Below are 57,076 nucleotides of genomic sequence, written 5' to 3'. Positions count from 1 at the left end.
TGGGCGTGCTGGGCATCACCTTCAAGGAGAACTGCCCGGACATCCGCAACAGCAAGGTCGTCGATCTCGTGCGCGAGCTGCAGGACCACGGCACGACGGTGGTGGTGGTGGACCCGCACGCGGACGCGGCCGAGGTGCACCATGAATGCGGCATCACGCTGGGCTCGCTGGACGACGCGCCCTTCGACGCCCTGGTGGTGGCCGTGGCCCACCGGGAGTACCGGGCCCTGCAGCCGGCCGGGCTGCGGGCGCTGCTGCGCGGCGAACGGCCGGTGCTGGCGGACGTGAAGGCGCTGTACGACCGCGACGTGCTCGCGGGATGGGGCTGCACCGTGTTCCGCCTGTAGCATGCGCCCGCCGCCCGGGTGCCGGGCGGGTTCAGGGAGTCGACATGCATGCAATGAACCTGCGCGACGGGCGGGTCGCGCTGGCGTGGGCGCTGGCCGCCGGACTGGCCGCCTGTGGAGGGTCCGGCTCGGGCGACGGGCAGGGGCTGTCGGTGACGCTGATGGCCGACAGTGCGTCCACGCCCTGGCGGACCGGCGCGATCGCCTTCCAGCTCACGCCGCCCATGGGGCCGGGCGACCAGATGCGCTGTCGCGTCGACCAGCTGCCCGAGGCCAACTGCGCCACCGGCCCGGGCGGCGGACTCGCGCCCTACCAGGACCTGGCGCCCGGCGCCCACACGCTGCAGGTCAGCGTCGGCCCGCCGGGCGCCATGACGAGCCGGTCGGTCACCTGGCAGCTCATCACGCCCGATGTCGTGGTCTATGGCGCCACGCCGGCGGGCATCACGGCGGCCCTCGCGGCCGCCAGGGCGGGGAGGGCGGTGGTGCTGGCCGAGCCCACCGCGCGCATCGGCGGCATGATGACCGGCGGCCTGGCCAACACGGACGTCGGTGACGCCCCCGTCAAGCCCATCGGCGGCATCGTCGCCGAGTTCTTCGACCGGGCGCGACAACGGGAGCGGCAGAACGGGGCCTGCCCCACCGACGCGGCCTGCCCGGACGCGTACGACTTCGAGCCGCACGTGGCCGGCGAGGTGTTCACCGCGCTGCTGCGCGAGCAACCCCGCATCTCGGTGCAGCGCCAGCTGCCCTTCCTGGCCGTCATGAAGGACGGCACCCGCGTCACCGGCCTGGGCACCGCTCGCGGGGAGCTCACCGCACGCGTCTTCGTCGACGCGAGCTACGAGGGTGACCTCATGGCGGCGGCCGGGGTGACCTTCACCCTGGCCCGCGAACCGCGGCTCGCCGGCGACGGCGTGCCACCCGGCGACATCGAGGACAACGCGGGCTTCGGCCAGCTGGCGCGTCCCTATGGGCTGAACGTGGACCCCTACCTCGTGCCCGGTCAGCCCGCCAGCGGCCTGATTCCGTTCGTCGAGCCCGCGCCGCCGTCCTGGCCGCCGCCGGGCGCCGCGGATGACCGGCTCATGGCCTACAACTACCGGCTGTGCGTCACGGACGACCCGGGCAACCGCATCCCCTTCGACCGCCCGGCGGACTTCGACCCGGCGCGCTACGAGGGCTCCGCCCGGGTGGCGGTGGCGATGGCCGCGGCGGGGACCAAGCCGCTCGACGAGCTGTACTTCAACCCCTACCGGACGGTCGGCTCGCGGACGACCGGCTATTACAAGTACGACCTCAACGGCGGCTCGGTGTTCTCCACCGACATGTCGGCACCGGGCTGGAACCAGGCCTATCCGCTGGCGGATGCCGCCGGCCGCCGGGCCATCGAGGCGGCCTACCGGCGCTACATCGAGGGCCTGTTGCACTTCTGGCGCACCGACCCGCGTTTCGGGGCGCTCAACGCCAAGGTCGCCCGGTTCGGCCGCTGTGCCGACGAGTTCGTGGACAACGGCCACTGGCCCACGCAGCTGTACGTGCGCGAAGCGCGCCGCATGGTGGGCGAGTACGTCACGAACGAGAACGACGTGCTCGTCAACGGCCGCCGGCCGCTGCCCGAGGACAGCATCGCGATGGGCGGCTACGACCTCGACTCGCACCTGCGCCGGATCACCGTGGCCCGCATCAACGGTGCCGACCGCGTGGTCAGCGAGGGCTTCCGCATCGTGCGCCACGCGGGCGACCCGCGCTACCGCATCGCCTACCGCAGCCTGCTGCCGCGGCGTGGGCAGGCGGACAACCTGCTCAACCCGGTCACGCTGTCGGCCACCTCGATGGCCTATTCGTCGATCCGCATGGAGCCCACCTTCATGGCGCTGGGCCAGGCGGCCGGCACGGCGGCGGCCATGACCGTGGAGCAGTCCGTGGCGCTGCACGACCTGGACGTGCCGGCGCTGCAGCGGCGCCTGGAGGCCGCCGGGCAGGTACTGCGCTGAGGCCCGGGCGTCGCTGGGGGACAATCGGCGCGCCCCCAGTGACCGCCCTCCGATGAAGAATCCCGCCCTGAACTTCGCGCTGGTGGGCGCGGCCGGCTACATCGCCCCGCGCCACATGCGTGCCATCACCGACACCGGCCACCGGCTGGTCGTGGCCTACGACCGCAACGATTCGGTCGGCATCATCGACAGCCACGCGCCGCAGGCCGAGTTCTTCACCGACTTCGAGCGGTTCCTCGCCCATGCCCACCGCCTCAGGCGCCAGCCCGGCCAGGCGCTGGACCTGGTGTCGGTGTGCAGCCCCAACCACCTGCACCACGCCCACATCGACGCCGGCCTGCGCCTGGGCGCCGACGTCATCTGCGAGAAGCCGCTGGTGCCCACCGCCGCGCTGGTGGACGACCTGCAGCAGGTGGAACAGGAGACGGGGCGCCGGGTGTGGAACATCCTGCAGCTGCGCCACCACGAGGCCATCCTGCGCCTGCGCGAGAAGGTGGCGGCGGCACCCGCCGACACGCGCTTCGAGGTCGAGCTCACCTACATCACCTCGCGCGGCAAGTGGTATGCGCAGAGCTGGAAGGGCGACCCGCGCCAGTCCTTCGGCGTGGCCACCAACATCGGCGTGCACTTCTTCGACATGCTGCACTTCGTCTTCGGCCGGCAGCTGGACAGCCGGGTGCACCTGTCGCTCGAGGACAAGGCGGCCGGCTTCCTCGAATACGAGCGCGCCCGGGTGCGCTGGTTCCTGTCCATCGATGCTGGGGACCTGCCCGACGAGGTGCGGGGCCGCAAGACCACCTTCCGCAGCATCGACATCTCGGGCGAGCAGCTGGAGTTCTCCGAGGGCTTCACCGACCTGCACACCGTGAGCTACCGCGAGATCCTTGCCGGGCGGGGCTACGGCCTGGCCGATGCGCGGCCCTGCGTGGCCACGGTCGAGGCCATCCGCCGGGCGCCGGTGGTGCCGGCCGGCGTCGATGCCCATCCCTTCGTCGCGCGCGCGCTGCGCGCGCGCGCATGACGGGCCCGGCCATGGCGACCGGCACCGACGCGCCGCTCATCCACCCCAGCGCCATCGTGGACGAGGGCGCCCAACTCGGCGCCGGCACGCGGGTGTGGCACTTCAGCCATGTGTGCGCCGGTGCGCGCATCGGCGCGGGCTGCTCGCTGGGCCAGAACGTGTTCGTGGCCAACGACGTGCAGATCGGCGCGGGCGTGAAGATCCAGAACAACGTCTCCGTGTACGACGCAGTGACGCTGGACGACGAGGTGTTCGTCGGCCCCAGCGTGGTGTTCACCAACGTGCTCAACCCGCGCGCTGCGGTGCCGCGCAAGGCCGAGTACCGGCGCACGCGCGTGCGGCGCGGCGCCTCGCTGGGTGCCAACTGCACGCTCGTGTGCGGTGTGACGGTGGGTGAATACGCGTTCGTCGCCGCCGGGGCGGTGGTCACGCGCGACGTGCCGGCCTTCGCGCTGGTGGCGGGCGTCCCCGCGCGCCACATGGGCTGGGTGAGCCGCCATGGCGAGCGCCTCGCCTTCGACGCCCAGGGCCAGGCCCGCTGCCCGGCCACTGGCGAAGCCTATCGCCTGGACAGCGACGGAGCCGTGCAGCCATGCAGTTCATCGACCTGAAGACCCCGTACGCGGCGCTCAAGCCGCAGATCGACGCCGCCATCCAGCGCGTGCTCGACCACGGCCAGTACATCCTGGGGCCCGAGGTGGCCGAGCTGGAGGCGGCCCTCGCCCAGCGCGCCGGCGTGCCCCACTGCATCACCGTGGCCAGCGGCACCGAGGCCCTGCTCATCGCCCTGATGGCGCTGGGCATCGGCCCGGGCGACGAGGTGATCACCACACCCTTCAGCTTCGCCGCCACCGCCGAGGTGGTGGTGCTGGCCGGCGCCACGCCGGTGTTCGTGGACGTGGAGCCCGACACCGGTCTCATCGACGTGGCGCAGGTCGAGGCGGCGGTCACACCGCGCACGCGGGCCATCATGCCGGTGAGCCTGTACGGCCAGGTGGCCGACATGGACGCGCTGCAGGCCGTCGCCGACCGCCACGGGCTGGCGGTGGTGGAGGACGCCGCGCAGAGCTTCGGCGCGCGCTACCGCGGCCGGCCGAGCACGGGGCTGTCCACCTTCGGCGCCACCAGCTTCTTCCCCAGCAAGCCGCTGGGCTGTTATGGCGACGGCGGCGCGCTGTTCACCGCCGATGCCGCCCTGGCGCAGGCGGCGCGCGAGATCCGCGTGCACGGGCAGAGCGCGCGCTACCACCACACGCGGGTGGGGGTGGGCGGTCGCATGGACACCCTGCAGTGCGCGATCGTGCTGGCCAAGCTGGCGCGCTTCGACTGGGAGCGGGAGCGCCGCGCGGAGCGCGCCGCCCGCTACGACGCGCTGCTGGCCGGCTCGGCGGCCCGGCCGATGGCCGTGCGCGGTGGCCGCGACAGCGCCTGGGCGCAGTACACCGTGCGGGTGGCCGACCGCCCCGCCGTGCAGGCGGCGCTGCAGGCCGAGGGCATTCCCACGGCCGTGCACTACCCGCGCGCCCTGCACCAGCAGCCCGCCTACGAGCGCTTCGCCCCGGCGCGCGGCTGCCCCGTGGCGGAGCGGCTGGCCGGCGAGGTGCTGTGCCTGCCCTTCAGCGCCGACCTCACCGAGACCGACCAGGACCGCGTGGCCGCCGCGCTGCGTGCGCTGCCCGGTGCCTGAGACACCCCCCGGCGCGCCACGCCCGGACCCGGCGCCCGCCGGCACCGCGGCCGGCCTGTGGCGTGCCAGCCTGGTGCTGCTGGCCGGCGGCACCCTGGCCCAGCTGCTCCCGCTGCTGCTGGGGCCGTGGCTGACGCGCCTGTACACGCCGCAGGAGTTCGGCCACTACCACCTCTTCGCTGCCGTCGCGGCCACGCTCGCGGTCGCCGCCTGCGGCCGCTACGAGTTTGCGCTGCCGATGGCCGCCGACGAGGGGCAGGCGCATGCGCTGCGCCGCCTGTGCCTGCGCCTGCTGGCGGCGGCCACGCTGCTGTCGGCCCTGGGCGGCCTGGGCTGGATGGCGGCAGGCGGCCCGCCCTGGGCGGCGGCCCTGCCGGTGGCGGTGGCGGCGCTGGGCACCGTGTCGCTCGCCACGCTCTGGGCCAACCGGGCACAGCGCTTCCGGGCCCTGGCCGGCGCGCGCGTGCTGCAGCATGGCGGCGGCGCGCTGGCGCAGGCGGCGGCCGGCTGGGCCGGCGCCGGCGTGGGTGGCCTGGTGGCGGGCCCGCTGGTGGCCGCGGCGGCCACGGTGGCCGCGCTGCGGCTGCCGTGGGGCCAGGGGCCGGCGGGGCAACCCGGGCTGCGCGACGTGGCGCGGCGCCACCGGGACTTCCCGCTGTGGAACACGCCCCATGCCTTCGCCGGCGCCCTGCAGGATGCCGTGGCGGTGGCCCTCGTGGCGGCCTGGGCCGGCCCCGCGGCGGCGGGGTTCTGGGGCCTGGCCCTGCGCTACCTGAAGGCGCCGGCCACGCTGGTGGGCAGTGCCGTGTCGCAGGCGCTGTACCCCCGGCTGGGCGGCGCGGGGCCCACCGTGGCCTCGCGCCAGGCCGTGCGGCGGGTCATGGGGCTGCTGGCGCTGCTGGCGCTGCCGCTGGTGGCGCTGCTGTGGGTGGCCGCCCCCTGGGCATTTGCGGTGGCCTTCGGCGAGGACTGGCGCGGCGCCGGCGAGCTGGCCCGGGCGCTGGCGCTCTACATCGGGCTGCACTTCGTGGCCAGCCCGCTGGGCGTGGTGACCATGGCCTGGCAGGCGCAGCGCTGGGCGCTGTCCGTGGCGCTGGTGGGGCAGGCCGTGTTCGTGGCGGCGCTGGCCGGCGGCCTGTGGGCCGGCGGGCTGGCCGGTGCCGGCTGGGCGGTGTCCGTCGCCATGGCGGCGTATTTCGGCGCGTACTTCTGGCGCCTGGCCACCTGGCCCGTGCCCGCACCCGGTGCGGTGGAACAATCGCGACCGTGACCTGCTCCTTCCTGCGCCGACGCGCGCGCCTGCCCTGATGCGTGCCACCCTGAACCGCTGGCGGCGGCGCCTGGCGCGCGCGCTGCTGTACCGCATGGTGTTCGGCGAGCGCTCGGCCGGCCGGTCGTTGCCGCACACCCGCATCTCGCCGGCCGCCTGCCTGGAGCACGAGGACCGCCTCGTGCTGGGCGACCATGTCTACATCGGGCCGTTCAACTTCATCGAGGCCAGCGGCGGCATCACGCTCGGCGACGGCGTGCAGGTCACCAGCCACTGCAGCCTGGTCACGCATGCGTCGCACCGTGCGCAGCGCCTGCTCGGCGAGGGCTACGTGAACTGGCCGGCGCATGTCGAGCGGCCGGGTTGGATCGCCGGGCCCATTGCCATCGGGGCCTACAGCTTCATCGGCCCGCACAGCCTGATCGAGGCCAACACCCGGCTGGGTCGCGGCACCCTGGTGTGCGCAGGCAGCTTCGTGCGCGGCGAGTACCCCGATTTCGCCATCCTCGAGGGCCGTCCCGCCCGCATCGTGGGGGACACGCGGCGCGCCGACGCGCGCCTGCTGGAGCGCTATCCGGCCGTGCAGCCGCTCTACCAGGCCTGGGCCGCGCAGGACGGGCCGGGCGGGCAGGGCGACGGGGGGCCAGGCCGCGCATGATCCGACTGGTGCTGATCGGCGACGGCGAGAGCCCGCACCTGCTGAAGTGGGCGCGCGCGCTCGCCGCTCCGGCGCTGGCCGGCCGGGTGGCGCTGTGGGTGGTCTCCTCGCGCGGCTTCCTGCCAGGCTTCGACGCCGTGCTGCCGGCCGATCGTCGCCTGGCGCTGCACACCCGCCCCCGCTTCGCCGGCGGCAACGTGGCGCTGCTGCGCACGCTGCCCCGCGTGGTGGGCTGGCTGCGCGCGGTGCGCCCCGACTGGCTGGCGCCGCACTACCTCAGCTCGCACGGCACGCTGGCCTGGGCCGCCGTGCGCCTGGGTGGCGTGCGCGCCCGCATCGCCGGCTCGGCCTGGGGCTCGGACATCCTCGTCGCGCCCGAGCGCAGCCGCGTGATGCGCTGGCTGACCCAGCGCGTGCTGCGTGCCTGCGCCGTGACGACGAGCGACTCGCGGCACATGGCCGACCGCATGCGCGCGCTCGGTGCGGCCGAGGTGATGGTGTTCCCCTTCGGGCTGGAGGCGCTGCCGCCCGAGCCGGTGGACAAGGACGAGGCGCTGTGCTTCGCCAACCGCGGGCTGGAGCCCATCTACCGCCCCGAGCGGGTGCTGGAGGTCTTCGCGGCGCTGGCCGCCGGCTGGCCCGAGGCACGGCTGGTGGTCGCCAACGATGGCTCGCTGCGGCCGGCACTGGAGGCGCGCGCCGCGCAGCCCGACCTCGCCGGTCGCGTGCAGTTCGTCGGCCGGCTGGACGCGGTGACGCAGGCCGGCTGGTACGCCCGCGCCCGCTGGTACCTCAGCCTGCCAGCGAGCGATTCGGTCTCGGTTTCGGTGCTGGAGGCCATGGCCCACGGCGCCATCCCGCTGCTGTCGGACCTGCCGGCCAACCGCGAGCTGGTGCGCGACGGCGACAACGGCCTCATCCTGGCCGAGGGCGAGCGGCCCGGCCGGGCGCGCCTGGCCCCGCTGGCCGCGCGGGCCGGGCAGATCGGCCGCGCGCAGCGCGAGTGGGTGGCTGCGCTCGCCTTGTTCCCGGCGGCGGTGGACAGCTACGTGGCGCGGCTGGAGGCGGGGCGGTGAACATCCTCTACCTGAACCACTACGCCGGCACGCCCGCGCTGGGCATGGAGTACCGGCCGTACTACCTGGCGCGCGAATGGGTGCGCGCCGGCCACCGGGTGCAGATGGTCGCGGCCAGCTTCTCGCATGTGCGCGCGCGCCAGCCGGCCCCTGGGCGCGAGGTGGTCGACGGCATCACCTACGACTGGCTGGCCACGCCGGCCTACCGCGGCAACGGCCTGGGCCGCGTGCGCAACATCGCCGTGTTCCTCGCCCGCGTGATGGCCCGGGCACGGGGCTGGGTGCGCGCCCAGCGGCCGGACGTGGTGATCGCCTCCAGCACCTACCCCATGGACATCTGGGTGGCACGCCACCTGGCCCGCCGGGCCGGCGCGCGGCTGGTGTTCGAGGTGCACGACCTGTGGCCGCTGTCGCCCATCGAGCTGTCCGGCATGTCGCCACGCCACCCGTTCGCCCTGCTGTGTGGCTGGGCCGAGAAGACGGCGTACCGCGAGGCGGACGTGGTGGTGTCCATGCTGCCCAAGGTGCACGCCCACATGGCCGGCCGCGGGCTGGACCTGCGCAAGCTGGTGATCGTGCCCAACGGCATCTCGCCCGACGACTGGGCCGCCGACCCGCCCGCCTTGCGGCCGGACGTGGCCGCCGCGCTGGCCACCGCCCGCGCCGCGGGCCATGCGGTGGTGGGCCATGCCGGCTCCATGGGCCTGCCCAATGCGCTGGACACGCTGCTGGACGCGGCCGGGCGCCTGCGCCAGGAGCCGGTGACGCTGCTGCTGGTGGGCGACGGCCATGAGCGCGAGCGCCTGGTGCAGCGCATCGCACGTGAGCAGCTGGCCCATGTGCACTGGCTGCCGCCCATCCCGAAGGCCCAGGTGCCGGCCTTCCTGCGCGCGCTGGACGTGGCCTACATCGGCTGGCAGCGTGTGCCCATCTACCGCTTCGGCATCGCGCCCAACAAGCTGATGGACTACATGATGGCCGGCTGCCCGGTGCTGCATTCCGTGGAGGCCGGCAACGACCCGGTGGCGGAGGCTGGCGCCGGCCTCACCGTGCCGCCCGAGGACGCCGCCGCGGTGGCCGACGGCCTGCGCCGGCTGCTCGCCCTGCCGGCCGGGCAGCGCCGCGCCATGGGCGAGCGCGGCCGCGCCTTCGTGCAGGCCGAGCACACCTACCCCGTGCTGGCCGAGCGCTTCGTCGCCGCCTGCCGCGGCGCCCGCCCGGGAGCCCTGGCATGAGCCGCCGCTGGCCCGCCGACCGCTACAGCCTGCTGCGTCCGGACGTGTGGCAGCTGGTGCAGGAGCGCCAGCGCGCCATCTACCAGGGCCTGCTCGCCCGCGGCTGGCACGAGCCGACGGCGCTGCACCTCACCGAAGTGGGCTGCGGCGCCGGCGGCAACCTGCTGGAGTTCCTGCGCCTGGGCTGCACCCCCGCCCACCTCACCGGCTGCGAGTTGCTGCCCGAGCGGCTGCAGATGGCGCGCGAGCGCCTGCCCGCCGCGGTGACGCTGCATGGCGGGGACGCGGCCGAGGCGCCCATCGCCCCGGCCAGCCAGGACATCGTGGCCCAGGTCACCGTGTTCTCGTCCGTCCTGGACACGGCGGTGCAGCAGCGCCTGGCCCAGGCGATGTGGCGCTGGGTGAAGCCGGGCGGCGCCGTGCTCTGGTACGACTTCACCGTGGACAATCCGCACAACGCGCAGGTGCGGGGCATGCCGCGCCACCGCCTGGCCGAGCTCTTTCCTGCCGGTCGGGTGCAGGCGCGGCGGCTGACGCTGGCGCCGCCCATCGCCCGCCGGGCGGCCGCCGTCCACCCGTCGCTGTACACCGTGTTCAACGCCGTGCCTGCGCTGCGCACGCACCTGCTGGCCTGGATCGACAAGCCGCTATGACCTCTCCGCCGCCCGTTCCCCCGTCCGCCGAGCCGCCCTTCCTGCCCTTTGCCCTGCCCGAGATCGGCGAGGCCGAGATCGCCGAGGTGGTGGACACCCTGCGCTCCGGCTGGGTGACCACCGGCCCGAAGGCGCGCCGTTTCGAGGCGGCGTTCACCGACTACCTGGGTGACGCGTCGCTGCAGTCCATTGCCGTGAACTCCGCCACCGCGGGCCTGCACCTCGCCCTCGAGGCCGTGGGCGTGGGCCCCGGTGACGAGGTGATCACCACCACGCACACCTTCACCGCCACGGCCGAGGTGGCCCGCTACCTGGGGGCGGACGTGAAGCTGGTGGACATCGACCCGGCCACGCTCAACCTCGACCCGGCCGCCGTGGAAGCGGCCATCACGCCGCGCACCAAGTGCCTCATCCCCGTGCACTACGCCGGCCTGGCCGCCGACATGACGGCGATCCTGGCCCTGGCGCGGCGCCATGGCCTGAAGGTGGTGGAGGACGCCGCCCACGCGCTGCCCACCACCCACCGCGGCGCGCGCATCGGCACGCTGGCCAGCGACGCCACGGTGTTCAGCTTCTACGCCAACAAGACCATCACCACCGGCGAGGGCGGCATGCTGGTCACGCGCGACGCCGCGCTGGCCGACCGGGCGCGGGTGATGCGCCTGCACGGCATGAGCCGCGACGCCTTCGACCGCTTCACCGCCAAGGTGCCCAGCTGGTACTACGAGATCGTGGCGCCGGGCTTCAAGTACAACCTCACCGACATCGCCGCCGCGCTGGGCCTGCACCAGCTGCAGCGCGCGGACGCCTTCCAGCGCCGGCGCGCCGAGCTGGCGGCCGCCTACGACGAGGCCCTGGCCGGCCTGCCGCTGGTGCGCCCGCCGCAGCCGCCGGCGGGCGACATGCACGCGTGGCACCTGTACGTGCTGCGCCTGGCCGATGGGGCGCCCCTCGGGCGGGACGCGCTGATCGAGCGGCTGTACGCCGACGGCATCGGCTGCAGCGTGCACTACATCCCGCTGCACCGCCACCCGTACTGGCGCGAGCGCTATGGCCTGCGCGACGAGGACTTCCCGCACAGCCAGCACGCCTACGAACGCACGCTCAGCCTGCCGCTGTACACCCGCATGACGGATGCCGACGTGCAGCGCGTGGCGGCCTCGCTGCGGCGCGCGCTGGCGGCATGACGTGCGGCAGGGCGTGGCCACGGTGGTGAGGCGGCCGGCACGGTGGGAATGACGCTGCACATGGCCAAGCGGCTGCTCGACATCCTGGGCTCGCTGGCGGGCCTGCTGCTGCTGGCGCTGCCCGGTGCGCTGGTGGCGCTGGCGATCCGCCTGGATTCGCCCGGCCCGGTGTTCTTCCGCCAGGAGCGCGTGGGCCGGCACGGCCGGCCGTTCCGCATCCACAAGTTCCGCACCATGCGGGTCGACGCCGAGCGGTCGGGCCAGCTCACCGTGGGCGAGGACCGGCGGGTGACGCGCGTCGGCCGTGTCCTGCGCGCCCACCGCCTGGACGAGCTGCCGCAGCTGATCGACGTGCTGCTCGGCGACATGAGCCTGGTGGGGCCGAGGCCCGAGGTGCCGCGCTACGTGGCCCTGTACCCGGCAGACCTGCGCCAGCGCGTGCTGGCCGTGCGCCCCGGCATCACCGACCCGGCGTCGCTGGCCTTCCGCGGCGAGGCCGAGCAGCTGGCCGCCGCGGCCGACCCCGAGCGCGAGTACGTGGAGGTGATCCTGCCGCGCAAGCTGGCCCTGGCCGCCGACTACGCCGACCGGGCCAGCCTGTGGACCGACCTCGCGCTCATCTGGCGCACCCTGGGGGTGCTGTGGACCCGCTGAGCCGCACGGCCGCCCCGGCCGCCGCCACGGCCTGGCACCGGCTCGACCGCGCGCTCGCCCGCCTGCGCCCGCACCGCGAGCCGCTGTCGCTGGCGGTGGACGCGGCCATGGTGGTGCTGGCCTGGAACGCCACCTACCTGTTCCGCCTGGGCTTCGAGCGCTGGTGGACGGCGCGCCCCGGCTACGACGGCTGGGTGCTGGCGGGGGTGGTGGCGGTGTACCTCGCGGCGTTCGCGCTGGCCAAGGTGCCGCAGAGCATGTGGCGCTTTTCCGGCTTCGGCGAGGTCAAGCGCCTCACCCTGGCCTGCCTGGCCGCCGGCACCGTGAGCGCAGTGGGCGTGCTGGGCCTGCAGCTGGTGCAGGTGCCGCGCGCGGTGCTGGCGCTGCACCCGCTGGTGGCGCTGATGGCGGTGTGCGGCGTGCGCGTTGGCTACCGCATGCTGTACGAGCATGCGCGTGCGCGCATCACCGGCAGCCAGGCCGAGGTGCGCCGGGCGCTGGTGCTGGGCGCCGGCGAGGCGGCGCGCCGCCTGCTGGCCGGCATCCACCAGCAGGGCTGGGTGGTGCTGGGCCTGCTCGACGACGACCCCGCCAAGCAGGGCGCACGCATCGCCGGCGTGCCGGTGCTGGGGCCGCTGGCCGACGTGCGCGACAAGGGCGTGCGCGGCGCGGCCACCCACCTCATCATCGCGCTGCCGGCGGCCAGCGCGGCGCAGCGCCGCCGGGCGGTGGAGCTCGCGGGCGCCAGCGGGCTGCCCGTGCTCACCGTGCCCTCGGCGGAAGAGCTGCGCCAGGGCAGCGGCGTGGAGCGCGTGCGTGACATCGAGCCCGAGGACCTGCTGGGGCGCGAGCCGGTGGTGCTGGACGAGGCGGGCATCGCCCAGTGCCTGGCGGGGCGCACGGTGCTTGTCACGGGCGCCGGCGGCAGCATCGGCAGCGAGCTGTGCCGGCAGGTGGCGCGCTTCGCACCAGCGCGGCTGGTGCTGTACGAGCTGTCGGAGTACGCGCTGTACAGCATCGAGCAGGACCTGCAGGGCGCCTTTCCGCACCTGGAGCTGGTGCGTGTGATCGGCGACGTGAAGGACCTGGCGCACCTGCGCGCCACGCTCGGCCACTGGCGGCCGCAGGTGGTGTTCCATGCCGCGGCCTTCAAGCACGTGCCGCTGATGGAAGAGGCGCACAACGCCGCCGCCGCGCTACGCAACAACACGCTGGGCACGTACCACGCCGCGCTCGCCGCCGCGGAGCACGGCGCCGAGCGCTTCGTGCTCATCAGCACCGACAAGGCGGTGAACCCCACCAACGTGATGGGCGCCACCAAGCGCGCGGCCGAGCTGGTGGTGTCGGCGCTGGCCGCCGAGCACCCGGCCACGCGCTTCATGGCCGTGCGCTTCGGCAACGTGCTGGGCTCCTCGGGCAGCGTGATCCCCAAGTTCAAGGCCCAGATCGCCGCTGGCGGGCCACTGACCGTCACCCACCCGGACATCATCCGCTACTTCATGACCATCCCCGAAGCCGCCCGTCTGGTGCTGCAGGCCGCCGCCATCGGCGAGACGGGCCAGGTGCTGGTGCTGGACATGGGCGAACCCGTGCGCATCGTGGACCTGGCCCGCACGATGATCCGCCTGGCCGGCCGCACGGAGCAGGACATCCCCATCGTCTTCACCGGCCTGCGGCCGGGGGAGAAGCTGTACGAGGAACTCCTGGCCGACGACGACGCCACGGTGCCCACGGCGGTGCCGCGGCTGCGGGTGGCGCGGCTGCGCGACGGCGTGCCCCTGGCCGGCCTGCGACAATCCCTGGTTGCGCTGCAGGCGGCCGACGGGCCGGCTCCGGCCGACGCGGTCCGCGCCTTCCTGGCGCACTGGGTGCCCGAGTACCGGCGCACCTGACGCGCCGGCCGCGCCCGCCTTCCGCCGCGCCGCCACCGCCGTCCGCCATGCAACCCATTCCCGTCCGCACCCCGTACCAGGTCCAAAAGGACGTCCTGTACGCCCTGCTGCTGCGCGAGTTCTCGGCGCGCTTCGGCCGCAGCCGGGTGGGCTTCTTCTGGGTGCTCATCGAGCCCATCGCCCACGTGGCGTTCCCGGTGCTGATGTTCGGGTTCATCCTGGACCGGCACGTCACCGGCTACGACTACCCCGTGTTCCTGCTGTACGGGCTGCTGCCGTACTTCCTCTTCCGCAGCATCTGCGTGCAGACCATGGAAGGGGTGAACACCAGCCGCGGCCTGCTGTCGTACCGGCCGGTGCACCTGATCGACGTCATCTTCACCAAGGCCATCTTCACCCTGTGCCTGGAGTCGATGCTGTTCCTCATCATCGGTGCCGGGCTGACCGTGTTCTTCGGCTACGCGCTGGTGCCGGTGCAGCCGGTCGAGTGGCTGCTGCTCATGCTGGGGCTGGTGGGCTTCGCCCTCGGACTGGGCATGATCTTCGCGGCGATGACCAGCTTCGCACCGGACGTGCGGGCAGTGATCCGGGTGTCCTTCCTGCCGCTGTACCTGGCCTCCGGCGTCATGCTGCCCGTGTCCCGCTTCCCGTCCGAATGGCTGGACGTGCTGGCCTGGAACCCGCTGCTGCACTGGGTGGAGGCCAGCCGGGCGCTGGGGTTGCCGCACTACCAGTCCATTGCGCAGCTGTCCTACCACGTGGTGTTCTTCAGCGCGGCCGTGACGCTGTTCTTCGGGCTGTCGCTGTACCGGCTGCGCCGGCTGAGCCGGGTGACGACATGATCCGCGTCGAACGCCTCACCAAAAGCTACCTCACCCTGCGCGGCCGCAAGACGGTCTTCCAGGACCTCAGCTTCGAGGTGCCGGGTGGGCGCAGCGTGGGCCTCATCGGCCGCAACGGCGCGGGCAAGTCCACCATGATGCGGCTGCTCGCCGGCGTGGACCTGCCCGACAAGGGGCGCATCATCACGCCCGAGCGGCTGTCCTGGCCGGTGGGCTTGTCGGGGGGCATGGTCACGTCGGCATCGGCGCGCGAGAACGTGCGTTTCGTCTGCCGCCTGTACGGCGTGCGGGGCGAGGCGATGAAGCGGGTCGAGGATTTCGTGGCCGACTTCGCCGAGATCGGCGAGTGGTTCGACCTGCCGGTGTCGGCATATTCCTCGGGCATGCGGGCCCGGGTCGCCTTCGGCACCAGCATGGCCTTCCAGTTCGACTACTACCTCATCGACGAGGTCATGGGCGTGGGCGACGCCCGCTTCAAGGCCAAGAGCCGTGCGCTGTTCGACGAGCGCATGAAGTCGTCCAAGCTCATCCTGGTGTCACACAGCATGAAACTCATCAAGTCCATGTGCGAGGTGGTGGTCCACCTCGACCGTGGCCGCGCCACCGTCTACGAGGACGTGGACGCCGGCATCGCCGCCTATGAGCGGCTGGGGGGAAAAGATTGAAGCGCCTGGTGAAGTTCCTGACGCGACGCAACCTGGCCTGGGGGCTCATCGCCCTGCCGGCCCTGTTAAGCGCGCTGTACCTGTACGTGCTCGCAGCCGACCGCTACGAGAGCGAGTCGGTCGTCACGGTCAAGCAGAGCGGCGACCAGCCCGTGGGCCTGGCGGGCCTGGCCTCCATCTTCCAGGTCAGCGGCGCCAGCGCCCATGCGGACCTGCTGCTGCTGCAGACGCACATCCAGTCGATGGACATGCTGCAGCATGTGGACAAGCAGGTGGGCCTGCGCCAGGCCTGGTCGGCCCCGCCGCGGGACTGGCTGCTGCGGCTGTCGGCCGACGCCAGCAACGACGACTTCCTCGCCTACTGGCGCCAGCGGGTGCAGCCCCGCTTCGACGACACCACCGGGCTGCTGACCGTGCGCACGCAGGGCTTCACCGCGGAGCAGGCCCAGCAGGTCAACCGCGCCGTCGTGCAGGCCAGCGAGGTCTTCATCAACCAGATCTCCCAGCGCCTGGCGCGCGAGCAGATGGGCTTTGCCGCCAAGGAGCTGGCGATGGCCTCGGAGAAGTTCCGCGACGCCAAGGCGAAGATGCTGGCGTTCCAGGAAAAGCACCGCATGCTCGACCCGGCCGCCCAGGCCCAGGCCACCACGGCGCTGACGCTGGAGCTGCAGAGCCGGCTGACCAAGCTGGAGGCCGACCTGCGGGCGGCGGAGTCCTACATGGACGCCAACTCGTTCCAGGTCCGGGCGATGCGGCAGCAGGCCGAGGCCCTGCGCCAGCAGATGGCCGCCGAGGCCGCCCGCGGCACCGCCGACACCAAGGCCGGCGCCCGGCTCAACACGCTCGCGGGGGACTTCCGGGAGCTGGAGTTCGAGGTCGGTTTCGCCGAGCAGGCCTACAAGTCGGCCACGCTGTCGATGGAAACCGCGCGCATGGAATCGATGCGCAAGATCAAGAGCCTGGTGCTGGTGGCCTCGCCGACGCTGCCCGAGGAAGCCGCCTACCCCAAACGGGGCTACGACCTGCTGGCCCTGGTGCTGGGCTTCGCGCTGGTGTTCGGCATCGTGCGCCTGCTGGTGGCCACGATCGAGGACCACCTCGACTGACCGGCGCCCACCACACGGAGAACGCAGGACGTGAACTGGCGCAAGGATCCATACTGGGCATCGGCCAGCCAGAAGGCCCTGGCGGCGGCGGAAGAGGCCGAGCTGGTGCTGGTGCCGTCGGAGTTTCTCGAACTCCACCCCCGCTTCGTGCCGCTGGAGTTCTCCTGGGGCATCGCCCACCAGGGCCGGCGCATCGCCTGGTGCTGCAGCAAGGACGACGCCCATCGGCTGGCGCCCTGGGTGCACGAGGACCACACCAACCGGCGCCGCTGCCGCTGGGCGAACGAGGTGTTCGTCCTGTGCGCGAACTTCGCCTGGACCGACAAGGCCAGCGGCGAGAGCGTGCGCCACTGGCAGGCCTGGCGCGAGCGCGTCGGCGGGCACCTCGGCGGTCACCTGGTGCCCGAGGGAAAGTTCCGCCCTGCGCCGGGCGCCAAGGCCGCGCAGGGGCCCCGCGTGCTCGTGGTGGGCGCCTCCGGCATGGGCAACGTGGGCGACGACCAGCTGTCGTTCGTGCTCGCCGAGATGCTGCGCCGCCGGGCCAAGGCCCGGGTGTGGTGGAGCCATTCCGACGTCGCGCCCGGCCACCTCAGCCGCTTCGATGCCGTGGTGGTGGGCGGTGGCGGGCTGGTCTATGCCAGCCGGGATGGCCGCAACGAGACGCAGAACCTGGCCAACTACCTGAAGTTCGGCCCCATGTGCGAGGCGGCCGGCCTGCCGGTGGCGCTGATCGGGGTGTCCGACCAGGACCACGCGGGCGGCATCTTCCGGGATGCCGTGACCGAGGAATTCGCCCGCACCTGCCTCGCCCGGTTCGGGCCGTCCACCACGCGTGACCCGGCCAGCGCCGAGCTGCTGCAGCGGCTCGGCCTGGCCCAGGTGTGGACCGGTCCCGACCTGCTGTTCGCCTGGGTGCAGCGGGCGCGCAAGGCGGTGCGGCCGACGCTGCCGCAGCCGGTGCGCGTGGCGCTGGCGGGCGAGCTGTTCGGCTCGCCGGCGCTGGCCGCCGCGCTCCAGGACCCCACCGGTCCGCTGGCCGCCGCGGTGGCCGGTCGCTCGGTGGACCTGCTGATGCTGTCCGACGACGACGTGGTGCACGCGCGGCGAGCGTCGCCGCTGCTCGAGCGCATGAGCGCCACGCCGTCGGTGCAGGACCTGCGCGGCCTGGCGTTCGAGCCGCTGGTCCACGCCGTCTCCAGTTACGGCGGCCTGGTCACGACGCGCTTCCACGGGCTGGTCATGGCGATGCTGTGCGGCGTGCCGGTGCTGGCGCTGGACCACCCGGACGGCAAGATCGCCCGCCTGCTGGCAGCGCTGCCGGACGGCCGCGCCCATCTGCTGGCCGCGGACCTGCCCGTGCCGCAGGCCGTCGAGCGGCTGGCCGCCGGCCTGGGCGGCGACCTGCGGGCGGTGCCCCCGGCCGCCGTGGAGCGCCTGGCCACGCGCATGATCGTGCACGGCCGTGCGCTGCGCGAGCTGCTGGCCCCCTGGCTGGCCCCCGACCAGGCCGACCTGAACGCCGAGCCGGACGTGCCGCATGGCCCCGACATCGTGCCGCTGCCACCCACGCCGCAGGCGGGCGAGCGCCACCGCGTGGCGGCACTGGTGCGCCACGCGCGCGATGCGCAGGGCAGCGTCGCCCTGTGCTGGGCCGCCTCCACGCGCGAGACGCACGGCTATGGCAACCTGGGCGACTCGCTGAGCGCCGTCATGGTGGCCGCCCTGTCGGGCCGGCGCGTGCACCATGTGGACTTCGGCCGCCCGGAAAGCAAGCTGGTGGCGGTGGGCAGCATCGCCCATGCCATCCATGGCGGCGAGGCCGTGATCTGGGGCAGCGGCGTGTCGATCCGGGGCGGCGTGCTGGCGCGCAACGTACCGCGCACCCACTACGACGTGCGGGCCATCCGCGGGCCCATCAGCGCACGCCACCTGCGCGACTTCGGCGTGCCGGTGCCCGAGATCTACGGCGATCCGGTGTGGCTGCTGCCGTCGATCTTCCAGGAGCCGGTGGAAAAGCGCTACGAGCTGGGCGTGATCCCGCACATCCAGGACGTCGAGGGCTTCGGGCCGGGTGCCCGCCCGCCCGCGGACTCGCTGCGCTACCGCATCGACGAGGCGGATGCCGGCTCGGTGCTGCTGATCAACACCTGGCACGAGCCGACCTGGGAGGGCATCTGCGCCACCTTGCGGCAGATCCTGTCGTGCAAGCGCATCGTGTCGCAGAGCTTCCATGGCGTCGTCATCGCGGAGGCCTACGGCATCCCCGTGCTGAACTACCGGCAGATGCCGCACGTGCCCAACGGCCCGCTGGCCGTCTCGCTGGTGGACGAGTGCACCACCGACCCGCGGGTATGGGAGTTCTACCGCGGCGGACGGCGCGACAGCTTCCAGATGTACGCGCAGCGGCGCGACCAGGCCACCGACTGGCAGGACGTGGTGCGCGCGATCGATGCGCGCTGGGAGCCGTTCGAGTACGACGCCGCGCCGCTGGTCGAGAGTTTTCCCCTGCCGCTGGCGTTCGATCCGCTGTCCGGGCGCATGGCGAACCCGGGGCGCCTAAACGAACTGCGGTTCTAGGAGTGCGCTGCATGTCCGATCGCCATGTCCCGGCCGCGGCCGACGGGGCGTCCTCCGCCCCCATGCGGCGCGCCGATGGCGCCGCGCCGCGCATCGTGCTGGATGGCTACAACCTCGCCATGGACAAGGGCACGGGCGTGGCGACCTACGCCCGCAACCTCAGCCACGCGCTCAAGGCCCTGGGGGCCGAGGTCGAGGTGCTGTACGGCGCGCCCATCCAGGCCGGCTACGACGACCTGCTCAAGGAAGTCATGTTCTTCGACGCGGCGCCGGCCGCGCAGCCCGGCCGGCTGCAGCAGCTGCTGCGCCCGCTGCGGTCGCTGCGGCCGGGCAACCGGCACCAGGCGTTCCGCGTGCCGGTCACCGGCGCGGTGGTCACGCGCGGGCTGGTCGGCCGGCTGCCGAGCTTCGATGCGCTGTGGAACGTGCACCGCCTGTTCGAGCGTGCGCACGTGAAGTTCGAGCTGCTGCGCAGCATCCAGAAGGTGCGCCTGCCCGGGCCGGCCGACCTGATGCACTGGACCTACCCGGTGCCCGTGCGCATACGCGGCATGCCCAACGTCTACACGCTACACGACCTGGTGCCGCTGCGGCTGCCCTACACGACGCTGGACCGCAAGGCCAGCTACCTGGCGCTCGTGAAGTGGGTGGCGCGCACGGCCGACCACATCGTCACCGTGTCCGAGGCCTCGCGCCGGGACATCATCGAGCTGCTCGGTGTGCCCGAAGACCGCGTCACCAACACCTACCAGGCGGTGCACATCCCGCGCGAGTTCGCCGAGATGAGCGACGCCGAGGTGGCCGACACGGTGGGCACCAATTTCGGCCTGGAGCCGCGCGGCTACTTCCTGTTCTTCGGCTCCATCGAGCCCAAGAAGAACGTGGGCCGCATCGTCGAGGCCTTCCTCTCCGCGGGCACCGGGTCGCAGCTGGTGATCGTCGGCGCCCGGGCCTGGCGTTCGGCCGAGGAGACCCGGCTGCTGGATGCGCTGCCCAGCGGCGACAACCGCGTGCGGCGCTTCGACTACGTGCCGTTTCCCATGCTCGTGCAGCTGATCCGCGGCGCGCGGGCGGTGGTGTTCCCGTCGCTGTACGAGGGTTTCGGCCTGCCGGTGCTGGAGGCCATGTCGCTCGGCACGCCGGTCATCGGCTCGACCACCAGCTCGGTGCCCGAGGTGGCGGGCGACGCCGCGCTGCTCGTGGACCCCTACCGCGCGCACGACATCGCCCAGGCGATCCGGCAGATCGACGCCGACGACGACCTGTGCTTCGAGCTGTCCAGGCGCGGGCGCCTGCAGGCCGAGCGGTTCTCGCCGGCGGCCTACGGGCAGCGGTTGCGCGAGGTCTATCGCGGCCTCGGCATCACGGCGTCCTGAGGCGGCGGTGCTGCGGCGGCTGTGGTCACGCTGGTCCGCGCGCGCGCCCTGGCGCGGCGGCGCGGCGCGCCGGCTGGCGGCGGCACGGGAGGGCATGCGGCAGGGCCGGGTCGACGAGGCCATGGCGGCGGCGGGGGCCGTCGTCGGCGTCGGCGGGCGCCTGGACGGCCGCGCCTGGTCCGAGCTGTGCCGCATCGCCCACGAGGCGGGGCGCCCGGACCAGGCCGCGGCGTGGGCCGATGCATGGGTGGCCCAGGGCAGTGCGGTGGGCGACGCCGACCGGCGTCTGATCGACGAGCTGCGGCGCCGGCGCGAGGTGCTGCAGCGGCTGCGGCAGCCTCGCGTGGGGCGCCCCGTGTCCGCGCCGGAGCCGGGCCGCGTGCTCAACCTGCTGGCCTACAGCCTGCCCTACACCAGCAATGGCTATGCGACGCGTTCGCACGGCCTGCTCACCGCCCTCCAGGCCGCGGGCTGGGACGTGCGTCCCGCCACCCGGCCCGGCTATCCGGGCGATGCCGACCGTGCCCACAAAGGCAGCGACCTGCCACCCATGGACCGGGTGGGCCGCCTGGACTACCGCCGCCTGCTGGCTAGCAGCCGCCGGCGGCTGGGCCACACGCCCTACCTGCTGGCCGCTGCCGACGAGATCGGCGAGCTGGTGCGCGTGCTGCGCCCGGGGCTGGTGCACGCGGCGTCCAACTACATGACGGCGCTGCCGGCGGCCATCGCCGCGCGCGAGGCGGGCCTGCCCTTCGTGTACGAGGTGCGCGGCTTCTGGGACGTCACCCGTGCGTCCTCGGACCCGGGCTTCATGCACACCGCGGAGTGCCGGCAGCTGCGCGCCTTCGAGCGCGAGCTGCTGCAGGTGGCGGACGCGCTGGTCACCCTGACCGGGCCGATGGCCGAGGAGCTGGTGCGGCGCGGCGCCCCGGCCGATCGCATCCGGGTGGCGCCCAACGCCGTGGACGGGCAGCTGTCGCCCCGGCCACGCCGGGCCGCACTGGCCCGGCAGCTGGGCATGCCGGACGGCGTGCCGGTGATCGGCTACATCGGCTCGTTCGTGGACTACGAAGGGCTGGACGACCTGGTGGCGGCGTGCGCGCTGCTGCGCGACCGGGGCCTGGCCTTCCACCTGCTGCTGGTGGGCGACGGGCTGGCACGCGATGCCGTGCTGGCGCAGGTGCAGGCCGCGGGGCTGCAGGACCGCACCTGCGCCGTGGGGCGGATCCCCCACGACGACGTGGCCGACCACTATGCGCTGGTGGACCTGTGTCCCTTCCCACGCAAGCCGTGGCCGGTGTGCGAGCTCGTCTCACCCCTGAAACCCCTCGAAGCCATGGCGCTGGGCAAGTGCGTGCTGGTCAGCAGCGTGGCCGCCATGGCCGACATGGTGCGCGAGGGCGACACCGGCGTCGTGGTGCCCAAGGGGGATGTCGTGGCCTGGGCCACGGCACTGGAAGCGCGGCTGCGCGCGGGCGACGCCGCGGCGTTCGGCGCGCGGGCCCGGGCCTGGGTCCGGGGGCACCGGACCTGGTCGCTCGCCGCGGCGCAGGTGGCAGATGCCTACACATTTGCTTTGCAGCAATGCATCGCTGACCTCACTCGAGTGAATCTAGGGGGGCGTGGGATACTGAGGTTTTAGAAGAATTCAGGGATGAAAGTACTCACCGTCTTTGGCACGCGGCCGGAGGCCATCAAGATGGCCCCCCTCGTGCGCCGCCTGCAGGCGGAGCCCGGCATCACCAGCCGGGTATGTGTCACGGCACAGCACCGTCAGATGCTCGACCAGGTGCTCGAGCTGTTCGAGATCCGTCCCGACCACGACCTGGACGTCATGCGGCCGGGGCAGGACCTGTTCACCATCACCGCCGAGATCCTGCAATCGATCCGGCAGGTGTACGAGCAGGAGCGCCCGGACATCGTGCTGGTGCATGGCGACACCACCACCACCTTCGCCGCGTCGCTGGCCGCGTTCTACCTGCGGATTCCCGTCGGGCACGTGGAGGCCGGGCTGCGCACCGGCAACCTCTACTCGCCCTGGCCAGAGGAGGCAAACCGCCGCCTCACGGGCGCACTGACGCGGCTGCATTTCGCGCCCACCGACACCGCGCGCGACAACCTGCGGCGCGAGAACACCCCCGAGGACCGCATCGTCGTCACCGGCAACACGGTGATCGACGCGCTGCTGGAGGTGCGCGAGCGCCTGCAGTCGTCGGACGCGCTGCGCGCCGCGCTGGCCGCCCGCTTCCCCTTCCTGCGCGGTGGCCGGATGCTGCTGATCACCGGGCACCGGCGCGAGAACTTCGGCGACGGCTTCGAGCGCATCTGCGAGGCGATCGCCGCGCTGGCGCGCCGCTACCCGGACATGGACCTGGTGTACCCCGTGCACCTGAATCCCAACGTGCGCGAGCCGGTGAACCGGCTGCTGTCGGGCATCGCCAACGTGCACCTGATCGAGCCGCAGGACTACCTGCCCTTCGTCTACCTCATGACGCAGTCCACGGTGATCCTCACCGATTCCGGCGGCATCCAGGAGGAAGCCCCCTCGCTGGGCAAGCCGGTGCTCGTCATGCGGGACACCACCGAGCGCCCGGAGGCCGTCGAGGCCGGCACGGTGCGCCTGGTGGGCACCGATGCCCGCGCCATCGTCGATGGCGTGGCCCTGCTGCTGGACGACCGCGCCGAGTACGAGCGCATGAGCTTCGCCCACAACCCCTACGGCGACGGCCGGGCCTGCGAGCGCATCGTCGATGCGCTGCGCGCCACCCTGTCCGCCTGACATCCCCCCGCTGCCACACCGGGCCCCGCCGGGGCCGGAGAACCGCATGACCCACACGCCCGCCTTCCCCACCGTGTCCATGATCGGCCTGGGCTACATCGGCCTGCCGACCGCCGCCATGTTCGCCGCCCGCCGCGTGCGGGTCATCGGCGTGGACATCAACCAGAACGCCGTGGACACCATCAACCGCGGCGAGATCCACATCGTCGAGCCGGAGCTCGACATGATCGTGCACAGCGCGGTCTCCGAGGGCTACCTGCGCGCCACCACGCGCCCGGAGCCGGCCGATGCCTTCCTCATCGCCGTGCCCACCCCGTTCAAGGGCGAGCACGAGCCCGACGTCAGCTATGTGCAGGCGGCCGCCGAGTCCATTGCGCCGGTGCTGCGGGCGGGCAACCTGGTGGTGCTCGAGTCCACCTCGCCCGTGGGCACCACCGAGCAGCTGGTGCAGTGGCTGGCCGCGGCCCGGCCGGACCTGCGCTTCCCCGGCGCGTCGGGCGCGGTGGACGCGGTGGACGTGCACGTGGCCTATTGCCCGGAGCGCGTGCTGCCGGGCCACGTGGTGCGCGAGCTGGTGGAGAACGACCGCATCATCGGCGGCCTCACGCCGGCCTGTTCCGAGCGTGCCGTGGCGCTATACCGCACCTTCGTGCAGGGCGAGCTGCTGGTCACCAACGCCCGCACCGCCGAGATGTGCAAGCTCACGGAGAACTCCTTCCGTGACGTCAACATCGCCTTCGCCAACGAGCTGTCCCTGATCTGCGACCGCATCGGTATCGACGTGTGGGAGCTGATCCGCCTGGCCAACCACCACCCGCGCGTGAACATCCTGCAGCCGGGCGCCGGCGTGGGCGGCCACTGCATCGCCGTGGACCCGTGGTTCATCGTCGACCGCACGCCCGAGCAGGCACGTCTCATCCGCACCGCACGCGAGGTGAACGATGGCAAGCCGCAGTGGGTGGCCGGGCGCATCCGGGCCGCCGTGCGCGAGTGCGCCACCGGCGCTCGCCGGGCCCGGGTGGCCGTGCTCGGGCTGGCGTTCAAGCCCAACATCGACGACCTGCGCGAGAGCCCCGCCCTGCACATCGCCGAGTCGCTGCACCAGGCCGGCGACATCGAGTGCCTGTTCGTCGAGCCCAACGTGACCGCCCTGCCGGCGTCACTGGCCGGCGGCCGCCTGGTGTCGCTGGACGAGGCGCTCGCGCAGGCCGACGTGGTGGCCGTGCTGGTGGCCCACCGGGAGTTCGCCGACCTGGCCGACCGGCTGCGGCCGGGGCAGGCCGCGGTCGACGCCGTCGGCGTGCTGCGTCCCCAGGCCTGACGCCCGGGGGGTTGCCGCGATGTCCGCTCTCCTCGATTCGACGCCCTCTGCGGACCCGGTCCACGAGGTGCACGCCCTGGGCGTGCACTACCGCATGGTCCTGCCGCAGGCGGCCAGCGACTACATCCAGAAGAAGATCGCCGACACCCACTCCCCGTACGAGCGGGAGATGCTCGAAGAGATGGCGGGCCGGCTGTCGCCGGGTGACCTGGTGGTGGACGTGGGCGCCAACGTGGGCAACCACACGCTGTTCCTGGCCGCCGTCGCCGGCTGCCGGGTGATCGCTCTGGAGCCCCACGCGGGGCTCAGCGACGCCATCGAGCACAGCGCCCGCCTGAACGGCCTGTCGGGCCGCGTCAGGGTGCACCGCCAGGGGGCGGGGGCCAGCCCGTCGCGCGCCACCCTGGCAGAAGACAACCCCGGCAACCTCGGGGCGCAGAAGCTGGTCCTGGGCGAGGGCGACGTCGAGGTGGTGGCGCTGGACTCCCTGTCAGTGGACGGGCCGGTGCGCGCGCTCAAGATCGACGTGGAAGGCATGGAGCTCGACGTGCTGCGCGGCGCCGAGGCGCTGGTGGCCCGTGACCGCCCGCTGATGTACGTGGAGTGCATCAACGACGCCGCGTTCCGCGCTCTGCTGCGCTGGCTGGAGCCGCGCGGGTACGTCTGCTGGGAGACCTTCAACGCCACGCCGACACACCTGTTCATGCCGATCGAGCGGGTGTCGATGGACCAGCGCCTGGCGCGGCTGCAGGACAAGGCGTTCCACGAAAGCTATCGCACGGCCGCGCTGCTCACCTCGGTGCGCACACGCCTGACCCACGCGGTGGAGCAGGAGCGCCGCGCACGCGACGAACTCGCCAGCGCGCGCGCCGCAGCCGCGACACTGGCCGGCAGGCTGTCTGCCGTCGAGCAGGAACTGCACGACGCGAGGCGGCGCCAGACCGACACGGCCGCCGCGTGGCGCGCCGCGCAGACGCGGGCGGGCGCCGAGGCGGCGCAGGCGGCCAGGCTGGACGAGCGGGCGCGTTCGCTCGTGGACGAGCATGCGCGGCTGCAGGCGCACCAGGATGACCTGCAGGCCCGCCTCGACGCCGCGCACGCGGCGCTGCGGCAGGCCGGGCAGCATCGCCAGGCGCTCGAGTCCGAGCTGCTCGCCCACGCGCAGCGGCTCGAGCAGGCCGTGGCCGAAGCCGCCGAACAGGCCCGGCGCGCGAGGGACGCCGAGGCCGCACAGGCCGCAGCGCAGGCCGCCTGGCGCCTGGCGGAGCAGCAGCGCGACGCGGCCGAGGCCGAGCTTCGTGTGCAGGCGCAGCGGCTGGATGCCGCCGCGGCCGAGGCCACCGGACAGGCCCGGCGCGCGGGCGACGCCGAAGCTGCACTCGCGGCCGCGCAGGCCGCGCTGCAGCGGGCAGAGGCCGAGCTTCGCGACCACGCGCAGCGGCTGGAGCGGGCCTCGGCCGAGGCCGCCGCACAGGCCCGCCGCGCGACGGAGGCCGAAGCCGCCAGGGCGGCCGTCCAGGCGACCCTGGCGCAGTCGGAATCGGCGCACACGGCCACCCGGGCCGCCCTGGCGTTGAGTGCGCAGGAGGCGCAGAAGCTGCGGGAGCGCGGCGCGCGTCTCGTGGAGGAGCAGCGGCGCCTGCGCGGGGCGGCGCTGGCCTCGCAACGCGCCCTGCGCGAGTTGCAGGAGGAGCACGGCCGGGTGCTGCGCAGCTGGCGGTTCCGGGTGGGCACGGTGCTGGCGGAAGCCCGCACGCCCGCCGGTCTGATGCGTCTGTCGGGCCGCCTGTGGCGGGCCTGGCGCCGGCGTGCGTCGGCGCCTGTGGTGGCCGCCCCGGCGGGTCCGGCCACGGCCCGGCCTGCCGAGCAGCCCGCGACCGCGCCTGCGCAAGCGCAAGCGCGAGCCCCGGCACCCGGCCCGGTCCCTGCCGCGGCGGCGCCGGCCCGGGCCCCTGTGCCCGGTGTCGCTGCCGCACCGCCGCCCCGACCCGTCGCGCCGACGACATACCGCCAGCTCGCCCCCGCCCACGTGCATGCGTGGCGCGTCGGCGGCCTGTGCACGCCGGAAGGGCAGGCCTTGTGGGCCCCCGAATGCCGGTGGGAAGGGCTGGACGCCGACACCCAGACCCTGCCGGACGTCGACACCCTGCTGCTGGACGCCGCCGTGCTGTGCGCGCTGGCGCCGGCGCAGGCGGCGCGGTGGGCCGCACTGCTGGCCCAGGCGGCCGAACGCGGCATCGCCAGGGTGTTGTGGACGGAGCACGGGCCCGACGCGGCGCCGGCGGCCCGGGCCTGGGCCGAGCGCGTGGACGCGGTGGTGTGCGGCGATGCGGACGGGGCGCTGCTGTGGCACACCCTGGTGCCCCAGACGCGCGTGGGCGTGTGGCCGACGGCGTTCCAGCCGCGCGCGATGTCGCCCTTCGCCGACCTGCCGCCCGCTCTCCCGGCGGTGGCCGAGATTCCCGTGGTCGACGACCAGCAGCAGTCGACCTGGTCGCCGCTGCTGTGGCAGGCGGTGGTCCGACGCCAGCTGCCGGTGGCGCGCTTCTCCCGCGCGCTGCAGCTGCTGTGGGGCGACCTGGTGGTGGCCAGCGACGCGCCGGCCCAGCGTGAGCGCGCAGTGCGCCACGCCACCGAAGAGAGGGCGATGCGCCGGCAGCGCGAGGCCGAGGCGATCGTCCATGCCTGGTCCGAGCACCGGGCGGAGCGCCGGCTGGCGTCGCTGCGCCAGTGGCTGTGGCCGTCGGCCGCGGTGGACACCTCGCCGCGTGTGGCGGTGGTGGTGCCCGCGCCCGACGCCCAGGCCCTGCAGCAGGCGGCCCGCCTGGTGCTCGCCCAGGGTGTGCCGGCCTGCCTGGTGGCCCTCGGTCCGGACGGCCTGCCGTCCTCAGCGGCCGGCGGGCTGCCGTGGCGCCGCGTCGGCTCGCCGGCCGAGCTGCCGACGGCCTGGGCCGGGCTGGGCATCACCCACGTGACCGTGCTGGATCCCGCGCGGCCCTGGCCGGCAGGCCACCTGCGGCGCCTGTGGGCGGCGGCCAGCTGGAGTGCGGCCGCCGGAGGGGCCGACGGCGCAGCGGCCACGGACGGCGCGGACGGCGCCGACGACCGGGACTGGCATTGCCGTGACGGCCAGGCCGCCGCGACCGACGCGCTGGTGCCCCGTGCGGTGGCCGAGGCCGCGTTCGCCGGCGCGGCGCTGCCGGTGTCCTCCTGGCAGGTGCAGGCGCGGCTGGCCTGGGTGCCCGCCGTCGTGCCGTCCCCCGCCATCGCGGCAGCACAGCCCGTCGCCGCGCTGGAGCAGGCCCTGGCCACCGCGGTGGCCAGCGCCGGATGTGAGCCACCCGCGCCGCCCGATGTGGCGCCGCCGGTGTCCCTGTCGGTGCAGCAGTGGGCGGCACTGCTGCCCGCGCAGCCGCCGGCCGGCGTGCAGTGGACGCTCGGCCCCGAGGGCCTGCAGTTCGAGGCCGACATCCTGGATGACCGGGTCGAGTACGCCTACCTGGACCGTCATTTCGACGTGGCCTCGCTCAAGGCGGGCCAGCCCTCCTTGATGCACGTGGCCGGCCGCCTGAAGGGCGATGTGCGTGCGGTACTCGTATTCCACGACGCCAAGGGGCGCAAGATCAGCCACCTCATGCACCCGGTGGGCACCGAGGGGACGATGGCGGTGCCCGCCGGCACCGCCTTCGCCCGGCTGGCGCTGCGCTTCCAGCGCCAGGCCAGCGGGTGCCTCGGCCCGCTGGAACTGGCCCGGCCGAAGCTGCCGCCGCGCCTGGTGGTGCCCACCTCGTCCGTGCTGCTCATCGCCAAGCAGTACCCGAGCTACGACGACCTCTACCGTTTCGGCTTCGTGCACTCCCGCGTGCGCGGCTACCGCGAGCGCGGGCAGCGCGTCGACGTGTTCCGCCTCGGCGGCGACGCCCGGGGCCGCTTCCGGGAGTTCGAAGACATCGGCGTGCAGGACGGTGAGGCGGTGCGCCTGCGCGCGGCACTGTCGGCCAGCTCCTGCCGCACGGTGCTCGTGCACTACATGGACCGGCATGTCTGGTCGGTGCTGCGCGAGCACCTGGACCACGTCCGCGTCGTCATCTGGGTGCACGGCGCGGAGATCCAGCCCTGGTGGCGCCGGGCCATCAACCACGCCACGGACACCGAGCGGGACAAGGCGCGGCGCGGCAGCGACGAGCGCCTGGCCATGTGGCGGGAGGTGCTGGGCACCGACAGCCCGAACCTGCGGCTGGTCTTCGTGTCAGCCAAGCAGGCTGGCGAAGCCTTCGCGGACCTGGGCGTCTTTCCCGAGCCCGCGCGCTACCGCGTCATCTCCAACTTCATCGACGGCTCCGTCTTCCCCTACCGGCCCAAGACGGCGGAGCACCGCCGCCGCATCCTGTCCATCCGGCCCTACGCCTCGCTGGTGTACGCCAACGACCTGATGGTGCGGGCGATCGAGCTGCTGTCCACCCATCCGGTGTTCCCTTCGCTGTCGTTCACCGTCATCGGCGACGGCCCGCTGTTCGACAGCACGGTCGAGCCGCTGCGCCGGTTCCCCAACGTGGCCCTGCAGCAAGGCTTCCTCACCCAGCACGAGATCGCCGAGGTGCACCGCGAGCACGGCATCTTCCTGGTGCCCTCGCGCATGGATTCGCAGGGCGTGTCGCGCGACGAGGCGATGTCGTCCGGCCTGGTGCCGGTGACGACGCGCGTGGCGGCGATCCCCGAGTTCGTCGACGACAGCTGCGCCTGCCTGGCCGAGCCGGAGGACGCGCAGGGCCTGGCCGACGCCATCCTGGCGCTGCAGGACGACCCCGAGCGGTTCCTGCGCCTGTCGGAGGCCGCGGCCGCACGGGTGCGCGAGCGCTCGGGCGCCGAGCAGACCGTGGGGCGCGAGCTGGCGCTGCTGCGCCAGCAGGAGAGCGATCCGCGATCGGACCGGGTGGTCGCGCCGCCGGCCGCGCCAATCGCGGTCTACGGCGACCTGAACCTCAACATCATGGATGGCTCGGCGATCTGGGCCGCCTCGCTGGCCGAGACGCTGTCCGGGCTGCCCGGCGTGGGCGTCACGCTGCTGTTCAAGGCGCGCATCCACCGCACCCAGGTGGTGGCACGGCTGCTCGACCGCACGCCCCAGGTGCGGTTCGTCGAACCGCCCTTCACCGACCGCAACCAGGGCCTGGACGTGCACGGCGCGGTGCGCACGCTGTGCGAGCTCGACGAGAGGCAGCATTTCCACGGCTTCGTGTTGCGCGGCTTCGACCTGTGCACCGCGGCCGCCGTCGAGCCACGGCTGCGCGGGCGCCTGTGGGCCTATCTCACCGACATCCCGCAGTCGGCCGAGCAGATCACGCCGGAGATCCAGGCGCGCATCGCCACCATCATCGGGGCCTGTCGTTTCCTGCTGTGCCAGACGCCCCAGTTCGAGGCCCACATGCTGGCCCACTGGCCCGAGGCGCGCGGCAAGACGGTGCTGCTGCCGCCCATGATCCCGCCGCCCGGGCAAGCCGGTGCGCTGCCGCGCGCCGACGCGGAGTTCCGCCTGTGCTACGCCGGCAAGTTCGCCCCGCGCTGGGGCATCCGGGATCTCTTCTCCGCCTTCGCCCGCCTGTCGCAGGCGGTGCCGTCGGCCCGGCTGCATGTGTACGGGGACAAGATCCACCACGTGCCGGACGAGCCCGGCTTCCGCGAGGAGATCCGGCAGCTGCTCGAGACCACGCCCGGTGTCGTCTGGCATGGCGCCGTCGACCGTGACGCGCTGATGCGTGCCGTGGCGTCGATGGACGCCTGCTGGGCGTTCCGCGACCCGGTCTTCGAGGCCGGGACGCACGAGCTGTCCACCAAGGTGCTCGAGTACGCGTCGACCGGCGTGCCGGTCGTCCTCGCGCGCAGCCCCGTGAACGAGTCGCTGCTGGGGGCCGACTATCCGCTGTTCGCACGCGACGCCATGCACGCGGCCGAGCTGCTGGGCCGGCTGGCGGCCGACCCGGGCTTCGCCGCCGAGGTGGGTGCGCGCCTGCGCAGCGTGGCCGACGACCACGCGTTCGAGGCGGTGGGTCGCCGTCTGCTGGCGCAGGGTGTGCTGGCCTGAAGGCGCCGCGGCATGCCGCTGACCGTGCACATCGGGCTGCCCAAGACCGGCACGACCTACCTGCAGAAGACGCTGGCCGCCGCGCGCCCGGCCCTCGGGCGGGCCGGCGTCGACTACCCCGACACCGGCTACTACAACCACCAGATCGCGCTGTACGAGCCGCTGGCCGGGCACCTGCCCTGGACGGCCCGACCGGGCCTGCCCGATCGCTGGGTGGCGCTGCGTGATGTGCTGTCGGCCGAGGACGGCCGCCACACGCTGCTGTCGGCGGAGGCGCTGTCGGCGTTGGACGAAGCGGGCGTGGAGCGCTTTGCCGGACTCGTCGCGGCCCGGCAGCTGGCACACCTGGTCATCACCTCGCGCAGCCTGGAGCGCCTGCTGCCGTCGCACTGGCAGCAGAACCTCAAGCAGGGCGCGGTGGACAGCCTGGAGGCGTTCTCCATCGCCACGCTGGCCCGGGTGGAGGAGGGCGCGCACCCGGGTGCGATGTACAGCGCCGGCCTGGCCCTGCACCGTTGGCGGCGCGTGTTTCCGTCGGTCCGCGTGACCGTGCTGGCCATGGGCGCCGACTTCGCCGCCAACCTGGCCGCCTTCGCCGGCGCCTGCAGCATCCCGCCTGCGGTGGACCTCGCCGCCGCCGTGCCACCGGCGTCGGAGCAGAACCTGTCGTTCTCCGTCGACGAATGCCGGCGCCTGCAGGTGCTGAACCACCGCATCGCCGCTGGCCGCGCCATCGAGCGTGACCGGCGCCGCACGATGGCCATCTTCTTTCGCCAGCGGGACGCGGGCCTGCCCTACGAGAAGCCCGTCCTGCCGCCGGCGCTCGTGGCCCGGGCGCGTGAACTGGACCGGTGGGCCGAGCGGGCCTGCGAGGACGACCCGGCCTGCGGGCTGGTGCGGATCGGCGCGTCGGCGGTGCCGGCGTCGGCGGGCTGATGGCCGCCCCTCGCCCGGGACCCACGGCCCGCCAGCGCGCGCGGGCCGATGCCCATCGCCTCATGGACGAGGAGACGCAGCCCGGCCAGGGCGCCCGGGCGGCCGGCCTCATCGCCTGCGACGACGGCTACGACGAGCTGGCGCACTGGCTGCTGTCGCGCCTGCCGACCGCGCCGCAGGACCTGCCGGTGCAGGTGGCGCGCCAGGTGCTCGCCTGGCGACGCGGCGAAGGCGGCCTGCTGCCTGCCGTGACGGCCGCCCTGGCCATCGCCCCGGCCGACGCTGCCGACGCGGCGGTGCGGCGGCTGCTCGAGACGGCCTTCGCCTGCGCGCGGCCGCTGGAAGCGCTGGACCTGCTCGAGTGGCAGGCCGGCTCCCGGCCGGTCACCGTGCCGACGGCGCTGCCCGGGGGGGCCGGCGGCGCGGACAGCGCGCGGTGGCTGAGTGCGTTGCGGTCGATGGGTGAGGCGGTCCGCGGTCCCGGCGAGCCGCTGGCCGACGTGGCCATCGTTGGCCTGCCCGACGGCCATGCCCCCGAGCCGGACGACGCTACCGGCAGCGGGCGTGGTGCCGCGGCCTGGCGCCGGGCGCTCACGGCCCCTGCGTCACGGGCGTCGCCCTTCGCGCGGCTGCTCGCGCCGTGGCGCCGGCCCCGCCTGCCTTCTGTCCTGGAGGCCTGTGCCGGCCGACTGCCCGCTGCCGATCCGGCTCAGCTGGTGCTGCTTCCGGGCGGCGAACTCACGGTGCACACCGCACGCCATTGGCTCGCTGCCCTGACGCACTGGCCGGACGTGCGGATCTCCAGCCTGCGGGTGCACGACCCGGCAGCCGGTGAGCCGGCGCTGGTCGAGGCCCTGCGCCGTGCGGGGCCGGTGGGGGCCGCCGATGGCACCAGCGCCTGGGTGTTGCGCGAGTGGGGCGTGCCCTGCCTGCCGGACCCCCGCCCACCGGGGCTGGATGCCCACGCGCCCGATGGCCTGTGGGCCGCGCCGGACGAGGCGCCTGCCGGACGCAGCTGGGACGCGTTGGCCCGGGCCCTGGCCGGCGCACCCCGGGCAGGCGTCGGTGCGCCGGCCCTGCGCGAGGCCTGGGCCGCCTGGGCAGCGCGGGCCGGGCAGGCCACGCAGGTGGCCCGCCAGGCGGCGCCTGCACGGGCACCGTGGCCGGAGCCGGTGGACAGCGCCGCCCTGTGCGCCCCGGCGCGCACGCAGCAGGTGCTCGCCGCGGTCGGCGGCGCCGACGCCGCCGTGGTCGCGCTGGCCGTGGACGAACGCCTGGCGCGGCATGCCGAGGTGGTCATGCACAGCGCGCTGGCGTCGTCGAGTGTCCCGCTCACGTTTCACCTGCTCACGCGGGGCGTGCAGGCGCCCTGGCTGCAGCGCTGGGCACGGCTGCTGCAGGACCGCGCCGGCCTGGTGTGGCACCGCTTCGACGACGTGGCCTATCCCGGGCGGCTCAAGCTGCTGGCCCACACCAGCGTCTCCACCCTCGACCGCCTGCTGCTGCCGGAGCTGCTGCCGGCACAGCCGCGGGCCCTCTACCTGGACATCGACCTCGTCGTGCTGGGCGACCTCGCGCCGCTGTGGCAGATGGACCTGCGCGGCCAGCCGCTCGCCGCCCGCCCGAGCCACTCGCCCGGTACCCGCTGGGGCCTGCAGATGTTGTACCAGGCGCTGGCGGCGCTGCCGTTGCCGCAGGCGCTGGCATGGCGGCAGGCACTGCACCAGGCCGGCCCGATGGGCTTCCGGGCCTTCAATGCCGGGGTGCTGGTGCTGGACCTTGAGAGAATGCGCGCGGACCAGGCGGCCGCGCGCTGCATCGCCCTGGTGGAACGCTGCGCCATGAACGACCAGGACGCCCTCAATGCCTATGCCCGCGCCGCGTACCTGCCGCTGCCGACGGCCTGGAACGCCGCCCCGCGCCAGGACGTGACCGCAGGCGCCCACATCGTGCATTTCGTGGGGCCCGTGAAGCCCTGGGACGAACAGCTCTACGTCAGCCGGCGGCCGGCGTTCGAGCGGGTGCGGGCCGACATCCTTCACCGCCTGGGAGAGCCGCCCGATGCCTGAGCCGCACGACATGCCGGCACCGATGCTGGTGAGCTTCGCCTACGGCGACGCGTACTACCTGCAGGCGGCGGAGCGCCTCGCCGACGACTGCACCCGCCTGGGCGTTGCTTGCCACATCGAGCGCCCCGCGCTGCCCGCGGGCACCAGCTGGATCGACGCTTGCCGCCACAAGGTGCGCTTCCTGGCCGACTGCTGCGCGCGCTTCGACCGGCCGCTGTGGTGGGTGGACGTGGATTGCCGGCTGCTGCGCCCGCTGCCGCTGCTGGGGCCGGCGATCGACCTCGGGTTCTTCCTGCGGGGTTTCCGCGACCTGCGCCAGTACGACCCGGCCTTGCTGCCGCGCACCGCCCAGCCCTCCATCCTCTACCTGGGGGCGACACCGGCGGCACACGCCTTCGTCGCGCTCATGGCCGAGCGTGAGCAGGCCCATGTCGGTTCCGCCACGGACGACTGGTTCCTGCAGGAAGCCTGGACCGGCCTGCCGCAGATGCCCGCGGTCACCGTCTTCCCGCCCGGCTGGGTGCGCCTGGACGACGAGCCCGGCGCATCGACGTCGGCCGTGTTCGACTTCGGCCGCAGCGGCCACGCGGCCGAGTTCAAGGGCCAGGCGGCCCAGCACGAGGTGGAGCTGTTCACCCCGCCGCGCCGCAAGGCGCTGTTCATGCGCGAGGTGTCCGAAGCGCTGCGCGACGGCCGGGGCAGCGAGGCCACCTTCTTCCTGCGCAAGGCCCAGCAGGCCGACCCGGCGGACGAGGCGCTGGCCTGGCGCGTGGCCCGTGGCTGGCAGCGCGAGGGCCGCCTCGATGAGGCGGAGCGCGTGCTGCGCGCCCTGCCGGCCACGGCCCAAGGCAGCGACCACCTCACCCGCTTTCACCTCGACGTGGCGCTGGACGCGGGCCAGGACGTGCAGGCCGAATGGCTCGCCCAGCAGCTGCGCGCCGGAGAGTGCACCGCCGACCGGGCCTGGGCCGACAGCCGCCTGCTGCGCATTGGCCTGGCGCGTCGGGCCCGGCAGGCGCGGCTGCGGCCGGCGCAGCGGCCGCAGCTGTGGTGGATGGAAGGGCCGTACCCGGGCAACTTCGGTGACATCCTCAACCCCTATCTGGTGGAAAGGCTCACCGGGCTGCCACCGCTGCACAGCCCCAAGGGCACCGGCGTGCTGGCCATCGGCTCGACCGTCCGCTTTGCCCGCGAGGGCACGGTCGTGTGGGGCGCGGGGACACCACGGATGAGCGACCGGCTCGACCCGCGCGCCCGCTACCTGGCCGTGCGCGGCCCGCTCACGGCGGAGCTGGTGCGGCAGTGCGGCGGGCAGGCCCCCGAGGTGCTGGGCGATCCGGCCTGCCTGCTGCCGCGCGTCTACACGCCGCGGCCGGCCGCGACCCGGCACCGGCTGGGCGTGGTGCTGCACCATGCCCACGAGGGGCGCGTGCAGGTCACCGGCGACGCCGTGGCCATCGGCGTGCTGCGCGCCGGGTACGAGGGCATCGAGGCCTTCGTCGACGAGCTGTGCGCCTGCGACCGCGTGCTGACCTCGTCCCTGCACGGCCTGATCGTCGCCCATGCCTACGGCATCCCGGCGCAATGGTTCACGGTGCTGGACGCCCCCGATGCGGTGCCCGGCGACGGCACCAAGTTCCGGGACTATCTGCTCTCGGTGGGCCTGCCGGACGCGCCGCCGCTGGTGGTGGCCGCCGGCAGCCGCATCGACCCCACCATGGCCGCCGGTGCCGTGCTGCCGCCCCGCCCGCTGGACGGCGACCGGCTGCTCGCCGTGGCCCCCTGGCGGCTGGCCAAGGGCTGGCGCCGGTGACGGGGCGGCCCACCGGGCGGCCGAAGCCGCCGCGCGTGCTGGTGTTCAACTTCTTCGCCGGGTTGAAGGCGCGCGGCATCCCCGTCTACGCGGCCGAGCTGGAAGAGTGCTTCGGCCGGCTGGGCATCGAGCACCGCGAACTGCGCGCACCCGCATGGCTGGCGCGTGCGCCGGCGGCGCTGCAGAACGTCTGCTACGTGCTGTACGAGCAGGTGGTCGCACCGCTGGCCGGGCGCTGGTGGCGCACCGGCCTGACGGTCTATCCCTACAACGCCGGCAGCCTGCTCGACGCCTGGAGCGGACGCGCCGTGATGGTGGTGCACGACCTCATTCCGAACCGGCGCGACAGCGGCGGGCTGGCGGCCCGCTACATCCGCACGTGCCAGGCGTGGCACGCGCGGCTGGGCCGGCCGGTGGCCACCGTGTCGCGCCACACCCAGCGCCAGCTGCGGCGCATCGAGCGCTATCGCCGCTGCCCCCTGTACCTGTGGGCCAACCCGTTCTATGCCTTCGAGACGGCGCTGCAGCGCACGGCGGCCCCGCCGTCCGCCGTGCCGCACGCGCCCGCCGCGCCGGCGCAGCCGGTGCGCGTGCTGCTGTGCAGCGGCATGGGGGCCAACAAGGACTACCGCGGCGCGCTGCGCCTGCTGCGGCAGCTGCCGGGGGACTTGCCGGTGGTGCTGCGCGTGCTGGGGTTCGGTGATGACGCCGCCCTGGCCGAGCGTGCGCTGGCCGGCTTGCCCGCGGAGCGGCGGGCGCAGGCCCGCGTGCTGCCTCGTCTGACGCTCGATGGCATCGTCGACGAGTTCCGCGCGGCCGATGTGGTGTGGGTGCACTCGCGGGCCGAGGGCTTCGGCCGGCCGGTGGTGGAGGCGCGCATGGCCGGCCGCCCGGTCGTCGCCACGGACATCGGCGCCTTCCGCCCGCTGCGGCGGCTGGGTCATGTGCATCTCTACAAGGACGCCGACTTCGTCGCCGCCTTCCAGGCGGCGCTCGGCGAGGCACGCCACCACCAGGTGGCTGCGGCGTCTGCCCAGTCCTTCAACCGCCAGCTCGAGGCGGAAGTGATGCGCCTGCTGCGCCACGCGGGCCGGCCCGACCCGGCCTGACGGCCGGACAGCCGCCGCCCGGCGCGGTCGTCAGCGCGCGGTGCCCACCCGCACCCGGCGGGACTCGGCACCCAGTGCGTTCATGCTGCCCGACAGGCGCTCGGCGGCGCCCTCGAAGCGGCCCTCCGCCACCCGCGGCGCCGTGCCGCCGACGAAGTTCTGCCCCCCCCGGGCCTGCAGCCGGCTGAAGCGGAACGGGCCGCCCGGCTGCGTGGGCAGGTCGAGGTGGATGAAGTCGCCGCGGTGGTCGGTGGAGCGGATGTCGCTGCCTTCGATGGCACCCACGGGCGACCGGCGGCCGGCACCGAGCAGCTCGGTGATGTACACCGCCGAGCGAGCGGCCCGGCGCACCTCGATGTTCTGCAGGCGCCCGCGCTCGCAGGCGGCCAGGTAGACGCCGTCGTGGCCGGCAGCGGCCGACTTCTCCGCCGCGGCGAGCACGTTTTCCACCACGAAGTCCTCCACCACCTCCAGCCGCACCGCGTCCTCGTTCACCGAGATCTTGCCGCGGTAGCCGCAATCGAACACCTGCAGGTTGCGCAGGGTGGCCCCCTGCACCGCCGCATCGGCGACATCCTCGGCCTTGCCGGCGGACCAGAACTTCACGCCGCACTTGCCGGGCCGGTGGATGACGCCGTCGGTGATGCGGATGTTGCGGTTGGGTGCCTCGTGCGGGTTGGTCGAGCCGCCGATGCGGATGGCATGCTCGCCGCAGTCGTCGATGCGGAAGCGGCGCAGCTCCAGGTCCTGGGAGCGCGCGGCCAGCACGGCGTTGTGCCCCGGGTCGGTGCGGGCATTCGCGCTCTTGTCCTGCGCCACCAGCCCTTCGACCACGCAACGCTGGGTGTTGCGCAACAGCAGCCCGCAGACGAAGCCGCGCAGGCGCAGGTCGGTGAGGCGCACGTCGACCAGGGCGGCCATCTCGCCTTCGCGGGCGCCGGCGCCGACCACCGCCATGGGCCGGTCCACGCCCTCGATGCTGCAGGCCGTCAGGCGCACCCGGCTGCCGCGCACCTGCAGGAGCCCGTCGCTGTTGTCGTTGCCGCCATTGGCCAGCTGCCGCTCCGCGACGATCTGCAGGCGGTCGGCCACGCAGTCGTCCTGCAGCACCAGCAGCCGGTCGCACTGCGCCGCGGCGCCCAGCGTCATGTCGAGACCCATCAACTCCGAGCGCGGGCCGAAGCGCAGCAGCACGCTGTTGCCGCTGATCTGGCCCTCGTAGCGCACGCGCGTCTTGCCGAAGTCCCAGCGCACCTCGCCGGGCAGGTCGATCTGGCGGCTGCCAGCCAGCGCCAGGGTGCGGGGGCCGCCCGGAAAGCGGACCACCTTGGGGCCCGGTGTGGCGCGCAGCTTCGCCGCCAGCGCCTCGAAGGCCTCGTCCTCCGGGCGGCCGTCGAGCCGGAGCAGGTCGGCCGCGTCGAGGGTGGCGGTGCGGGTGGCCGGCTGCGCGGCCGCGGGAGCGGCCAGCCAGGCCGGCACCAGGCCGGACAGCGAGGTGGTGCCGAGGCGGACGAGAAGGTCACGACGGTTCATCAGGTGTCCTGCGGTGGGGCCGTCTCAGGGGGCGGCGTCGAGGGAGGCCACCTCGGTCGTCGGATGGCCGGCCTGCAGCCGTGCGGGGTCGAAGCGGGCCAGGATGGCCCGCAGCATGACCGCGCCGAAGGCGGCGTTGGCGTGGTACAGATCGCGCCCGTTCTCCTGCCGGAAGGCGGGCAGCATGAAGCCGTGGGCATCCACAGCGCCCGGGTCGATCTCGACCACGGGAATGTCCGCCGAGCGCAGCTCGGCCAGGACGTGGTCGCGGTAGGCGTGGTGCAGGTGCTGCACGACGTCGCGCCCCAGCGCCGTCACCGCCGGGTGCCGCAGGAATGGCCACGGCGCCTCGAGCACGAAGACGGGCACATGGCGCTGCAGCGCCTTGGCAAACTCGATCGACTGCCGCGCGTCGCCTTCGATCGCAGCCCGCAGCAGGCTGCGCGACACCAGCGCGTGCGTCGGGGCCAGCGGATACGGCAGGCAGTTCTTGAAGTCGGGGTCGCGCCAGAGCCGGTTCGTGTTCAGTGGCCCGCAGATCCCGATCAGGTCGGGCAGCGGGCCGGGCGGCGGCAGCCGCTTGACGCGCTCGCGGTACTCGGGCTCGGTGATCTCGACGTGTGAGTCGCGGGCGGCGAAGAAGGGCGAGCGCAGCAGGAAGCCGCGGCCCAGCGCCTGGATCTCGATGCTGCTGGTGTCGGCGCCCTGCAGGCCTGGGTGGCCGGCCATCTGTGCCCGGCGCAGCCCGCCCAAATGGCTGTCGCCCGTGAGGAGGATCTTCATGCGCGCTCTCCAAAGACGGCGAGGAGCTCCTCGTCGCACACCACGTCGTCGGCGGCCGCCTCGGCGCCGGCTGCGGCCGGCGGGGCCGCGTCGGCCGCCTCGGCCTGCCTGGACGGCGTGGGGTGCTCCCGGAAGAACTGGCGCATCACGTGCTCGACGCCGGCCTCGACCACCGTGCGTCCGTCCGGGTTGTAGAAGCTGCCACGCATGAAGGGCGAGGAGATGATCTCGTAGGACGGGAAGTAGTCGACGTCGTCGCGCGAGTGGCTCAGGTAGCCGGCCACCGCGCGAAGGACGGACTTGGAATGCATGGTGGCCAGGCCAACATGCTCCGCGGTGGCCGTGGCCATGAGGGGCACCGGGCTGACCGTCAGCAGGAAGCGCATCTTCGTGTTGATGCTCTTGGCCCGTGCCAGGAACGCTTCCATGTCCTGCAGGACGTCCGGGTACTCCAGGTTCACGAAGGCGTGGCGGGACGCGTCGAACCGGCCGCCGCTGGTGCCGGGACACAGCGGATAGGCGGTGCCATCGCTGGTGGAGACCCACGTCTCCGTGAGACCCATGGTGAAGACGAACAGGTCGCAGGTCTCGAACAGCCGGCGCACCGCGCCGAGGTGGTTTTCCCTCAGCGCCCACACCTCGTCCATGGAAGCCATGGGCTCGGGCTCGATGGTCGGACGCAGCGCATCGACCCACCCGCCGTCGCGCCGCCATGCGAACTCCTCGGGCACGAACTCGCCGGTCGCCTGCTGCAGCAGCTGCAGCAGCTGCCGCGAGGTGTAGACGTTGCCATAGCGGGCGGAGTACATGCCATAGCCGTAGTCCAGGTGCCGCGGCGCAGGCAGGAAGGCAGGCGGCGGTTCCACGTCCACGAAGCGGAACCCGCTGTGGCGCAGCCGACGGCCGATGTGCTGGGCGAAGCAGCTGCCCGCCGTGGCGATGCGGTCATCGGCGATGCTCCACTTGCGGCGGTACCAGGGCTCGATCTCGAGAAAGTGGCGGTCGGCCACCGACTGGCGCCAGAAGGCCTGAGGCGGCTGCCTGCGGTAGGGGTGGTCGGCGTCGGACATGGGCGGTGGGAGTGGGGGGCGTCGGTCCGCGGGATGCTACTCCAGGGCGGTGGCCCGCTTGGCCGCCATAATGGACTTGGCCCTCGGCATGTGCAGGCGGCTCGAATCCATGACACCCATCGCATTCGCCTTGACCCCAGACGGGCTGGCGGCCAGGCTGCTGGCCGCGGACGCCAGCGCCGAACATGCGTTCCTGCTGTACCACGAGGGCCGCCACGTGGCGCGGGTCGACGCGGGGCAACGGGCGGATGTCCGCTTCACGCTGTCGCCGCTGCCGGGCGAGTACGAGGTGGCGGTCCTGCGCCGGGACGCGCCCGGGGCGGCCTGGCGCCGCGCCGGCGGGGCCGCCCTCACGGTGGGGTCCCCCGGGGCCTCGCCTGCGCCCGCCACCAGGCGCACCGCCGGGCGCGCGCCTGCGCCACGCCCGGCGCGGCCCCGGCCATCGCACCCGCCGGCCCCGGCCGCTCCGCCTGCCGTGGCCCCGGGCGCCGCGGTGCTGCTGCACATCGGCCTGCCCAAGACCGGCACCACCTACCTGCAACGCACGTTCCACGCGGCCTGGGCCGGCCAGGCGTGCCCACCGGTGGACTATCCCGAGGCCGGCTTCTACAACCACCAGGTGGCGCTGTACGAACCCCTGGCCCGCTTCCTGCCCTGGACGGCGCGGCGGGGCCATCCCGACCGCTGGCGGGAGCTGCAGGCAGCGATGCAGCGCGACACCGGCGGCGTGGCGACCCTGCTGTCCGCGGAGGCCCTCTCGGCGCTGAGCGACGAGGGCGTGGCCAGCTTCCGCGACCTGCTGGGCGGGCGGCCGGTCGGGCGGATCATCATCACCGTGCGGCCCCTCGCGTCGCTGCTGCCTTCGCATTGGCAGCAGAACATGAAGCAGGGCGGGCGGGGCGACTTGGGCGGCTATGCTGCACGCATGCTCGAGCTCATCGAGCGGGGCGAACACCCCGCCCCGATGTTCAGCTACCGCCATACCGTGCAGGCCTGGCGCCGGGTCTTCCCGCACGCCTGCATCACCGTGCTGGCCATGGACGGCAGCCACACCCAGAACCTGCTGTCGTTCGCGCGGCTGTGCGGCCTGGGCAGCGAGCACGATGCCCGCCTGCTGGCCAGCGTGCCGACCGCGGCGGAGCAGAACCTGTCGTTCTCGGTGCAGGAGTGTTCCCAGCTGCTCGAGATCAACGAGCAGATCGCCCGCGGCGAGCTCCCGGTGTCCGCGCGCCGGCTTGCCATGGATCGCTTCTTCCAGGCCCGCGAGGCGGGCGGCCAGTACGAGCGTCCGACCTTGTCGCCGGCGCACCGCGAGCAGGCCGATGCGCTCGACCAGGTGGCCCGCGAGTGGCTGCGGGTGCAGCCGGAGTGCGAGCTGGTGCATGGGCGCAACGAGCCGGTGGTCACCCCCGAGGCGGCCGCCGCCTGAGGCGGCGGTGGGCGCGCCGCGCGGCTGCGCGGGCGTGCCGGCGGGTCACGGCCGGCGCTGGCGTGTCGGCGGCTGCAGCAGGCGGTCCACCGACTCGGTGAGCGGGCGCAGCGCGTGGCCCCAGCCGTGCCGCTCGGCCACGGCCCGACCCGCCTGGGCCAGGGCGGTGGCCGCCGCGCCGTCGGTGAGCAGCCGCACGGTCTGCCGGACCCACTCGTGCGCATCGGCCGCCACGAGCAGGTCCCGGCCCGGCTGGGCATCCAGGCCTTCCAGTCCGACCGGCGAGGTGACGGCGGCGCAGCCGTGTGCTAGGTAGTCCAGCAGCTTGTTCTGCATGCCGGCGCCGAAGCGCACCGGGCATACGCCCACCCGCACCTCGCCCAGCACGTCGGACAGGCGGGGCACCACCCCATGCAGCACCACGCCGGGCAGCGTCCGCAGCGCGCCGAGGTCGCGGTCGGCCACGCGGCCGATCACGTGCAGACGGGCCTGCGGCACCGCCGTGCGCACACCCGGCCAGACCTCACGCACGAAGAACCACAGGGCGTCGCGGTTGGCCAGCGAATCCATGCGGCCGAGCAGGGCGACCGTGGCCGGCCGGGCCCCGGCCGGCAGGCCCGACGACGCCGGCAGCGTCACCCCGTTCGGGGCGACCACCAGGGCGGACCGATCCACCACGCCGCCCGCCTCCAGCTGCCCGGCGTCCACAGGAGAGACCAGCGACACCAGGTCCGCACGGGCGGCCACCGACCGCTCGAAAGCCCGCATGCGGCGGGCCTCCAGCGCGTACAGCAGCGCGCGCGGCGGGTGCCGCGCCCGGGCGACCCCGGCCGCGCGCTGCATGGTGAGGGACACGGCGTCGGTCAGCTCCACCCAGCACGGCAGGCCCTGGCCGAGGCCATAGGGCGCCATGCGGGCCAGGTGACAGGCCACCAGGTGCTGGCCGGGCAGCAGCTGCTGTACGGCACGACGGACGTGGCGGCTGCGGTAGTAGGCCACCTGCAGCGGCAGGCCGGGCCGCAGGAGCGCCGCCGCCATGTTCCACCAGGAGCGCCAGCGCGGCAGCCGCACGCGGTGGATGGCGACGAACGGGGCGTCCGCCGGCACCGGGGCGGCCATCTCCGCCGATGTCTGGCACACCGCCAGCAGGCACAGGTCGTGGTTCGGGGCCAGGGCCTGCGCCAGGCGCAACAGCCGCAGCCGGTCGCCGCCGTCGGCGGGCCAGGGCCAGCGTGGCGTCAGCACCAGGATGCGCCCGCGCCGCTGCGCACCGGGGCCTACAGCCATGTGGGGGCCCGGAACCGCACGATGCTGCGGTACAGCGCCAGGTAGGCGATCACGAAGACGGCGAGGAAGCCGAGCAGTGCCCAGAAGTGGCCGTAGAAGAACACCGCCGGCACGACCGAACCCAGGCACAGGCCCCACAGGTAGGGCGTGGTGCCCGCATTGCGGTGGTGGTCGCTACCGCTCAGGCGCCGGCTGAGCCGCGAATCGAGGCGGCGGAACAACAGGCTGTGCAGGTGCCCGCGGTCGGGCCGGCTCACCGGCTTGCGCTTGAGCCCTCGCCGGTAGATGGAGAACACCGTCTCCGCGATCGGGTAGATGCACAGCAGCAGCGGGAACATCGGCGACACCGTGTCGGGATGCCGCGAGATGAGCAGCAGGCCGAGCGTGCACACGATGAAGCCGCACAGGTAGGCGCCGCCGTCGCCCAGGAAGATGAAGCCCGCCGGGTAGTTCCAGATGAAGAAGCCGCCGATCGCACCCAGCGAGACGGCCGCCAGGGCGGCCACCCAGAGGTCACCTTCCAGGAAGGCCACGTAGCCGATGGCGGCCAGGATGATCATGGCGCAGGCGGAGGCCAGGCCATTGAGTCCGTCGATGATGTTGAAGGCGTTGGTCAGGCCGGTGATGACGAAGGCCGTGACCAGCACGGACACCGACCACGAGGCGGTGACCAGCGCGTCCAGCGCGGGAATGTCGGTGTGCACGATGCGCACGCCTTCGATGGTGGCGCCCAGCAGGGCCGCGACGCCGACCCAGACCAGGCGCAGGCGCACCGACACCGAGCCGGTGAGGTCCTCACCGAGCCCGATGGCCGCAGCGGCCAGCGCCGTGGCGAGCAGCCAGCCGTGCGGGCCGGCGGGACGCGGGCCGTTGACATGGATGTAGGCCACACCAATGGCCAGCGCCACTGCGATGCCGACGCTGCCCAGGCGTGGCACCGGGTGCGCGTGCAGGGCCTGGGGGTCGTTCAGCGAGCTGTGGTTGCGCCACAGGCGGTGGTCGCCGAACAACCGCAGCACGAGGAAGGTGCCGATGGCCGACAGCAGGAACGGCAGGACGAGGAAGCGCATTCAGCGTCCTCCCGGCGGACGCCTGGTCACCGCGGCCCGCATCGTCAAGCGCGCCCTGCGTAGTTGCGTGCCACCCATTCGCGGTACGCCCCGCTCTGCACCTCGGCCACCCAGTCGCCGTGCTGCAGGTACCACTGCACGGTCTTGCGGATGCCGGTGTCGAAGGTTTCCGCCGGGCGCCAGCCCAGTTCGCGCTCGATCTTGCGCGCATCGATGGCGTACCGGCGGTCATGCCCCGGCCGGTCGCTCACATGGGTGATCAGCCGGGCGTAGGGGCCGGCGGGGTCGGGCTTCAGCTCGTCGAGCAGCGCGCACACCCGGTGCACGATGTCGATGTTGGCCTGCTCGTTCCAGCCGCCGATGTTGTAGGTCTGGCCCACCCGGCCGCGCGCCAGCACGGCGCGGATGCCGCTGCAATGGTCCTTCACGTACAGCCAGTCGCGGATCTGCCGGCCGTCGCCGTACACCGGCAGCGGCTTGCCCGCCAGCGCGTTGACGATCATCAGCGGGATCAGCTTCTCCGGGAAATGGAACGGCCCGTAGTTGTTCGAGCAGTTGGTGGTGAGCACCGGCAGGCCGTAGGTGTGGTGCCAGGCGCGCACCAGGTGATCGCTGGCGGCCTTGCTGGCCGAGTACGGGCTGTTGGGCTCGTAGGGGTGGTCCTCGGTGAAGGCGGGCGCATCGGGCGCCAGGCTGCCGTAGACCTCGTCAGTGGACACATGCAGGAAGCGGAAGGCGTCGCGCTCGGCGCCGGGCAGGCCGGCCCAGTGGGCGCGCGCGGCCTCCAGCAGGGTGAAGCTGCCCTGCACATTGGTGCGGATGAACTCGCCCGGGCCGTGGATGCTGCGGTCCACGTGGCTCTCGGCGGCGAAGTGCACGATGGCGCGCGGGCGGTGCTCGGCGAGCAGCCGGTCCACCAGGCCGCGGTCGGTGATGTCGCCGTGCACGAAGGTGTGGCGTGCGTCACCGGCCAGCGAGGCGAGGTTGCGCAGGTTGCCCGCGTAGGTGAGGGCGTCGAGGTTGACGACCGGCTCGTCGCGGGTGGCCGCATCGGCCAGCCAGTCGAGCACGAAGTTGCTGCCGATGAAGCCGGCGCCGCCGGTGACGAGGATCATGCGTGTGGGGTGCTGGGCGATGCAGGCGCGCAGATGGCGCCGGATGGCAGCGAAATGGCCCCTGAATCGCCGGGAAATGCGAAAGTGTAGTCGCCCCGATCACCGGCGATAATGGGGGGTGATGACCTCCGACTCCCAGGTGGCCGCGGCGGACGCCGCCCCCACCCCGCCTCCCGCCCGATTCGACACCCTGCCGCTGGACGCCAAGCTCCTGCGCGCGGTGGCCGACCAGGGATACGCCTTCATGACGCCCATCCAGGCCAAGGCGATTCCCATCGTTCTGTCGGGGCGCGACGTCATGGGCGCCGCGCAGACCGGCACCGGCAAGACGGCGGCGTTCTCCATCCCGCTGCTGCAGAAGATGCTGCGGCACGAGAACGCCAGCGCCTCGCCTGCCCGCCACCCGGTGCGCGCCCTGGTGCTCGCCCCCACCCGCGAGCTGGCCGACCAGGTGGCCCAGAACGTGAAGGCCTACGCCAAGCACTCCAACCTCCGCTCGGCGGTGGTGTTCGGCGGCATCGACATGAAGCCGCAGACGGCCCAGCTCAAGGCAGGGGTGGAGATCCTCATCGCCACGCCGGGCCGCCTGCTCGACCACATCGAGGCGAAGAACGCGGTGCTGAACCAGGTCGAGTACGTGGTGCTCGACGAGGCGGACCGCATGCTCGACATCGGTTTCCTGCCCGACCTGCAGCGCATCCTCAGCTACCTGCCCAAGCAGCGCCAGACGCTGCTGTTCTCGGCCACCTTCTCGCCCGAGATCAAGAAGCTGGCCGGCAGCTACCTGCAGGATCCGGTGCTGGTGGAGGTCGCCCGCCCGAACGCGACCGCGTCCACCGTGGAGCAGCGCTTCTTCAGCGTCGAGGACGACGACAAGCGCGCCGCGGTGCGGCAGCTCCTGCGCGAGCGCGCCATCACCCAGGCGATCGTGTTCGTGAACTCCAAGCTCGGTTGCGCCCGCCTGGCGCGCAGCTTCGAGCGCGACGGGCTGCGCACCTCGGCGCTGCACGGCGACAAGTCGCAGGACGAGCGCCTGAAGTCGCTGGCCGCGTTCAAGGCCGGCGAAGTGGACCTGCTCGTGGCCACCGACGTGGCCGCCCGCGGCCTGGACATCGCCGACCTGCCGGCGGTGTTCAATTTCGATGTGCCTTTCAACGCCGAGGACTACGTGCACCGCATCGGCCGCACCGGCCGCGCCGGGGCGTCGGGCCTGGCCTTCACCCTGGTCGCGCGCGGTGATGCCCGGCTGGTGGGCGACATCGAGAAGCTGATCAAGAAGAAGATCGACCTGGAGCCGCTGGAGCTGGACGACGACCGCCCGCGTCGGCGCGCCCGCGAGGACGACCGGTCCGCCCCCCTCACCGCTCCCGCCGCGGGCCCGGCCCGTGAGCCGCGCGAGGCGCGCGAGCCCCGGGAAGGCCGCCGTGCCGAGCCGCGCCAGCCGTCGCGCGACCCGTTCTTCGACCGCCCCTACGAGCCCGCCCCCGGGGACACTCCCGCGGCGTGGGAGAAGTCCGCTCCGGCCACCCCGGCGCCCACCCGCCTGTCGCCCAACATCCGTCCCAAGCGGAAGGTGGCGGCCCTGCTGGGCGGCGGCGCCAAGGCCTGACGCACCGTGGCGCTCGCCGCGCCGCGCGCCGGGCGGGCCCGGCTGGCCTGGCGGGCGCTGCTCGCCGGCCTGATGGCCGTGATCCTCATGCTGGCATTGCTGCCCGGCAGTGGCCAGCCCGCTTTCGGCCATGTCGACAAGCTGCAGCATGCCGTGGCCTTTCTCGTGCTGTGGGCGGTCGGCCGCCGTGCCGGGCTCGGGCCGGCGTGGATGCTGCCTGTGCTGCTGCTGGGCTTCGGCGTCGCCATCGAACTGGCCCAGGCGGGCTGGACGACGACGCGCGACCCGTCCCTGGGTGACGTGCTGGCCGATGCCGCCGGCATCGCCGTCGGCCGCTGGCTGCTGGGCAGCCCCTGAGGCCTGGCGGGTGAGGGGTCTGCCGGCGGCGGGTCAAGTCGCCAGCCAGAGAAAGACCGCCGGGAGATCCCCGGTCATGGCGGGGCGGTCCGTCGCGGCCAGGTCCTGTCGCCACAGGGCGACCGCCTGGCTGCGACAGCCGCCGCCCGGCGAGGTCAGCCCCCAGGCGACCGCGAGGAGGGTCTCCGGCTGCAGCTGGCGCACCAGAGCCTGCAGCAAGGCCTCGTTGCGGTAGGGTGTCTCGATGACCAGCTGCGTCTGCTGTTCGCGGCGCGAGCGCTGTTCCAGTTCACGCACGCGTGCATCCCGTTCCGCGGCGCCCTGGGGCAGGTAGCCCTCGAACGCGAAACGCTGACCGTTCAGCCCGCTAGCGGCCAGCGCCAGCGTGAGCGAGCTGCCGCCGCACAGGACCTCCACCGTCACGCCCGCGCGGTGGGCGGCGGCGACCACGCCCGCACCGGGGTCGGCCACCGCCGGCAGGCCGGCATCGGACAGCAGGCCCACGTCATGGCCCGCGCGCGCCGGCGCCAGCAGCGAATCCCAGGCCGCCGCGGCCACCGATTCGCCACTGCCCTTGCGCGCACGGGGCAGCTCCTGCATGGCCATCTGCTGCAAGGGCTGCACCAGCGGCACCACCGCGTCCACCCGTTTAAGGAAGGCGCGCGCCACCTTGGCGCTCTCCACCACCCAGTGCGTCAGGCCGGCCGCCCGGCGCAGCGCGGCGGCGGGCAGGAGCTCGTCGATTGGTTGGGGGGCGGTGCCCAGGTCCAGGCTGTTGGGCACCAGCACCAGGCGTCCGGTGGGGCGGGCGGCGGGGCTCACGGGAGCCCTTTCGGGCTGCGCCCTGCGGCCCTCGCCCTTGGGACGGCGCGGCGGCTCATGCCTGCGCCGCCCGGCGGATGGGGTCCAGCCCCGCGGCGCGCAGCAGCTCGCAGGTGCGGATCAGCGGCAGGCCGACGAGCGCGGTGGGGTCGTCGGACTCGATGGCCGACAGCAGGGCGATGCCGAGCGTTTCCGATTTGGCGCTGCCGGCGCAGTCGTAGGGCTGCTCCAGGCGCAGGTAGGTCTCGATCTCCTCGTCGTGCAGGTCGCGAAAGCGCACATGCACCGGGGCCAGCAGCGTCTGGGCGAACCCGGTGGCTGGCCTCACCACGGCCACGGCGGTCTGGAAGGTGACCGTGCGGCCCCGCATGCGCTGCAGCTGTGCCACGGCGTTCGCATGGTGCCCCGGCTTGCCCAGCGGTTCGCCGTCGACGTCGGCGACCTGGTCGGAGCCGATGACCACGACGTCGCCGTGCTCCGCGCGGGCGACGGCCCACGCCTTGTCCCCTGCCAGTCGCAGGGCCAGCGCCGCGGGCGCCTCGGCCGGGCGGGGGGTCTCGTCGACCTGCGGCGAGCGCACGTCGAAGGGCATGCGCAACCGTTCCAGCAGCTCACGGCGGTAGCGGGAAGTGGAGCCCAGGACGAGCCGCGGAGCGCCTGGCAGGGCAGGGGATGGGGTCATCGCGGGATTCTCCCATCCAGCCCGTGGCAGTGCGGGCCGCCCCTTACACTGACGCCATGAGTGCACGCCCCCTCGACCCGACCCGGCTGGACGTGGCCGCCTTCGCGGCCGCGGGCGGTGAGTCGTCCGGCCATTGGCCCCTGGCCACGCTGCCTCGGCTGGCCGGCTCGGTGCTGGCAGAGGAAACGCCCGAAGCGGCGGTGCACTGGCAGGCCGAAGGCGAGCAGCGCCCGGTGACCGGCGGCGAGCCGGAGATCTGGCTGCACCTGACCGCCCAGGCCTGCCTGTCCATGCGCTGCCAGCGCTGCCTGGCGCCGATGCCCGTGGGCCTGGACGTGGACCGCTGGATCCGCTTCGTGCGCGGCAGCGCGGCCGCCGAGGCGCTCGACGCGGACCTGGAAGAAGATGTGCTGGAGTTGCCGCGGCTGCTGGACCTGCGTGAGCTGGTGGAAGACGAGCTGCTGCTCGACCTGCCCATCGTGCCGCGCCACGAGACCTGCCCCGAGCCGCTGCCCATGGGCAGCGCACCCGAGCCCGACGGCGCCGGGGAACCCTCGGCCGAGTCGCGTCCTCACCCGTTCGCCGCGCTGGCGCAGCTCAAGAAGAAGCCGGGCGGCTGAGCCGGGGCGGCGGGCGCCTCTGCCCACCGGCGCGCAGGGCTGCTATACTATCGGGCTTTCCCGGCGCAGGGTGCCTTGTGGCGCGCTCGTCCGGTCTTCGTTTTCAACGTGCTGACCACCGCGTCGGCCCCGCGTCCCAAGCCGCGGGAGCCCGTCGGAGGTCGGCAGCCTGCACCGGCAATGTCTTCCGCTGGTGCCCCAGGAGCACTCCATGGCCGTCCAGCAGAACAAGAAGTCGCCGTCCAAGCGCGGCATGCACCGCTCGCACAATGCGCTGTCCCAGCCGGGCACCGCCGTCGAGCCGACCACCGGCGAGATTCACCTGCGCCACCACATCAGCCCGACCGGCTTCTACCGCGGCCGCAAGGTCCTGAAGACCAAGGCCGAGGCCTGATTCCGGCGTGGCGCGCAGGGTCGGCCGGGTGGCCGGCCGCCCTGCTGGCGCGCTGGCGCCCCTGTGATTCCACACAATGCCGCAGCCATGACTGCGGCATTTGCTTTGGCGAAACGTGTCGCACCATCACACCCTGACGCCACTTGAGACGGTACGGGTCGCCGTCGACTGCATGGGCGGCGACCACGGTCCCGCGGTCACCCTGCCGGCCTGCCAGGCCTTCCTCGCGGACCACCCCCACGCCGAACTGCTGCTGGTGGGCTCGGCGGAGGCGCTGGCCGCCGCCGCCGTCTGGCCGCGTACCACCGTCGTGCCGGCCAGCGAGGTGGTGGCCATGGACGACCCGGTCGAGGTCGCCCTGCGCCGCAAGAAGGACTCGTCCATGCGCGTGGCCGTCAACCTGCTCAAGCGGGGCGAGGACGGCCAGTCGCGGGCCGATGTCGTGGTCTCTGCCGGCAACACCGGTGCCTTGATGGCCATCTCGCGCTATGTGCTGAAGACCATCGACGGCATCGACCGGCCGGCCATCGCCACCGTGCTGCCCAACGAGCACGGCTTCACCACCATGCTCGACCTGGGCGCCAACGTCGACTGCACCGCCGAGCATCTGCTGCAGTTCGCCGTGATGGGCAGCGCGCTGGTGTCGGCGGTCGAGGGCAAGTCGGACCCGAGCGTGGGACTGCTGAACGTGGGCTCCGAGGTCATCAAGGGCAGCGAGACCATCAAGCGCGCGGGCGAGCTGCTGCGCGCGGCCGCCGACGACGGCCAGCTCAACTACCACGGCAACGTGGAAGGCGACGACATCTTCAAGGGCACCGTCGACATCGTCGTGTGCGACGGCTTCGTGGGCAACGTGGCCCTGAAGACCAGCGAAGGCCTGGCGCACATGCTGGGCGGCTTCCTGAAGAGCGAGTTCAAGCGCCACTGGTTCGCCAAGCTCGGTGCGCTGGTGGCCCTGCCCGTGCTGCGCCGCTTCCGCAACCACTTCGACCCGCGGGGCTACAACGGCGCCGCGCTGCTCGGCCTCCAGGGCCTGGTGTTCAAGAGCCATGGCTCTGCCGATGCCTTTGCATTCGGCCGGGCGCTGGCACGGGCTTATGATGCGGCCCGCCACCGCCTGCCTGAACAGGTGCACGAGCGCATCGTCGACACGCTGCGGGCCACGGCCACCGCGTCGGCCGACGAGCCGGTGCGCCCCGCCGCATGAAGCCTTCCCCCGCCGTCTCGTCTTCTCCCCGATACGCCCGCATCACCGGCACCGGCAGCATGCTGCCGCCGCGCCGCGTGAGCAACGCCGAACTCGCGCAGGAACTCGCCGGCCGCGGGCTGGAGACGTCCGACCAATGGATCGTGGAGCGCACCGGCATCCGTGCCCGTCGCTTTGCCGATCCGCAGGTGCAGGCGAGCGACCTCGGCGTGGCCGCCGCCCGCCATGCGCTGGAGGCTGCGGGACGCCGGCCGGAGGACGTGGACCTGATCATCGTGGCCACCTCCACGCCGGACATGGTGTTCCCGTCGACGGCCACCATCATCCAGCGCAAGCTCGGCATCGACGGCTGCCCGGCCTTCGACCTGCAGGCCGTGTGCTCGGGCTTCGTGTATGGGCTGTCCGTCGCCGACGCGATGATCCGCGCCGGCACGGCCAACTGCGCCCTGGTCATCGGCAGCGAGATCTTCTCCCGCATCCTCGACTTCAACGACCGCACCACCTGCGTGCTGTTCGGTGACGGCGCCGGCGCGGTGGTCCTGGAGTCGTCGGCCGAGCCGGGCATCCTGGCGTCGCGCCTGCACGCGGACGGCCGGCACATGGAGATCCTGTGCACGCCCGGCACGGTCGCCGGCGGCCAGGTGGTGGGCGATCCGCTGCTGAAGATGGACGGCCAGGCCGTGTTCAAGCTGGCCGTCAAGGTGCTCGAGGAGGTGGCGCGCGAGGTGCTCGAGGCGGCTGGCCGGCAGCCGGAGGACATCGACTGGCTCATCCCTCACCAGGCGAACATCCGCATCATGCAGGGCACCGCGCGCAAGCTGAAGCTGCCGCCCGAGCGGGTCGTCGTCACGGTGGACGAGCACGGCAATACCTCGGCCGCGTCCATTCCGCTGGCGCTCGATCACGCCGTGCGGGCCGGCCAGATCCAGCGGGGCCAGACCCTCATGCTCGAAGGCGTGGGCGGCGGCTTCACCTGGGGTGCCGTGCTGCTCGACTTCTGACATCGCTATCGACACCGGTGGCACGCGGCTTGCGGTGCCTTCCTTGCCTGTTCCGATGACCTCATGACTTCCTTCGCATTCGTCTTCCCCGGCCAAGGCTCCCAGGCCGTCGGCATGCTCGACGCCTGGGGCGACCACCCCGCCGTGCGCCACACCCTGGCCGAAGCCTCCGACGCGCTGGGCCAGGACATCGGCGCCCTGATCCACGCAGGCCCCAAGGACCAGCTGGACCTCACCACCCATACCCAGCCCGTCATGCTCACGGCCGGCATCGCGTGCTACCGCGCCTGGCGCGCGGAAGGCGGATCGGCGCCGGCGGCGGTGGCCGGGCACTCGCTGGGCGAGTACACCGCCCTGGTGGCCGCTGGCAGCCTGTCGCTGGCCGACGCACTGCCGCTGGTGCGGCTGCGGGCCCAGGCCATGCAGGAAGCGGTCCCCGTGGGGCAGGGCGCCATGGCGGCGATCCTCGGGCTCGACGCGGCCGCCGTGCGCGCCGGCTGCGCCGAGGCGGCCGCCGGCAGCGGCGAGGTGGTCGAGGCCGTCAACTTCAATGACCCCAGGCAGACCGTGATCGCAGGCACCCAGGCCGGCGTGGCCCGTGCCTGCGAGCTGCTCAAGGCCGCGGGTGCCAAGCGCGCGCTGCCGCTTCCGGTGTCGGCGCCTTTCCATTCGAGCCTCATGAAGCCTGCCGCCGAGCGGCTGAAGGCGCGCCTGGCCGAGGTGGCCATCGGCTCGCCGGCCATGCCGCTGGTCAACAACATCGACGTGGCGGTGGTGGCGGACCCGGACGCCATCCGTGACGCCCTGTACCGCCAGGCCTTCGGGCCGGTGCGCTGGGTGGAGGTCGTGCAGGCGCTGCGCGCGCGCGGGCTCACGCACGTCATCGAGTGCGGGCCGGGCAAGGTCCTGGCCGGCATGGTCAAGCGCATCGATGCCGATGCGATCAGCGCAACCGTGTTCGACCCGGCCTCGCTGGCCGAGGTGAAGGAAATGCTGGCATGAGCCAAGACACGACGACGATGCAGGGCCAGGTCGCCCTGGTGACGGGCGCCTCGCGCGGCATCGGCCGCGCCATCGCACTGGAGCTGGCCGGCCGCGGCATGGTGGTCGTGGGCACCGCCACCAGCGATGCCGGCGCCGCTGCCATCTCCGATGCACTGGCCGCCTTCCCCGGCAGCCGCGGCGTGAACCTCAACGTCAATGACGCGGCGGGCGTCGACGCGCTCGTGGAGTCGCTCGTCAAGGCCCACGGCGCGCTGCACGTGCTCGTCAACAACGCCGGCATCACGCGGGACACGCTGGCCATGCGCATGAAGGACGAGGACTGGGACGCGGTGGTCGACACCAATCTCAAGGCCGTCTTCCGCCTGTCCCGGGCGGTGTTGCGCCCCATGATGAAACAGCGCTACGGCCGCATCGTGAGCATCACCTCGGTGGTGGGTGCCTCGGGCAATCCGGGCCAGGCCAACTACGCTGCCGCGAAGGCGGGCGTGGCGGGCATGACCCGCGCGCTGGCGCGCGAACTGGGCAGCCGGGCGATCACCGTCAACTGCGTGGCCCCGGGCTTCATCTCCACCGACATGACCGAGGCGCTGCCCGAGGCCCAGAGGACCGCCCTGCTGCAGCAGATCCCGCTGCAGCGCCTGGGCCAGCCGGGGGAGATCGCCCACGCGGTGGCCTTCCTCGCCTCGCCCCAGGCGGGCTACATCACCGGCACCGAACTGCACGTCAACGGCGGCATGTTCATGTGCTGAACAACCCTGGGCGCCACCCGGCGCCCACCCTTGCCGGGGGCTGGCGGACCGCCAGCGTAGAATCCGGCCCGTTTTTTCCCCACCCTCCCGGAGGAGTCATGAGCGATATCGAAGCACGCGTCAAGAAGATCATTGCCGAGCAACTGGGCGTTCCCGAAGGCGACGTCACCAACGAGAAGGCTTTCGTGGCCGACCTGGGCGCCGACTCCCTGGACACCGTCGAGCTGGTGATGGCCCTCGAGGACGAGTTCGGCATCGAGATCCCCGACGAAGAGGCCGAGAAGATCACCACCGTGCAACTGGCGATCGACTACGCCAAGTCGCACGCCAAGGCCTGAGGCCTTTTTCTTCCGCTTGCCGCTGCACGCATGACCCGTCGCGTCGTCGTCACCGGCCTGGGCCTCGTGAGCCCGGTCGGCAACACCGTTTCCGAAGCCTGGTCCAACGTGTTGGCCGGACGCTCGGGCATCGGCCCGATCACCCGGTTCGATGCCTCGAGCCTGGCCTGCCAGTTCGCCGGTGAGGTGAAGGGCTTCAATGTCGAGGAGTACATCCCCGGCAAGGAAGCCAAGCACATGGATACCTTCATCCACTTCGGGATGGCAGCGGGTATCCAGGCCGTGCAGGATGCCGGCCTGCCGACGGGTGACCAGCTCACCGAGGACGCGGCCGAACGCATTGGCTGCATGATCGGCTCGGGCATCGGGGGACTGCCCGAGATCGAGGCCACCACGCGCGTGGTGGTCGAGCGCGGCGCTCGCCGTATCTCGCCCTTCTTCGTACCGGCCTCGATCATCAACATGATCTCGGGCCACCTGTCGATCCGCTTCGGGTTCACCGGCCCGAACCTGGCGGTGGTCACCGCGTGCACCACCGGCCTGCATTGCATCGGTCAGGCGGCGCGCATGATCGAGTACGGCGACGCGGACGTCATGGTCGCTGGTGGCGCCGAAGCCACGGTGTCCACCCTGGGCGTGGGTGGCTTCGCTGCCGCGCGCGCCCTGTCCACCCGCAACGACGACCCCGCGACCGCGTCCCGCCCGTGGGACAAGGACCGCGATGGCTTCGTGCTGGGTGAAGGCGCCGGCGTGATGGTGCTCGAGGAATACGAGCATGCCAAGCGCCGTGGCGCCAAGATCTACGCCGAGGTGCGCGGGTTCGGGATGGGCGGCGACGCCTTCCACATGACGGCGCCCAACGTCGACGGCCCCAAGCGATCGATGAAGGCGGCGCTGCGCAACGCCCGCATAAACCCCGACCAGGTGCAGTACGTGAACGCGCACGGCACCTCCACGCCGCTGGGCGACCTGAACGAGACGAACGCCATCAAGCTGGCATTCGGCGACCATGCACGGCGACTCGTCTTGAACTCCACGAAGTCCATGACCGGCCACCTGCTCGGTGGCGCGGGGGGCATCGAATCGGTCTTCACGGTGCTGGCCCTGCGGGACCAGGTCTCGCCCCCCACCATCAACATCTTCAACCAGGACCCGGAATGCGACCTGGACTACTGCGCCAACCAGGCGCGGGAGATGAAGATCGACCTGGCGGTGAAAAACAACTTCGGCTTCGGCGGCACCAACGGCACGCTGGTGTTCGGCCGGGTCTGATGCCCCTGTCCACGCCCGAACAGGGCGTGCCCCATGCGCACCCCGCCGGCCATCGACGTGCCGGTCGGTGACGGTGCGTGCTGGCGGGTGGCAGCGGCGCTGCTGGCTGCTGCGGCCGCCGGCGTGCCGCTCGCCTGGGCCGGCTGGCACCTGCAGGCGGCCGGGTGGCCGGGCGGCCTGCCGATGCCGGCCCTGGCCGGCCTCGCGGCCGCGGGGGCCGCGGCCGCCTCCTGGCGCGCCCGCCTCCCACGCGCCAGACTGCGCTGGACCGGCACCTGCTGGCACTGGCTGCCGTCCGGCGGGCCCCCGCGTCCGTTCGTGTCCTTGCGTGTGAGCCTGGATCTCGGCGGCGCGCTGCTGCTGCATGCCCGTGAAGAGACCGGAGCCGGCCGCTGGCTGGCGCTGGATCGTCGCAGCGCCGGCCCGGCCTGGCACCCGTTGCGCGTGGCGGTGATGGCCGGAGGCCGCGCATGACGGCCGCCGGGCCGGATGTCGACGCCGCGCTGGTCGAGCGCGTGCGCCAGGGCGATGCCCGCGCCTTCGAGATGCTGGTCGTGAAGTACCAGCGCCGCATCGAGCGGCTGATCGGACGCATGGTCCGGGACAGCGACCTGGTGGCCGACATCGCGCAGGAGACCTTCATCCGCGCCTACCGCGCCTTGCCGCAGTTCCGGGGCGACAGCGCGTTCTACACCTGGCTCTACCGCATCGCCGTCAACACCGCCAAGAAAGCGCTGGTCGATCTCAAGCGCGACCCTCTGGTCACCGAGGCTTCGCTGGCGGGACCTGACGACGACGACGAAACTTCGCGGCGCGGGATGGAACCAACCGACATGGCGACGCCCGATGCCCTGCTGGCCAGCAAGGAAATCGCGGCGACGGTGAACGCAGCGATCGACGCGCTGTCGGAGGATCTTCGGCAGGCGATCACCCTGCGGGAGATCGAAGGCCTCAGTTACGAAGAGATTGCGGACGTGATGAACTGCCCGATCGGTACCGTGCGGTCGCGGATCTTCCGTGCCCGCGAGGCGATCGCACAGCGACTGCGACCGCTGCTGGATACGCGCGACGGCGAGCGCTGGTGACCTTTCGCCGATCCCGGAGTTGACCATGACCCCTGCTTCCGACCCCTCCTCCGACGACGTCCGCCTGGCGGCGCTGTCGGCCCTGTGCGATGGCGAGGCGACGCCCGGCGAGGCGCGGCAGTGCTTCGAGGACTGGCGACAGGACGACGCCGCCCGGGCACGGTGGCACGGCTACCAGTGGATCGGCGACGTGATGCGGTCGGAAGACCTCGCCTCCGATCCGTCTCACGACGAGGCCTTCCTCCAGCGGCTGCGCGCGCGCATGGCGGACGAACCGGTGGTGCTGGCGCCGGTGGCGACGCCGGCCCAGTCGCCAAAGCTGGCCACGGCAGGGCGGCCCCTGCCGATCGCGGTCCGCCGCGCCCGCTGGGGGGCGCCCGCGGCCATGGCGGCCGGGGTGATGGTCGTCAGCGGCGCCTTGCTGGTGCTGCGCAGCGAGGGGCCGGCCGTTCCTGCCGGCTCCACGGTGGTGGCCGGGGGCGGAGCGGACGTGCCTGTCGTGGCCGTGTCCGCGCAGGCGCCGGCCGCCGCAAGCGCGGTGCCCCTGCTGCCCGAAGCGGCGCCCATGCTGCGCAACGCGGAGATCGACCGCTACCTCAGCGCCCACCGGCAGTACGTGGCCAGCCCGAGCCTCGCGCTGCCGGGCGGTGTGCGCCAAGTGGCCGTCGGGGCAGAAGGCCGCTGAACCCGTGCCCGTGCTGCGCGTGCCCTTGAAGCCGTCCGTGCACGGCAGGGACTGGCCGGCGGGCCGCCCGGGCGCTGCCCGCTGGGCCGCCGCGGCGTCGCTGGGCCTGGGGCTGGCCGTGGCTGCCCCGGCGCTGGCGCAGCCGGCGGGGCCAGTGCCGGCGACGTCCAGCCCCGTGTCCGCGCCGGTGTCCGACGCGCGAGCCTGGCTGCAGCGCGTGAACGACGCGGCGCGCTTGCGCAGCTACGAGGGCACCCTGGTGTCCAGCGACGCGCGCTCGATGATGGTGTGGCGTGTGGCGCACTATGCCGATGGCGGCCAACAGGCCGAGCGCATCGACGCGTTGGGCGGCGAGCCGCTCACGGTGCTGCGCTACAACGATGTCGTGCACAAGGTGTGGCTGCGTACGCGGGTGGCCGAGGTCGAGCAGCGCGACGCGCGTGCGCGCTTTCCGGCGCTGCCCGCCGCGGGCAGTGAGCAGCAGGTGTTCGAGTGGTACGAGTGGCAGCCCAAGGGCGCGGCCCGCGTGGCCGGCCACGAAGCCGAGGTCGTGCTGCTCAAGGCGCGCGACGCCGCACGCTTCAGCCAGCGGCTGTGGGCCGAGCGCGGCA

Annotated in this window: 49 protein-coding genes (2 of these 49 cut by a window edge); 41 read left to right on the top strand and 8 right to left on the bottom strand. The window is 73.3% G+C overall.

The features are described from left to right. The 26 genes in view from ACE3UN_RS11185 to ACE3UN_RS11060 are tightly spaced (at most 60 nt apart) and all read left to right on the top strand, a layout consistent with a single transcriptional unit that may run on beyond the window. On the top strand, window positions 1–347 hold the 3' end of the coding sequence (locus tag ACE3UN_RS11185; RefSeq protein ID WP_374675022.1) for a nucleotide sugar dehydrogenase. The gene continues 997 nt to the left of window position 1, outside the view; only the last 347 of its 1,344 coding nucleotides appear in the window; the start codon falls outside the window, past its left edge; its stop codon occupies window positions 345–347. Window positions 348–391: 44 nt separating this feature from the next. Continuing rightward, the gene (locus tag ACE3UN_RS11180) at window positions 392–2,344 is read left to right on the top strand and encodes an FAD-dependent oxidoreductase (protein WP_374675021.1); all 1,953 of its coding nucleotides are present in this window, start codon (window positions 392–394) and stop codon (window positions 2,342–2,344) included. 52 nt (window positions 2,345–2,396) lie between these two features. After that, complete coding sequence (locus ACE3UN_RS11175) at window positions 2,397–3,365, top strand: Gfo/Idh/MocA family protein (RefSeq protein WP_374675020.1); 969 nt, start codon at window positions 2,397–2,399, stop codon at window positions 3,363–3,365. Between the two features lie 11 nt (window positions 3,366–3,376). Continuing rightward, a complete protein-coding gene (locus ACE3UN_RS11170; protein ID WP_374675019.1) occupies window positions 3,377–3,976 on the top strand; it encodes an acyltransferase in 600 nt (199 codons plus the stop codon). Continuing rightward, window positions 3,958–5,052, top strand: coding sequence for a DegT/DnrJ/EryC1/StrS family aminotransferase (locus tag ACE3UN_RS11165; protein WP_374675018.1), 1,095 nt, complete (start codon window positions 3,958–3,960; stop codon window positions 5,050–5,052). Before ACE3UN_RS11170 ends, ACE3UN_RS11165 begins: the two co-directional genes overlap by 19 nt. Further along, complete coding sequence (locus ACE3UN_RS11160) at window positions 5,045–6,322, top strand: oligosaccharide flippase family protein (RefSeq protein WP_374675017.1); 1,278 nt, start codon at window positions 5,045–5,047, stop codon at window positions 6,320–6,322. The genes ACE3UN_RS11165 and ACE3UN_RS11160 overlap by 8 nt, the downstream gene beginning before the upstream one ends. A 37-nt stretch (window positions 6,323–6,359) precedes the next feature. Then, a complete protein-coding gene (locus ACE3UN_RS11155; protein WP_374675016.1) occupies window positions 6,360–6,980 on the top strand; it encodes an acyltransferase in 621 nt (206 codons plus the stop codon). Then, window positions 6,977–8,056, top strand: coding sequence for a glycosyltransferase (locus ACE3UN_RS11150; RefSeq protein WP_374675015.1), 1,080 nt, complete (start codon window positions 6,977–6,979; stop codon window positions 8,054–8,056). The genes ACE3UN_RS11155 and ACE3UN_RS11150 overlap by 4 nt, the downstream gene beginning before the upstream one ends. Continuing rightward, on the top strand, window positions 8,053–9,291 hold the full coding sequence (locus ACE3UN_RS11145) for a glycosyltransferase family 4 protein (protein WP_374675014.1): 1,239 nt from the start codon (window positions 8,053–8,055) through the stop codon (window positions 9,289–9,291). Before ACE3UN_RS11150 ends, ACE3UN_RS11145 begins: the two co-directional genes overlap by 4 nt. Continuing rightward, complete coding sequence (locus tag ACE3UN_RS11140) at window positions 9,288–9,944, top strand: class I SAM-dependent methyltransferase (RefSeq protein WP_374675013.1); 657 nt, start codon at window positions 9,288–9,290, stop codon at window positions 9,942–9,944. Before ACE3UN_RS11145 ends, ACE3UN_RS11140 begins: the two co-directional genes overlap by 4 nt. Continuing rightward, on the top strand, window positions 9,941–11,131 hold the full coding sequence (locus tag ACE3UN_RS11135) for a DegT/DnrJ/EryC1/StrS family aminotransferase (protein WP_374675012.1): 1,191 nt from the start codon (window positions 9,941–9,943) through the stop codon (window positions 11,129–11,131). The genes ACE3UN_RS11140 and ACE3UN_RS11135 overlap by 4 nt, the downstream gene beginning before the upstream one ends. A 60-nt stretch (window positions 11,132–11,191) precedes the next feature. Further along, a complete protein-coding gene (locus ACE3UN_RS11130; RefSeq protein WP_374675030.1) occupies window positions 11,192–11,785 on the top strand; it encodes a sugar transferase in 594 nt (197 codons plus the stop codon). Next, complete coding sequence (locus ACE3UN_RS11125) at window positions 11,773–13,677, top strand: polysaccharide biosynthesis protein (RefSeq protein WP_374675011.1); 1,905 nt, start codon at window positions 11,773–11,775, stop codon at window positions 13,675–13,677. The genes ACE3UN_RS11130 and ACE3UN_RS11125 overlap by 13 nt, the downstream gene beginning before the upstream one ends. A 47-nt stretch (window positions 13,678–13,724) precedes the next feature. Then, window positions 13,725–14,519: an ABC transporter permease gene (locus ACE3UN_RS11120; RefSeq protein WP_374675010.1), complete on the top strand. Its 795-nt coding sequence runs from the start codon at window positions 13,725–13,727 to the stop codon at window positions 14,517–14,519. Further along, the gene (locus ACE3UN_RS11115; RefSeq protein WP_374675009.1) at window positions 14,516–15,184 is read left to right on the top strand and encodes an ABC transporter ATP-binding protein; all 669 of its coding nucleotides are present in this window, start codon (window positions 14,516–14,518) and stop codon (window positions 15,182–15,184) included. Before ACE3UN_RS11120 ends, ACE3UN_RS11115 begins: the two co-directional genes overlap by 4 nt. Before the next feature lie 8 nt (window positions 15,185–15,192). Beyond that, a complete protein-coding gene (locus ACE3UN_RS11110; RefSeq protein WP_374675008.1) occupies window positions 15,193–16,290 on the top strand; it encodes a capsular biosynthesis protein in 1,098 nt (365 codons plus the stop codon). A 30-nt stretch (window positions 16,291–16,320) separates the two neighbouring features. After that, entirely contained in the window at window positions 16,321–18,867 is a 2,547-nt protein-coding gene (locus ACE3UN_RS11105) for a polysaccharide pyruvyl transferase family protein (RefSeq protein WP_374675007.1), read from the top strand. An 11-nt stretch (window positions 18,868–18,878) separates the two neighbouring features. After that, a complete protein-coding gene (locus ACE3UN_RS11100; protein ID WP_374675006.1) occupies window positions 18,879–20,243 on the top strand; it encodes a glycosyltransferase family 4 protein in 1,365 nt (454 codons plus the stop codon). Between the two features lie 7 nt (window positions 20,244–20,250). Beyond that, window positions 20,251–21,885 (top strand): glycosyltransferase, encoded by a 1,635-nt coding sequence (locus ACE3UN_RS11095; RefSeq protein WP_374675005.1) that lies wholly within the window; start codon window positions 20,251–20,253, stop codon window positions 21,883–21,885. Between the two features lie 12 nt (window positions 21,886–21,897). Beyond that, on the top strand, window positions 21,898–23,022 hold the full coding sequence (gene wecB, locus ACE3UN_RS11090; RefSeq protein WP_374675004.1) for a non-hydrolyzing UDP-N-acetylglucosamine 2-epimerase: 1,125 nt from the start codon (window positions 21,898–21,900) through the stop codon (window positions 23,020–23,022). Between the two features lie 46 nt (window positions 23,023–23,068). Next, entirely contained in the window at window positions 23,069–24,343 is a 1,275-nt protein-coding gene (wecC, locus tag ACE3UN_RS11085; RefSeq protein ID WP_374675003.1) for a UDP-N-acetyl-D-mannosamine dehydrogenase, read from the top strand. A 19-nt stretch (window positions 24,344–24,362) separates the two neighbouring features. Further along, entirely contained in the window at window positions 24,363–30,425 is a 6,063-nt protein-coding gene (locus ACE3UN_RS11080; RefSeq protein ID WP_374675002.1) for an FkbM family methyltransferase, read from the top strand. Between the two features lie 12 nt (window positions 30,426–30,437). After that, window positions 30,438–31,361: a hypothetical protein gene (locus tag ACE3UN_RS11075; protein ID WP_374675001.1), complete on the top strand. Its 924-nt coding sequence runs from the start codon at window positions 30,438–30,440 to the stop codon at window positions 31,359–31,361. Continuing rightward, window positions 31,361–33,430, top strand: a complete 2,070-nt coding sequence (locus ACE3UN_RS11070; protein WP_374675000.1) for a glycosyltransferase family 8 protein — start codon at window positions 31,361–31,363, stop codon at window positions 33,428–33,430. The genes ACE3UN_RS11075 and ACE3UN_RS11070 overlap by 1 nt, the downstream gene beginning before the upstream one ends. Further along, on the top strand, window positions 33,423–35,243 hold the full coding sequence (locus ACE3UN_RS11065; RefSeq protein WP_374674999.1) for a polysaccharide pyruvyl transferase family protein: 1,821 nt from the start codon (window positions 33,423–33,425) through the stop codon (window positions 35,241–35,243). The genes ACE3UN_RS11070 and ACE3UN_RS11065 overlap by 8 nt, the downstream gene beginning before the upstream one ends. Before the next feature lie 35 nt (window positions 35,244–35,278). Continuing rightward, the gene (locus ACE3UN_RS11060) at window positions 35,279–36,352 is read left to right on the top strand and encodes a glycosyltransferase (RefSeq protein ID WP_374674998.1); all 1,074 of its coding nucleotides are present in this window, start codon (window positions 35,279–35,281) and stop codon (window positions 36,350–36,352) included. 30 nt (window positions 36,353–36,382) lie between these two features. On the opposite strand, the gene ACE3UN_RS11055 is transcribed toward ACE3UN_RS11060, so the two are convergent. Genes ACE3UN_RS11055 through ACE3UN_RS11045 form a run of 3 tightly spaced genes read right to left on the bottom strand, consistent with a single transcriptional unit; the run spans window position 36,383 to window position 39,738 of the window. Next, entirely contained in the window at window positions 36,383–37,885 is a 1,503-nt protein-coding gene (locus tag ACE3UN_RS11055; RefSeq protein WP_374674997.1) for a hypothetical protein, read from the bottom strand. 24 nt (window positions 37,886–37,909) lie between these two features. Continuing rightward, window positions 37,910–38,668 carry a hypothetical protein gene (locus ACE3UN_RS11050; protein ID WP_374674996.1) on the bottom strand — a complete coding sequence of 253 codons (759 nt, stop codon included), beginning with the start codon at window positions 38,666–38,668 and terminating at the stop codon, window positions 37,910–37,912. After that, window positions 38,665–39,738, bottom strand: a complete 1,074-nt coding sequence (locus ACE3UN_RS11045; RefSeq protein ID WP_374674995.1) for a GSCFA domain-containing protein — start codon at window positions 39,736–39,738, stop codon at window positions 38,665–38,667. Before ACE3UN_RS11045 ends, ACE3UN_RS11050 begins: the two co-directional genes overlap by 4 nt. Before the next feature lie 109 nt (window positions 39,739–39,847). Between ACE3UN_RS11045 and ACE3UN_RS11040 the strand changes: the two genes are divergently transcribed. Then, window positions 39,848–41,167, top strand: a complete 1,320-nt coding sequence (locus ACE3UN_RS11040; RefSeq protein WP_374674994.1) for a hypothetical protein — start codon at window positions 39,848–39,850, stop codon at window positions 41,165–41,167. A 45-nt stretch (window positions 41,168–41,212) separates the two neighbouring features. Here the strand turns inward: ACE3UN_RS11040 and ACE3UN_RS11035 are convergent, their stop codons facing one another. From ACE3UN_RS11035 to rfbB, 3 genes are read right to left on the bottom strand one after another with little or no spacing between them, the layout of a single operon-like run. Beyond that, on the bottom strand, window positions 41,213–42,454 hold the full coding sequence (locus tag ACE3UN_RS11035) for a glycosyltransferase (protein ID WP_374674993.1): 1,242 nt from the start codon (window positions 42,452–42,454) through the stop codon (window positions 41,213–41,215). After that, window positions 42,445–43,524: a glycosyltransferase family 4 protein gene (locus ACE3UN_RS11030; protein WP_374674992.1), complete on the bottom strand. Its 1,080-nt coding sequence runs from the start codon at window positions 43,522–43,524 to the stop codon at window positions 42,445–42,447. The genes ACE3UN_RS11035 and ACE3UN_RS11030 overlap by 10 nt, the downstream gene beginning before the upstream one ends. Before the next feature lie 44 nt (window positions 43,525–43,568). Further along, window positions 43,569–44,639 carry a dTDP-glucose 4,6-dehydratase gene (rfbB, locus tag ACE3UN_RS11025; RefSeq protein WP_374674991.1) on the bottom strand — a complete coding sequence of 357 codons (1,071 nt, stop codon included), beginning with the start codon at window positions 44,637–44,639 and terminating at the stop codon, window positions 43,569–43,571. Between the two features lie 121 nt (window positions 44,640–44,760). Between rfbB and ACE3UN_RS11020 the strand changes: the two genes are divergently transcribed. Next, a complete protein-coding gene (locus tag ACE3UN_RS11020) occupies window positions 44,761–46,248 on the top strand; it encodes a DEAD/DEAH box helicase (protein WP_374674990.1) in 1,488 nt (495 codons plus the stop codon). Window positions 46,249–46,254: 6 nt separating this feature from the next. After that, entirely contained in the window at window positions 46,255–46,605 is a 351-nt protein-coding gene (locus ACE3UN_RS11015) for a VanZ family protein (RefSeq protein WP_374674989.1), read from the top strand. A 33-nt stretch (window positions 46,606–46,638) separates the two neighbouring features. Here the strand turns inward: ACE3UN_RS11015 and ACE3UN_RS11010 are convergent, their stop codons facing one another. Continuing rightward, complete coding sequence (locus ACE3UN_RS11010) at window positions 46,639–47,427, bottom strand: SAM-dependent methyltransferase (RefSeq protein WP_374674988.1); 789 nt, start codon at window positions 47,425–47,427, stop codon at window positions 46,639–46,641. 55 nt (window positions 47,428–47,482) lie between these two features. Beyond that, entirely contained in the window at window positions 47,483–48,109 is a 627-nt protein-coding gene (locus ACE3UN_RS11005) for a Maf family nucleotide pyrophosphatase (protein WP_374674987.1), read from the bottom strand. A gap of 56 nt (window positions 48,110–48,165) precedes the next feature. Between ACE3UN_RS11005 and ACE3UN_RS11000 the strand changes: the two genes are divergently transcribed. From ACE3UN_RS11000 to ACE3UN_RS10945, 12 genes are all read left to right on the top strand, one after another. Beyond that, entirely contained in the window at window positions 48,166–48,729 is a 564-nt protein-coding gene (locus tag ACE3UN_RS11000; RefSeq protein ID WP_374674986.1) for a DUF177 domain-containing protein, read from the top strand. A gap of 211 nt (window positions 48,730–48,940) precedes the next feature. Further along, window positions 48,941–49,123, top strand: a complete 183-nt coding sequence (rpmF, locus tag ACE3UN_RS10995; RefSeq protein ID WP_374674985.1) for a 50S ribosomal protein L32 — start codon at window positions 48,941–48,943, stop codon at window positions 49,121–49,123. Window positions 49,124–49,238: 115 nt separating this feature from the next. After that, window positions 49,239–50,330 carry a phosphate acyltransferase PlsX gene (plsX, locus tag ACE3UN_RS10990; RefSeq protein WP_374674984.1) on the top strand — a complete coding sequence of 364 codons (1,092 nt, stop codon included), beginning with the start codon at window positions 49,239–49,241 and terminating at the stop codon, window positions 50,328–50,330. Further along, the gene (locus tag ACE3UN_RS10985) at window positions 50,327–51,331 is read left to right on the top strand and encodes a beta-ketoacyl-ACP synthase III (RefSeq protein ID WP_374674983.1); all 1,005 of its coding nucleotides are present in this window, start codon (window positions 50,327–50,329) and stop codon (window positions 51,329–51,331) included. Before plsX ends, ACE3UN_RS10985 begins: the two co-directional genes overlap by 4 nt. Window positions 51,332–51,394: 63 nt before the next feature. Then, window positions 51,395–52,333, top strand: coding sequence for an ACP S-malonyltransferase (gene fabD, locus ACE3UN_RS10980; protein WP_374674982.1), 939 nt, complete (start codon window positions 51,395–51,397; stop codon window positions 52,331–52,333). Continuing rightward, on the top strand, window positions 52,330–53,085 hold the full coding sequence (gene fabG / locus ACE3UN_RS10975) for a 3-oxoacyl-ACP reductase FabG (RefSeq protein WP_374674981.1): 756 nt from the start codon (window positions 52,330–52,332) through the stop codon (window positions 53,083–53,085). The genes fabD and fabG overlap by 4 nt, the downstream gene beginning before the upstream one ends. Before the next feature lie 98 nt (window positions 53,086–53,183). Further along, window positions 53,184–53,423: an acyl carrier protein gene (gene acpP, locus ACE3UN_RS10970; RefSeq protein ID WP_374674980.1), complete on the top strand. Its 240-nt coding sequence runs from the start codon at window positions 53,184–53,186 to the stop codon at window positions 53,421–53,423. Window positions 53,424–53,453: 30 nt separating this feature from the next. Next, window positions 53,454–54,695 (top strand): beta-ketoacyl-ACP synthase II, encoded by a 1,242-nt coding sequence (gene fabF / locus ACE3UN_RS10965; RefSeq protein ID WP_374674979.1) that lies wholly within the window; start codon window positions 53,454–53,456, stop codon window positions 54,693–54,695. A gap of 33 nt (window positions 54,696–54,728) precedes the next feature. Beyond that, window positions 54,729–55,169 carry a hypothetical protein gene (locus ACE3UN_RS10960; RefSeq protein WP_374674978.1) on the top strand — a complete coding sequence of 147 codons (441 nt, stop codon included), beginning with the start codon at window positions 54,729–54,731 and terminating at the stop codon, window positions 55,167–55,169. Then, the gene (gene rpoE / locus ACE3UN_RS10955; RefSeq protein WP_374674977.1) at window positions 55,166–55,780 is read left to right on the top strand and encodes an RNA polymerase sigma factor RpoE; all 615 of its coding nucleotides are present in this window, start codon (window positions 55,166–55,168) and stop codon (window positions 55,778–55,780) included. Before ACE3UN_RS10960 ends, rpoE begins: the two co-directional genes overlap by 4 nt. A 25-nt stretch (window positions 55,781–55,805) precedes the next feature. Continuing rightward, window positions 55,806–56,465, top strand: coding sequence for a sigma-E factor negative regulatory protein (locus tag ACE3UN_RS10950; protein WP_374674976.1), 660 nt, complete (start codon window positions 55,806–55,808; stop codon window positions 56,463–56,465). 4 nt (window positions 56,466–56,469) lie between these two features. After that, window positions 56,470–57,076 carry the 5' portion of a MucB/RseB C-terminal domain-containing protein gene (locus tag ACE3UN_RS10945; RefSeq protein ID WP_374674975.1) on the top strand. The gene runs 488 nt beyond the window's last position, so the window shows 607 of its 1,095 coding nt (coding positions 1–607); its start codon is at window positions 56,470–56,472; the stop codon falls past the right edge of the window.

It is taken from the genome of Ideonella sp. (assembly GCF_041918995.1).
In the GTDB taxonomy this organism is placed as follows: domain Bacteria; phylum Pseudomonadota; class Gammaproteobacteria; order Burkholderiales; family Burkholderiaceae_C; genus Ideonella.
This window is presented reverse-complemented; position numbering and strand designations above follow the sequence as displayed.

What these genes read in the sequence shown, in the direction of transcription:
- ACE3UN_RS11180 (WP_374675021.1), top strand. Translation starts at nt 392, where the DNA reads ATGCATGCAATGAACCTGCGCGACGGGCGGGTCGCGCTGGCGTGGGCG.
- ACE3UN_RS11175 (WP_374675020.1), top strand. Translation starts at nt 2,397, where the DNA reads ATGAAGAATCCCGCCCTGAACTTCGCGCTGGTGGGCGCGGCCGGCTAC.
- ACE3UN_RS11170 (WP_374675019.1), top strand. Translation starts at nt 3,377, where the DNA reads ATGGCGACCGGCACCGACGCGCCGCTCATCCACCCCAGCGCCATCGTG.
- ACE3UN_RS11165 (WP_374675018.1), top strand. Translation starts at nt 3,958, where the DNA reads ATGCAGTTCATCGACCTGAAGACCCCGTACGCGGCGCTCAAGCCGCAG.
- ACE3UN_RS11155 (WP_374675016.1), top strand. Translation starts at nt 6,360, where the DNA reads ATGCGTGCCACCCTGAACCGCTGGCGGCGGCGCCTGGCGCGCGCGCTG.
- ACE3UN_RS11150 (WP_374675015.1), top strand. Translation starts at nt 6,977, where the DNA reads ATGATCCGACTGGTGCTGATCGGCGACGGCGAGAGCCCGCACCTGCTG.
- ACE3UN_RS11140 (WP_374675013.1), top strand. Translation starts at nt 9,288, where the DNA reads ATGAGCCGCCGCTGGCCCGCCGACCGCTACAGCCTGCTGCGTCCGGAC.
- ACE3UN_RS11135 (WP_374675012.1), top strand. Translation starts at nt 9,941, where the DNA reads ATGACCTCTCCGCCGCCCGTTCCCCCGTCCGCCGAGCCGCCCTTCCTG.
- ACE3UN_RS11130 (WP_374675030.1), top strand. Translation starts at nt 11,192, where the DNA reads ATGGCCAAGCGGCTGCTCGACATCCTGGGCTCGCTGGCGGGCCTGCTG.
- ACE3UN_RS11120 (WP_374675010.1), top strand. Translation starts at nt 13,725, where the DNA reads ATGCAACCCATTCCCGTCCGCACCCCGTACCAGGTCCAAAAGGACGTC.
- ACE3UN_RS11115 (WP_374675009.1), top strand. Translation starts at nt 14,516, where the DNA reads ATGATCCGCGTCGAACGCCTCACCAAAAGCTACCTCACCCTGCGCGGC.
- ACE3UN_RS11100 (WP_374675006.1), top strand. Translation starts at nt 18,879, where the DNA reads ATGTCCGATCGCCATGTCCCGGCCGCGGCCGACGGGGCGTCCTCCGCC.
- wecB (WP_374675004.1), top strand. Translation starts at nt 21,898, where the DNA reads ATGAAAGTACTCACCGTCTTTGGCACGCGGCCGGAGGCCATCAAGATG.
- wecC (WP_374675003.1), top strand. Translation starts at nt 23,069, where the DNA reads ATGACCCACACGCCCGCCTTCCCCACCGTGTCCATGATCGGCCTGGGC.
- ACE3UN_RS11080 (WP_374675002.1), top strand. Translation starts at nt 24,363, where the DNA reads ATGTCCGCTCTCCTCGATTCGACGCCCTCTGCGGACCCGGTCCACGAG.
- ACE3UN_RS11075 (WP_374675001.1), top strand. Translation starts at nt 30,438, where the DNA reads ATGCCGCTGACCGTGCACATCGGGCTGCCCAAGACCGGCACGACCTAC.
- ACE3UN_RS11070 (WP_374675000.1), top strand. Translation starts at nt 31,361, where the DNA reads ATGGCCGCCCCTCGCCCGGGACCCACGGCCCGCCAGCGCGCGCGGGCC.
- ACE3UN_RS11065 (WP_374674999.1), top strand. Translation starts at nt 33,423, where the DNA reads ATGCCTGAGCCGCACGACATGCCGGCACCGATGCTGGTGAGCTTCGCC.
- ACE3UN_RS11055 (WP_374674997.1), bottom strand. Translation starts at nt 37,885, where the DNA reads ATGAACCGTCGTGACCTTCTCGTCCGCCTCGGCACCACCTCGCTGTCC.
- ACE3UN_RS11050 (WP_374674996.1), bottom strand. Translation starts at nt 38,668, where the DNA reads ATGAAGATCCTCCTCACGGGCGACAGCCATTTGGGCGGGCTGCGCCGG.
- ACE3UN_RS11045 (WP_374674995.1), bottom strand. Translation starts at nt 39,738, where the DNA reads ATGTCCGACGCCGACCACCCCTACCGCAGGCAGCCGCCTCAGGCCTTC.
- ACE3UN_RS11040 (WP_374674994.1), top strand. Translation starts at nt 39,848, where the DNA reads ATGACACCCATCGCATTCGCCTTGACCCCAGACGGGCTGGCGGCCAGG.
- ACE3UN_RS11035 (WP_374674993.1), bottom strand. Translation starts at nt 42,454, where the DNA reads ATGGCTGTAGGCCCCGGTGCGCAGCGGCGCGGGCGCATCCTGGTGCTG.
- ACE3UN_RS11030 (WP_374674992.1), bottom strand. Translation starts at nt 43,524, where the DNA reads ATGCGCTTCCTCGTCCTGCCGTTCCTGCTGTCGGCCATCGGCACCTTC.
- rfbB (WP_374674991.1), bottom strand. Translation starts at nt 44,639, where the DNA reads ATGATCCTCGTCACCGGCGGCGCCGGCTTCATCGGCAGCAACTTCGTG.
- ACE3UN_RS11020 (WP_374674990.1), top strand. Translation starts at nt 44,761, where the DNA reads ATGACCTCCGACTCCCAGGTGGCCGCGGCGGACGCCGCCCCCACCCCG.
- ACE3UN_RS11005 (WP_374674987.1), bottom strand. Translation starts at nt 48,109, where the DNA reads ATGACCCCATCCCCTGCCCTGCCAGGCGCTCCGCGGCTCGTCCTGGGC.
- ACE3UN_RS11000 (WP_374674986.1), top strand. Translation starts at nt 48,166, where the DNA reads ATGAGTGCACGCCCCCTCGACCCGACCCGGCTGGACGTGGCCGCCTTC.
- rpmF (WP_374674985.1), top strand. Translation starts at nt 48,941, where the DNA reads ATGGCCGTCCAGCAGAACAAGAAGTCGCCGTCCAAGCGCGGCATGCAC.
- ACE3UN_RS10985 (WP_374674983.1), top strand. Translation starts at nt 50,327, where the DNA reads ATGAAGCCTTCCCCCGCCGTCTCGTCTTCTCCCCGATACGCCCGCATC.
- fabD (WP_374674982.1), top strand. Translation starts at nt 51,395, where the DNA reads ATGACTTCCTTCGCATTCGTCTTCCCCGGCCAAGGCTCCCAGGCCGTC.
- fabG (WP_374674981.1), top strand. Translation starts at nt 52,330, where the DNA reads ATGAGCCAAGACACGACGACGATGCAGGGCCAGGTCGCCCTGGTGACG.
- acpP (WP_374674980.1), top strand. Translation starts at nt 53,184, where the DNA reads ATGAGCGATATCGAAGCACGCGTCAAGAAGATCATTGCCGAGCAACTG.
- fabF (WP_374674979.1), top strand. Translation starts at nt 53,454, where the DNA reads ATGACCCGTCGCGTCGTCGTCACCGGCCTGGGCCTCGTGAGCCCGGTC.
- ACE3UN_RS10960 (WP_374674978.1), top strand. Translation starts at nt 54,729, where the DNA reads ATGCGCACCCCGCCGGCCATCGACGTGCCGGTCGGTGACGGTGCGTGC.
- rpoE (WP_374674977.1), top strand. Translation starts at nt 55,166, where the DNA reads ATGACGGCCGCCGGGCCGGATGTCGACGCCGCGCTGGTCGAGCGCGTG.
- ACE3UN_RS10950 (WP_374674976.1), top strand. Translation starts at nt 55,806, where the DNA reads ATGACCCCTGCTTCCGACCCCTCCTCCGACGACGTCCGCCTGGCGGCG.